Here is a 55,107-nt window from a genome sequence, read left to right on the forward strand (position 1 = left end):
GAGCGGGGAGAAGCCGAGGCTGGTCAGCTGGAAGACGATCGCGAGACCCAGGAGGAGGGTACCGCGGGGCCGCCGACCGGGTCCGCGAGGATCATCCGCTGGGCTCAGACCCTCACCCGTGCGTCGGAGGACTCCCGGAGGCGTTCTGGGTAGGGTCGACCCCATGCCCGCCGATCTCGCCGAACTCCTCAACGACCCGGCGAAGTTCATCGGCATCCCGATCGCCCTCGTGGGCGCGGTGTTCCTCTCCCTCGGCGCGCAGTTCCAGCACCGCGGAGTGGCGAAGGTGGAGCGGTTCTCGAAGCGCTCCGGCTCCTCCGGGCTCAGCGGCGGCCAGCTGGTCGCGCTGCTCTCGCGCCCCTCGTGGGTGATCGGCACCCTCCTCCTGGGTCTCGCGATCGTCTTCCAGCTGACCAGCCTCGGCTTCTCCCCGCTCATCGTGGTGCAGCCGCTCGGAGCGGTGGCGCTCGTGATCACCGCGGTCGTGAACGCACGGGTCAGCAGGGTGCGCCTGAACGCCGCGTCGATCCGGGCGATCGTCCTCTGCGTCGGGGGCGTCGGCACGTTCGTCCTCGTCGCGGCCTTCAACGCGGTGGACAAATCGATCCAGACGCCCGAGCTCATCACGATCCTCGTGATCCTCGCCGTGGTGCTCACGGTCTTCGTCATCGCCTTCCGCGTCTTCCGCCGCGGAGCGAAGGCGATCTTCTACATCGTGGGCGCCGGAGTGGTCTACGGCTTCGTCGCGACGCTCGCGAAGGTCGTGCTCAACCGCATCAAGTACGGCGAGTTCGACCCGCTGACGGTGGTCTGCATCGTGGCGCTCCTGGCCGCCACGGCGCTCGGCGGGTACTTCGTGCAGAACGCGTACTCCTCCGGCCCGCCGGACCTCGTCGTCGCGGGCCTCACCGTCATCGACCCGCTGGTCGCCGTCGCGATCGGCATCGTCGTGCTCGGGGAGGCGCAGTACGCGGCACCGTGGGCGATCCCGCTCTTCATCGCGGCCGGTGCCGTCGCCATCTACGGCGTCTTCCTCCTCGCCAAGCACCACCCGCAGGCGCGCTGACGGCGCGGGATCCCGGGTGGTGAGGACTCCTCTGCCTACAATGGGTCCGCGCCGAGAGCCACGAAACCGACCGACCTCCGCCGATCGCTCCCTTCTCTCCCCGATCGGCACGACACCGATAGGACCTCCCGTGTCAGATCACCGCGACGCGTCCCGACCGGGATCGCCCGACTCCCGACCGCTGACTGTCGTGATCGGCTGCGACACCTTCGCCCCCGACGTGAACGGAGCCGCGAAGTTCGCCGAGCGCCTCGCCGCCGGTCTCGCGCAGCGCGGCCACGAGGTGCACGTCGTCGCCCCCTCGGCCGACGGCTGGAGCGGCACCCGGGTCGAGACGCACGAGGGCCAGCGGATCATCGTGCACCGCCTCTACAGCTGGCGCTGGTACCCGCACGACTGGCTGCGCTTCGCGATGCCGTGGCGGATCCGGCAGAACAGCGCGCGCATCCTCGACGAGGTGAAGCCCGACGTCGTGCACTTCCAGTCGCACATCATCGTCGGCCGCGGCCTCGGGATCGAGGCGGCCAAGCGCGGCATCCGCATCGTCGGCACGAACCACTTCATGCCCGAGAACATGCTCGAGTTCACCCTCCTGCCGAAGGCCGTGCAGGCCAAGGCCGTGGCGATGGCGTGGCGGGCCGCGCGCCGCACCTTCGGCCGGGCCGAGGCGGTCACCACGCCGACCCGCAAGGCCGCGCAGTTCCTCGAGAAGTACACGGGCCTCCGAGGCGTCCACTCGATCTCCTGCGGCATCGACGCCGACAACTACACGCCCGACTTCGAGGCGCGCGCCGGCAACTCGATCCTCTTCGTCGGCCGGGTGACCGGCGAGAAGCACATCGACGTCCTGCTCCGCGCGGTCGCCCTGCTCGACCCGGCGCTCGACGCGAAGCTCGAGATCGTCGGCGGCGGCGACCAGATGCGCAACCTCCAGCAGCTCGCCACGACCCTCGGCATCGCCGACCGTGTCCGCTTCACCGGCTACGTCTCGGACGCCGATCTCAAGGAGGCGTACACCCGCGCCACCGTGTTCGCCATGCCGTCCATCGCCGAGCTGCAGAGCATCGCGACGATGGAGGCGATGGCCTCGGCCCTCCCCGTCGTCGCCGCCGACGCGATGGCCCTCCCGCACCTCGTGCACGACGGCGAGAACGGCTACCTCTTCGCTCCGGGCAGCGCCGAGGCCCTCGCCGAGCGCCTCACCGCCGTGCTCACGGCCGACCGGGAGGACTTCGAGGCGATGAAGCGCGCCTCCCTCCGCATCGTCGCCGCGCACGACATCAACCGCACGATCAGCACCTTCGAGAGCCTGTATCGTGGTGAGCCGGTGGCCGTTCCGGCCTCCGACGCAGCGTCCGCACCCGCCGCCACCTGACGGCCGCTCGGACGGCCGCCGCGGGGCGTTAGCTCAGCCGGTCAGAGCAGCGGACTCATAATCCGTCGGTCACGGGTTCAAGTCCCGTACGCCCTACTCCGCTCCACCCGCGACGGCTCCTTCTCGCCGGCGCCGGGTCGGGCATCGACCTGACGCCGGTCCCATCGGAGCGCGCGGGTCGTCCCGCGATGACCCCGTCGGGCCGACGGGCCGTGCCTCAGGACGGCGCCGGCGCGGTCCTCGCCGGTACGCCGACCGCGGACGAGTCGGAGGCGACGTCGCGGACGACGACGGCGCCGGCTCCGATCCGCACACGGTCGCCGACGGTCACGTCCCCGACGATCGTCGCGCGGGCTCCGATGTAGACGTCGTCGCCGATGACGGGGGTCCGGCCCTTCGACTCGCCGATGGTGACGCCGTGGTAGATGAACGCGTTCCTCCCGATGACCGTGCGCGGGTGCAGGATCACACCGCGGCCCCAGTGGGGGAGACGCAGGCCGGGCCCGACCTGAACGGTCGGCGGCAGCTCGGCTCCGACGATCATGCGGGTCCAGACGAGGTCGGCGAGGCGGTAGACGAGGTGGAGGGGGAGTCTGGTCCTCCGAGAGCTCGAGTACTGCCCGAGACGGAGGACGAGGACGGTGAGCCGGTCGGAGGCGTGGCCCTTGGCGGCCAGGTCCGCGCGGACGACGGCTCGGAGTTCGGCGAGATCCATGCTCCCAGTCTGGGTGGGAGCCTCGCGGGCGGGGCCGGGCCGTCGGAGATCGTCCGAGGCGTGGCGAGCATTCGCGAGCGGACGACGCGGTGGCGCGATGCGCTAGCACGTCCCGACGCGCCGCGCCCGTACTGGCCGCTCCCCGCTCGACGTGATTGCCTGATCCTGTGCCTGACCTTCCGATGTTCCCGCTCGGCTCCGTGCTCCTGCCGCACATGCCGCTCCCGCTCCGGCTGTTCGAGCCGCGGTACCTGCGGATGCTCGGCGACGTCCTCGAGGACGAGACCCTCGCGTTCGGCGTCGTGCTCATCGAGCGCGGCCAGGAGGTGGGCGGCGGCGACCAGCGGTTCGCGGTCGGTGCCCGCGCGCGCATCCTGAACGTCGACGGGGCGGAGTCGTTCGTCACGCTCGACTCGGTCGGCGAGGAGCGCTTCGAGGTCGTCCGCTGGTACGAGGACGACCCGTACCCGCGCGCCGAGGTCCGGCTCCTGCCCGATCTGGAGTGGGACGAGAAGCACGCCCCCGCGCTGGCCGCGGCGGAGTCGGCGGTCCGCACGGCACTGGCGGTCGCGAGCGAGTTCGTCGAGCAGCGCTACGGCGCGGTCGTCGAGCTCGCCGAGGATCCGGCCGCGCACGCCTGGCAGCTCGCCGGCGTCGCACCGGTCACCGAGCTCGACCGGCTCGCGTTCCTCCGCAGCTCCACCATGGAGGAGCTGCTGGAGTCGGTCCGGGAGCGCTCCGCCGAGGCGACCGAGTCGTTCCGCGCCGGCTGGGCCTGAGCCCTGTACCGCGTGCCGCCGTCCTGCGACCGGCCCGTCAGTCCTCGAGGCTGACGCCGCGCTCCTCCGCCAGCGTGACCAGGTCGTCGACGACCACGAGCGCCATCCGCACCGAGCGGTCGCGCCGGTACTCCTCGTCGTCCGGGTCGATCCGCGAGGTGCGGTCGAGGGTCTCCTCGATCGACTGCGCGAGTTCGCGCCACGCGTCCTGACGGGCGTCGTCGACGAGCCTCGCGAGGTACTCCTCGTCCTGCGCCCGCCTGTGGAGGGAGTCGGCGACGAGGAGCGAGAGCCGCTCGCGGTGGTCGAGGTTGTCGACGTCGGCCGAGCGGTAGTCGTGCACGTGGTCGGAGCGGCCGCCCACCGAGGTCACGTCGGCGGCGATGCCGCGGAGGCGCTCGGCGGCCGCCTCGGACTCGCGCGCCAGCTTCTCGAGCTCCTCCGCGGCGACCACGGAGTAGCGGCCCGAGTCGAAGGGGACGTCGGCGCCGAGGCCGTCCATCAGCACCCGGTTCTTCACGGCCATCCGGCTCGCGTACTGCGCGAGCATCAGGCCCTCCTCGGCGGCCTCCTCGACGGAGGCGGGCTCGCGCGACGGGTTCTCATCGGGGTCGTACGGCTCCATCTTGAACCTGCGTCGACGCCGGAACCACACGTGCGTCACCTACATCCCGGAGCAGGCGCCCCGCCCGCCGGAGCACCCCTTCGAGAGTACCCGGCGGGCGGGCGCCGTGGTCGGCGGCTCAGGCCTCGCGCCAGTCGTCCTGCCGGAGGTGGGAGCCGGCCTGCGGCCCCATCTGCAGCATCCCGCCGTCGACGACGTACGAGGATCCGGTGATGTAGGAGGCGGCGGGAGAGGCCAGGAAGGCGACCACCGCCGCGATCTCGCGGGCGTCGCCGGGGCGGCCGAGAGGGATGCCGGGGCGGTCGATCGTGAAGGGGTCCACGTCCTCGGCGTCGTTCATCGGCGTGGCGATCTCTCCGGGGGCGACGGCGTTGACAGTGATGCCGAGGGAGCCGAGCTCGAGCGCGGCGACCTTCAGCAGCCCGCCCAGCCCGTGCTTGGCAGCGGTGTAGGCGACGGAGCCGACCCGCGGCTGGTGCTCGTGGACACTGGTGACCGCGATGATCCTGCCGCCCGTGCCCTGGGCCGCCATGCGCCGCGCGGCGCGCTGGAGGCAGACGAACGCACCGTCGAGGTTGAGGGCGACGGTCGAGCGCCAGCTGTCGAGGCTCTGCTCGAGGAAGGGCTCGCCCCCGCCCCCGCCCGCATTGCTGACGGCGACGTCGAGCCCGCCCAGTCGATCCGCGAGGTCGTCGATCACATCGCCCGCGCCCTCCAGATCCGTCGTGTCGAGGCGCGCGATCTCGGCGCGTCGGCCGAGGGAGCGCACCTCCTCCGCTGTGCCCTGCGCGCCCTCCTCGTCGCTGTGCCAGGTGATGCCGACGTCCATTCCCGCCTCGGCCAGTGCCACCGCGGTCGCCCGGCCGATGCCGGAGTCCGAGGCGGTCACCAGTGCACGGGTGGGCCGGAAGTCCCGAGGTCCCTGAGTCATGTCGTCTCCTGTCTCGATCGAGCCGCCGATCCGGCGGACACGGATCGATCCCATCAGCGGCTCCGGAGCGCTCGGGAGCCGGTTGACAGGTCCGGGCTCGCGCGTGACGCGTGGCGGTGTCCCCGCTAAGCGCCCCGATCGCGTTGACTGGGCGGATGGATCACCGGCGCATCTCGGTCGTCGTCCCCGTGAAGGACGACGCCCGCCACCTCGAGCAGCTGCTCGAGCTCCTCCGCGAGCAGACGCTCGCTCCGTTCGAGATCGTCGTCGTCGACGACGGCAGCACCGACGACAGCGCCGCCGTCGCGCGGGCGGCGGGCGCGCGGGTGGTGCGGCACGACGGCGCCGGGATCCCGGCGAGCACGGCGCACGGCTTCGACGAGGCGCACGGCGACGTCCTCGCGCGGCTCGACGCCGACTCCCGCCCGGGACCCGACTGGCTGGCGCGCCTGGCCGGCCACTTCGCCGATCCCGAGGTCGGAGCGGTGACCGGTCCCGGACGCTTCGACGAGCTCGGTCCGATCGCCCGGGTGATCGCGCGGGTCGCCTACATGGACGCCTACTTCGTGCTGATGGGGTCGGCGCTGGCCAACTGGCCGCTCTTCGGCTCGAACTGCGCCGTCCGCCGGTCGGCGTGGGAGGAGATCGCGGAGGAGATGCACCGGCACGACGCCTACGTGCACGACGACGTCGAGATCAGCGTGCACCTGGGACTCCGGCACCGCATCGTGCTCGACCGCCACCTCGAGGTCGGCATCTCGGCGCGCCCGTTCGGCGCCTTCGCCGACATGCTCCGCCGCTTCGACCGCGCTCTGCACACGCTGGCGCGGCACCCCGGGATGGGGTCGTCCCTGCAGCGCTGGACGCACCGGGTGCGGCGGATCCACCGCGACCACCTTCGGGCGACGGCCGCGGCGCGACGCGAGGGCTAGGCGCGCTCGGACGCGGGGCGCCCCTCCTTCGGCATCGCCCAGACCGCGGCGAGCATGCCCACGGCGAGGACCGCGAGCGCGATGCAGACGAAGCGGGTGCCCTCGGCGAGGTCCGCCGGTGCGGGGACGCCGCCGCCCGCCTTCGCGTTCACGATCGCGCCGAAGACGGCCACGGCGACGGCGCTGCCGATGTTCCGGGCGAAGAAGTTGGTCGAGGAGACCACTCCGCGCTCGTTCCAGTCGACGCTCGACTGCGCCCGGATCAGCGTCGGAGTCGCCACGAGCCCCATGCCGGCGCCGATCAGCACGCAGAAGCCGGCGATCTCCCACAGCGTCGAGGAGGAGCCGAGCAGGATGGTCAGCGCCGTGCCGATCACGACGAGCCCCGCTCCGAGGAAGCCGGTGTTGCGGAAGCCGATGCGCAGGTAGAGCCGGCCCGACAGGCTCGCCGCGACCGGCCAGCCGAGCGTCATCGCGGCGACGGCGAAGCCCGCGCCGAGGGCGGAGCTGCCGAGAACGCCCTGCGCGAAGGTCGGGAAGTACGAGGTGACGCCGAGCGTGATCGCGCCGACGGTCACCGAGACGAGGCTGGTCGAGATCAGCACGCGCCGCGTGAGGACCCAGAGGGGGAGGACCGGGGCTGCCGCACGCCGCTCGATCGCGACGAAGCCGGCGAACGCGAGGGCCGAGACGACGAACACGCCGACTCCGGCGGGGGAGAGCCACGGCCAGGCGCTGCCGCCCTCGAGCAGTCCGAGGATGAGCAGCGCGGTGCCGACGGCGAGCACGGAGGCGCCCGCCACGTCGATCCGCTGCTTCTCGCCCTGCGTGGTCTCGCGGAAGCTGCGGATCAGGAGGAACGCCGCCAGGAGGCACAGGGGGATGTTGACGAGGAAGATGCCGCGCCAGGCGCCCAGGTCCGAGAGCACGCCGCCGAGGGTCGGCCCGACGACCGAGGAGATGCCCCAGACGCTCGCCAGGTAGCCCTGGGTCTTCGCGCGTTCGGCGACCGTGTAGATGTCGCCGGCGATGGTGATGCCCATCGGCTGGATCGCTCCGGCCCCCAGTCCCTGCAGAGCCCGGAACGCGATGAGCGCGGGCATGCTCCAGGCGAGGCCGCACAGGAGCGAGCCGACCAGGAACAGCGCGATGCCGATCAGCATGATGGGCTTGCGCCCGATCACGTCGGCGAGCTTGCCGTAGAGGGGGACGGAGACGGCCTGGGCCAGCAGGTAGATCGAGAACAGCCAGGGGAACTGCTCGAAGCCGCCGAGGTCGGCGACGATCGACGGCACGGCCGTCGAGAGGATCGTGGCGTCGAGGGCGACCAGAGCGGTCGAGATCATCAGGGACAGCAGGATCGGGCCGCGCTCCGAGCGCAGTCCGACACTCGCGCGGGTGGGGGCGTCGGTCACTCTGTCCAGGCTATTCCATAGCCGGGGGATGGAAGCGGGGCGGAGAGGATCCGCTCCGGGGCTCGGTAGACTGGCGGCATGGAACTCGTTCTCTGGCTCGTCGTGTCCGCCATCGCCGGTGTCGGCCTCGTCTCCGGAGTCGCGGCTCTCATCGCCATGACGCGGGCTCCCTGGTCGGCCGACAAGTAGCCTCCCGGCCGGCCTCGCGCCGGCACTACTCGTAGATCCGCACCACGCTCCACTGCGGATCCGTCGACGCGACCACGTCGAGCACGAACGCTCCGCCGGTCTCGACGTCCGTCGCCTGGAAGCGCCAGCCGCCGATGCTCACCGGCGTGCGCCCGAACGTCGGTGGGAACCCCTCGAGGGGCGCCCACCACTCGCTCGTGCAGGTCCACACCGTCGGCCGGTCGGTCACGCGGTAGCTCCCGCCCCGCCACTCGAGCGCGATCGGCACTCCCTCGCCGTCGGTCGAGACCAGCGCCGTCTCGTCGATCACCGCCATCGTCGTGCTCCCGTTCACTCGCCGGACCCGGTTGGCCGTTCGAACATGTGTTCGATAGTCTGCGAGTGTACGCCGCGGCGCTCGTGCTCGCCACGGCCGCGGATCGACCGGTGGGAGGCGCGATGATCGAGTGGAGTCCGCTCCAGATGCTGCGCAGCAGCGGGCAGGACGAGTGGGTGATGGTCGACGCCCTGCGCACCGGCAGGATCGGCCTGGTGCGCCGCATCGAGACCGGCCCGTACCGCGAGACCTGGTTCCGCGCGGTCACCTGGGCGGCCGAGCCGGAGAAGCGGACGCTCGTGGGCTACTCCCGCTCGATGGACACCATCGCGGCCGCCCTGTGGGCCCATCAGCCGCCGACGGCGCAGGAGAAGCCCTTCCCCGGCTACCCGCCCTCGCGGCCGTCGCCGTGACTCCTCCCGCGATCAGGGGCCCGGCCGTCCCCGCGACGGCGGCCTCCGTGTCCGCCACGGGGGAGAATGGCCCGATGCTCCTCGCACTCGTCGGCGGCCCCACCGGGGCGTGGCGGGCGGTCGACCCCGTCGGCGGCGCCGAGGCCGGGAGCGGTCGGGGTCCGGGCGAGCTGGCGGCGTTCGTCCGGGAGCGGGAGCCGGAGCGCCCGCGCTGGGTGTGGGACGACACCGCGCGGTGGTACCCCGCACTGCTGTCGGCCGGGGTGGTCGTCGCCCGGTGCCACGACCTCCGGCTGGCCCGCGCGATCCTCCGCCGATCCGTCGCCGCCGCCGGATCGGCTCTCGCGCGCTCGCCCCTCGACCCGTGGGACGCGGGAGCCGCAGCCCCCGCCGCGCTGGACACGCTGATCGGGTTCGAGGAGGCGGCGGGCGGCTCCGACGAGCTCGACCCCGTCCTCGAGCTCGCCCGTCAGGAGGAGGCGCTCGCCGGCGCCGTCGAGGCCGGCCGGCTCCGCCTGCTGCTCGCCGCCGAGTCCGTCGGCGCGCTGATCGCGCGCGAGATCGCCCATGCAGGACTGCCCTGGCGCGCCGACGTGCACGACCGGGTGCTCACCGGGATGCTCGGCCCCCGCCCGCTCTTCGGCGGCCGCCCGGCCAGGCTGGAGGCGCTGGCCGGCCGCCTGCGCGACGCGCTCGGCGCGCCCGAGCTCAACCCCGACTCGCCCGCCGAGCTCCTCAAGGCGCTGCGACGCGCGGGACTGCCGGTCGAGTCGACGCGCTCCTGGGAGCTGCAGTCCATCGAGCACCCCGCGGTGCCGCCGCTCCTGGAGTACAAGAAGCTCTCCCGCCTCCTCACCGCCAACGGCTGGGCCTGGCTCGACGCGTGGGTGCGCGACGGGCGGTTCCGCCCGGAGTACGTGGTGGGCGGCGTCGTCACCGGCCGCTGGGCGACCTCGGGCGGAGGGGCGCTGCAGCTGCCGCGGCAGATCCGCGCCGCGGTCACCGCGGACACGGGCTGGAGCCTCGTGGTCGCGGATGCGGCGCAGCTCGAGCCGCGCATCCTCGCCGCGCTCTCGGGCGACTCGGCCATGGCCGCCGCGGGGCGGGGCCGCGACCTCTACCAGGGCATCGTCGACGCCGGCGTGGTCCCCGATCGACCGCGGGCGAAGGTCGCGATGCTGGGGGCGATGTACGGAGCGACGAGCGGCGAGGCCGGGCGGCTGCTCCCGAGGCTGGCCCGCGCCTACCCGCGCTCGGTCGCACACGTCGAGGCGGCGGCTCGGGCCGGGGAGCGCGGCGAGAGCGTCTCGACACGGCTCGGGCGCAGCTCGCCTCCCGGGCCCGAGGGGCTCTCGACCGATGCGGCGCGAGCGCGCGAGTGGGGGCGCTTCACCCGCAACTTCGTGGTGCAGGGGACCGCGGCCGAGTGGGCGCTCTGCTGGATGGGCGAGCTGAGGGCACGACTGCGGGCTGAGGGCGGCGCGGTCGGCCGCGCGCACCTCGTCTACTTCCTGCACGACGAGGTGATCGTGCACGCTCCCGCCGACGCCGGCGAGCGGGTCACCGCGATCGTCCGCGAGGCGGCGGTGCGCGCCGGACGCTCGCTCTTCGGGGAGGGCGAGGTCGACTTCCCGGTCACCGTCGCCGTGGTCGACTCCTACGACCAGGCGAAGTGAGGCGCGGGCTCAGTACCAGTGCGGCGAGCGGCTGTTCCAGCTCGACCACGCGTTGCAGGGCGAGCCGTAGGCGCTCTTGATGTAGGAGAGCCCCCAGTCGACCTGCGTCGCCGCGTTCGTCTGGTAGTCGGCTCCCGAGTTGGCCATCTTGCTCGCCGGCAGGGCCTGGGGGATGCCGTAGGCGCCGGAGGAGCGGTTCAACGCGTTCCAGCGCCATCCCGATTCGCCGTTCCACAGCGGGATGAGGCATCGGTCGACCTGGTCCGCGCCCCAGCCGAAGCGGCCGACGGCGGTGCGGGCGTAGGCCTGGGCCTGCGCGGGGGAGAGGCCGTCGGTGCGGCCGGCGTAGGTGCCGAGGGCGGCGATGGTCTTGGCGGAGCTGTTGCGCGCGCCCGTCGGGTCGTCGTCGCCGAGCTCGACCGGGCCGCCGCCGCCACCGCCTCCGCTGTTGGAGGGCGCTGCCGGAGCCGCGGCCGCGGCGGGGGCCGACGCCGCGCGCTGGCGGGCGGCCTCGGCCTCGGCGGCGAGGCGGGAGAGGCGCTGCTGCTCCTCGAAGGCCGACTTCGCGTCCTGGCCGTCGGCGTACTCCCGCTCGATCTCGGCGGTGGTGTTCTTGAGCGAGGCGAGCTGAGTGTAGAGCTCCTGGCTGTACTTCTCCTGGTCGGCGACCTTGGCGTCGGCCTCGGCCTGAGCGGAGCGGGCGGCCGAGAGCGCGTCGGCCGCGGCAGAGGCGAGGGAGACGCGCTCGCCCCGGGCCTGCTCGGCCTGGGCGGCGAGGGAGACGGCCTGGTTCTCGGTCGACTGCGCCGCGGTCTGGAGCCGGCTGGTCTGCTGGGTGAGCTGCGTCATGGTGCCGAGGCGGTAGAGCAGCTCGCTCGACTCGTCGCCGCCGATGAGGAGGTTCAGCGTCGCATCGGTCCCGCCGTTGCGGTAGAGCTGCGCGGCGAGGCGGCCGGCCTGCTCCTTTGCGGCGTCGGCGTCCGAGCGGGCGGCGGAGGCCCGCTCCTCCAGGGCGCTCACGCGCTGGGTCGCCTCGTCGAGAGCGCTCTGCGCGGCGTCCGCCTCGGCGGCGCGGCTGATGGCGGCGTCGGTGAGAGCGGCGGCCTGGTCGCGCAGGTCGGCGAGGAAGGCGGTGATGCGGTCGACCTCGGCGGCGGTGGCGCTCTCGCTCGACTTCGCGGCTTCGACATCGGACCACGAGGGGTAGTCGGACGGGTCGTAGGCGGCGGACGCGGAGAGCGGTGCGGCGAGGGCGGCGCACAGGACGAGGACCGTGCCCGCTCCGGCGGCGACGAGGCGCCGGCGCGCCCGGGAGGGGACGCGGAGACCGAGGGGGGTGCGGGACATGCGAACCACCCTAGGCGACGGCACCCGTGCCTGTCTCGTCCCGGCTCGAGGCGCGACGGCCCCGGCGGGGACGCTCGAGGGCGTACCCGCGGACGCCCCGTCCCGGCCCGTCGCCCGTGAGCTCGTCGCGGGCCGCCACGAGGAGGCGACGCAGGGACTCCTCCCGCACGCGGGCGGCGATCGCGGCGAGGCGGCGCTGCGGGTGCGGGTCCTCCTCCTCCGCCTGCTCGTCGGCGGTGGCGGGCAGCGCGCTCTCGTACGCGTCGAGGACGGCGGCGAGGTCGGCGCCGGACAGGCTCGACGCCAGCATCACCCGGTCGAGGACGTCGTCCCAGTCCTCCTCCGGGGACGCTCCGTCACCCGTCAGCCAGGCGGCGGCCTCCGTGCGGCCCTCGTCGGTGAGCGCGTGCAGGGGGAGGCCGTCGTCGGTGGACCCGGCCGAGACGACGAGGCCGCGCTCGCGCAGGCGCTCGAGCGTCGAGTAGATCTGGCCGACGTTGACCCGGGGCCGGTGCGCGGCACGGTCGAGGAGCTCGGCGTGCAGCTGGAGGCCGTAGGCGGGGCCGAGCGTGAGCAGGGCGAGCAGGCCGTCGCGGACGGACACGGTGCTCCTCCCGGCGGGCGTCTGGCGGTGTGCGGCGTCCGGCGGCGCGGACGACCCGAGTATAGGCAGGAGCCGGACGCGGCCGGTCGAGCAGGCGCGGCGAGCCGCCTTGACGGAGGTCCGCCGCTCCTGCATGATCGGGCGTGGTGGCACGTCCACCGTCATAATCGAAGAAGGCGCACCGCAGAGTGTTCCGTGGTCCGGGTCGTTGGGGAAGACGCACCGGGACGAACGGAGGACACCATGGTGGCGCAGCAGACTCGGGGTGTGCTCTTCGTGCACTCCGCCCCCCGCGCGCTCTGCCCCCACCTCGAGTGGGGGACAGGTCGCGCTCTCGGTCGTGCCGTGAACTTCGCCTGGATCGAGCAGCCCGTGCTCCGCAGCACGCTGCGCGCCGAGTTCGCCTGGGAAGGCCCGGTCGGAACCGGTGCGGTCATCGCGTCCGCCCTCCGCGGCTGGGCCGACGTCCGCTACGAGGTCACCGAGGAGCCCTCGCCCGGCGTCGACGGCGGCCGCTGGATGCACACGCCCGAGCTCGGCATCTTCTACGCCCAGACCGACAGCGCGGGCAACACCGTCGTGCCCGAGGACCGCATCCGCTCCGCCATGGAGCTCGCCGGCGCCGACCCCATCGAGCTGCACCGCGAGCTGCGCCTCGCCCTCGGCCAGGCCTGGGAGGACGAGCTCGAGCCCTTCCGCTACGGCGGCGATTTCGCCCCCGTCGTCTGGATGCACGGGGTCGGGTGAGCTGATCCGACGCCGCTCCCCGCGCGGCGTCGCGCGGTCGGCTCGGGGAGGTGGTCGGCTTCCGTAGGGCGTCTCGCGTTCTGCGACGCGGATAAGCTGACGATCGTCGGATACGCCTCGCGGGTGCTGCTCGCGCCTCAGGCATCGGCGACCTGGACGTCGGCAGGGGCCACACGAGCCGGCAGAGGGCGGCGTGGTCCTTGCGCGGTCGCCCGCACCGATGTTCTGCACGACACGATCGGACCGAGCCGCGGCGAAGCCCGCGCTCCCCTCGAGCTCAGCTGCGTGAACCGAAGCGTCCGACCCGAGTCGCGGCGAAGCCCGCGCTCCCACTCGGACAGCTTCCGTGATCGAAGCATGCGACCCGAGTCGCGGCGAAGTCCGCGCTCCCACCAGCACGGTGTGGCCACCAGCGCCGACCCGCACGGTGGTGCAGGTCCCTCGCGACACGAGGCGTATCCGGGGATCCGCGTTTCAGCGGAGCACCGTCGCCGCACCGCACCGGCCCTCGGAGACCCGACCCCCCTCCCCAGCGGACGCGCCTGCGCCGCGCAAGGAGCGGCGCAGCCCGCTCTCCGCACGGTGTAGCGGGGCTACGCCCCGCTACACCGTCCGGAAAGCGGCAACAGCATTGTGCCCCCCGAACCCGAACGAGTTCGAGATGGCGACCAGCGGTCCGTCGCCGAGGGCGCGGGGGCTGGTGACGACGTCGAGGGGGATCTGGGGGTCCTGCTCGAAGAGGTTGATGGTGGGGGGCGCGGTGCGCTCGTGGAGGGCGAGCACGGTGAAGATGGCCTCGAGCGCGCCGGTGCCGCCGAGGAGGTGGCCGGTGGCCGCCTTGGTCGCGGAGACGGCGATGTTCGGGAGGTGGTCGCCGAAGACGCGCAGCAGGGCGCGGTACTCGGCGATGTCGCCGACCGGGGTGCTCGTCGCGTGGGCGTTGACGTGGGTGACGTCGGTGAGCGCTGCTCCGGCCTGCTCGAGGGCGCCGATCATGGCGCGGGCGGCGGCGGAGCCCTCGGGGTCCGGTGCGGTGATGTGGTACGAGTCGCTGGTGACGGCGCCGCCGGCGAGCTCCGCGTAGATGCGGGCTCCGCGGGCGAGGGCGTGCTCCTCGGTCTCGAGGATGAGCGTCGCGGCGCCCTCTCCGAGGACGAAGCCGTCGCGGGAGACGTCGTAGGGGCGCGAGGCGGTCGCCGGGTCGTCGTTGCGGCGCGAGAGTGCCTGCATCGACGCGAAGGCGGCGATCGGGAGCGGGTGGACGACCGACTCCGTGCCGCCGGCGATGACCACGTCGGCGAGGCCGAGCTGCATGTGCTCGTAGGCGTTCGCGAGGGCCTCGGTGCTGGAGGCGCAGGCCGACACGTCGGTGCGGGCGTAGGCGCGGGAGGGGATGGCCATGCTGATCGCGGCGGCGGCCGCGTTGGGCATGAGCATCGGGATGGTCATCGGCAGGACCCGGCGGGGACCGCGCTCGCGGAGGGTGTCCCACGCGTCGACGAGGGTCCAGAGGCCGCCGATGCCGGTCGAGTAGTCGACGCCCACGCGGAGCGGGTCGACGTCCGTGATGCCGGAGTCGGCCCAGGCCTCGCGGGCCGAGATGAGCGCGAACTGGCTGGAGGGGTCGAGGCGCTTCGCCTCGGGGCGGGAGAGCACCTCCTCCGGGCGCACCTTGGCCTGGGCGGCGAAGGTGACCGGGATGTCGTACTGGGCGACCCAGTCCTGCTCGAGGGAGCGGACACCTGATTCGCCGGCGAGGAGTGCGTTCCAGGACTCCCGGGCGGTCCCGCCGAGGGGAGTGCTGGCACCGATTCCGGTGACGACGATCTTCTTGGTCATGACGAGCTTCTCTGTTCCGTGGGGATGGGTGCCGGGCTCACCCCGGCCGACGGTCGCCGGCCGGGGTGTCCGCCACGAGGACGGGGTGCGCGGGCGTCGACTACTCGGACGCCTTGACGATGAAGCGGACCGCGTCGCCGACCGTCTTGAGGTTCTTGACCTCGTCGTCCGGGATCTTCACGTCGAACTTCTCCTCGGCGTTGACGACGATGGTCATCATCGAGATGGAGTCGATGTCGAGGTCGTCGGTGAACGACTTGTCCATCTCGACGGAGTCGGTGGCGATGCCCGTCTCGTCGTTGACAAGCTCGGCCAGGCCGGCGAGGACTTCTTCGTTGGACAGTGCCATGGTTCTCTCCTTGGGGGTTCTTCGGGTGTTCGTCAGTGACCGTAGGTCAGTTTAGGGGTGGGGTCGCGCCGGTCAGGGGAGCACCACGACCTGCGCGCCGAACACCAGTCCGGCGCCGAAGCCGATCTGCAGCGCGAGTCCGCCGTGCAGCTCCGGGTGCTCCTCGAGCAGGCGGTGGGTGGCGAGCGGGATCGACGCGGCGGAGGTGTTGCCGGTGGTCTCGATGTCGCGGCCGATCGCGACGGTCTCGGGCAGCTTCAGCTGCTTCGCGAGCTCGTCGATGATGCGCATGTTCGCCTGGTGCGGGATGAAGGCGGCGAGGTCCTCGGGCTGGACGCCCGCCTCCGCGAGCGCCTGCTTGGCGACCTTGGCCATCTCCCAGACCGCCCAGCGGAAGACCGACGGGCCGTCCTGGCGGAGGGTGGGCCACTCGGCGGTGCCGTCGCGGTAGGCCGCGAGCGGGTTGTCCATGCCGACGGTGTCCCACTTCGAGCCGTCCGATCCCCAGACGGTCTTCGAGATGCCGGCGGAGTCGCTGGGGCCGACGACCGCGGCGCCCGCGCCGTCGCCGAGGAGGAAGGAGATGCTGCGGTCGGTCGGCTTGACCAGCTCGGACAGCTTCTCGGCTCCGACGACGAGCACGTACTCGGCCAGGCCGGAGCGGATGAAGGAGTCCGCCTGGGCGATGCCGTAGGTGTAGCCGGCGCAGGCGGCCGAGATGTCGTAGGCCGGGGCGGGGTTCGCGCCGATGCGGTCGGCGAGGAGCGCGGCCAGCGACGGGGTCTGCACGGTGTTGCTGATCGTGGAGACGAGCACGACGCCGATCTGGTCCGGGCGGATGCCCGCCTTCTCGATCGCTTCGAGGGACGCGGCGGTCGCGAGGTCGACCGCGTGGACGTCGGCGGAGGCGCGGCGGCGCTCGATGATGCCGGTGCGCTGGCGGATCCACTCGTCGGAGGAGTTGATCGGCTCGATCAGGTCGTCGTTCGGGACGACGAGGTCGCCGCGGGCCGCGCCGATGCCGAGGATCCGGGTGTACGCGCTGCCGCTGGACTGGGTGAGGGAAGGGGTCGTCATGGGGTCTCTCCTGCTAGGCGGCGTGCTCGTCGAGGAAGGCGCGGGCGGCGTCCACGTCGTCGGGGGTCGTGATGGCGATGCTCGGCACGCCCTTGAGGCCGCGCTTGGCGAGGCCGACCAGCGCGCCGGCGGGTGCCAGCTCGATGATCCCGGTGACGCCCGCGTCGGCGAAGGCCGCCATGCAGAGGTCCCAGCGGACGGGGGAGGCGACCTGGCCGACGAGCAGCTCGAGGAACGCGGCGCCGGAGTCGACGACCGACCCGTCGCGGTTCGTCCAGAGCCGGAGCGTCGGGTCGGAGGGGGTCAGCCCGGAGGCGACGCCGGCGAGGGAGTCGCGGGCGGGCGCCATGTAGCGGGTGTGGAAGGCACCGGCCACCTGCAGCGGGATCACGCGGGTCCCGCGCAGCGGCTCCGCCTTGAGGGCCTCGAGCGCGTCGACCGCCCCGGCGACGACGATCTGCCCGCCGCCGTTGTAGTTGGCCGGCTCGAGGCCGAGCTCGTCGAGCCGGGTGATCAGGGCCTGCTCGTCGCCGCCGAGGACCGCGCTCATCGCGGTCGGCTCGGCGGCGGCCGCAGCGGCCATGGCGCGGGCGCGCTCGCGGACGAACACCAGCGCGTCGGCCTCGGTGAGGACTCCGGCTCCGGCGGCCGCGGTGATCTCGCCGACCGAGTGGCCGGCGATGCCCACGATGCGCTCGCGGCGTCCGCCCTCGAGGAGGGCGGCGAGGCTCACGAGGCCCGCGGAGACGATCAGGGGCTGGGCGACCGCGGTGTCGCGGATGGTGTCCGCGTCCGAGACGGTGCCGTGCGCGGCGAGGTCGATGCCGACCGCCTCCGAGTGCGCGGCGACCTGCTCGGCCACGGAGGGGATCTCGAGCCAGGGCGCGAGGAATCCGGGGGTCTGGGAGCCCTGACCCGGGGCGACGACGACGATCACGGTATCCAGTCTTCCGATCTGCGCCCGCTCGTGCGGCGCGTGGAGCCACTGACAAAGCACAAAGAGCTTGTCGCGGGTCTACAAGTGTTCAGGGGTGGGGGGTTCAGCGAGCAGGGGGCTTCAGTGAGCAGGGAGCTTCAGTGAGCAGAGGGGCTCAGCGGCGGGACGGCTTCCGGCGGACGGCGCCGTCCGGGTCGCTCATGGAGCCGAGGATGAGGGCGGACTGGAGGATGAGCGCCTCGCGGGCGCCCGTCGCGTCCCAGCCGATCACCTCGGCGACCCGCTTGAGGCGGTAGCGCACTGTGTTCGGATGCACGAACAGCTCGCGGGCGGTCGCCTCGAGGGAGCGGCCGTTGTCGAGATAGGCCCACAGCGTGGTCAGCAACTCGGTCGAGTGCTTCTGCAGGGGCCGGTAGATCTGCGTGATGAGGCTCTGCCGGGCGAGCGGGTCGCCGGCGAGGGCGCGCTCGGGAAGGAGGTCGTCGGCGTTGACCGGTCGCGGTGCGTTCCGCCAGGAGCGGGCGACCGCGAACCCCGCGAGTGCCGCGCGGGCGCTGCGGGACGCTTCGACCAGGGTCGGCACCTCGTGGCCGAGGACGAGGTGGCCCGTCCCGAAGCCGGGCTCGAGCGCCTCCGCGATCTCGAGGAACGCGACCGGCGGACCGGTCTCCTCCGTGGCGTTCTCGCTCGGCTCGGCGCGGCCGATGACCAGGACGAGACGGCTGCCCTGCACGCCGATCAGCACGTCGGCGTCCATGTGCCGGGCCGTGCGGCGCAGCTGGTCGACGTCGAGCATCTTGGGAGCGGTGCCCACCAGGACGGCGACCTCGCCGTGGCCGTGCCAGCCGAGGGCGGCGATGCGGCTGGGCAGCTCGTCGTCGGCCTCGCCCGTGAGGATCGAGTCGACGACCAGCGCCTCCAGGCGCGCGTCCCAGAGACCGCGGGCCTCGGCGGCGCGCGCGTAGACGTCGGCCGCGGCGAAGGCGATCTCGCGCGAGTAGAGCAGGATCGCCTCGCGGAGGTCCTCGCCGCCGTTCTTGATCCGGTCCTCGACGACCTCGACGGTCACCTTGATCAGCTGCAGCGTCTGCGTCAGCGACACGGAGCGCAATAACTCGCGGGGAGCTGCTCCGAACACGTCCGCCGCGATCCACGGCGTGGCCGACGGGTCGTCGAACCACGAGATGAACGACGTGATGCCGGCCTGCGCGACGAGGCCGACCGCCGAGCGCCGGCCGGGGGGCATGCTGCCGTACCAGGGCAGCGTGTCCTCGAGGCGCTTGATCGTCTGGGTCGAGAGCTCCCCGGCGAGGGTGCGCAGCCAGGCGAGGGTCTGCTCCTTCGTGCGGGGAGCGCCCGGCCGGGTGGCCGGACGCTCCGCCGCAGGAGCAGGACCCCGCGCACTCGACGGAGCGGGTTCCTGCGAGAGCACGGACTCGTCCGTCAGCTCTCGCCGCCCCCGTTGCCGGTGGTGCCGGCGTTCACGTCGAGGAGGCGGTACTTCTCGATCGCCTGGACCGCGAGCGAGGGGTCGACCTCGCCGCGCTTGGCGAGCAGCTGCAGCGTCCGCACGACGACCGAGGGGCCGTCGATCTGGAAGTAGCGCCGCGCCGCTGCACGGGTGTCCGAGAAGCCGAAGTCGTCCGCGCCGAGCGTCGCGAAGTCGCCCGGGATGAACTGGCGCAGCTGGTCCGGGACCTGGTGCGAGAAGTCCGAGACGGCGACGAAGGGACCCTTCGCGTCCGCCAGCTTCTGCGTCACGTACGGCACCTGCTCGGCGTCCTCGGGGTGGAGGAAGTTGTGCTGCTCGGCCTTGATGCCGTCGCGGCGCAGCTCGTTCCACGAGGTGACCGACCAGACGTCCGCCGAGACGCCCCAGTCCTCGGCGAGGAGCTTCTGCGCCTCGATCGCCCAGGGCACCGCGACGCCCGAGGCGAGGAGCTGGGCCTTCGGCCCGTCCCACTGGCCCCAGGAGATGCGGTGGATGCCGCGGACGATGCCCTCGACGTCGACGTCCTCCGGCTCCTTCGGCTGCACGATCGGCTCGTTGTAGACCGTGATGTAGTACATGACGTTCGGGTCGGTGTGCTTCCCGCCGTACATGCGCTCGAGTCCGGACTGCACGATGTGCGCGATCTCGTACCCGTAGGCCGGGTCGTAGCTCACGACGGCCGGGTTGGTCGCCGCGAGGATCGGGGAGTGCCCGTCCGCGTGCTGGAGGCCCTCACCGGTCAGCGTGGTGCGCCCCGCGGTGGCGCCGATCATGAAGCCGCGCGACATCATGTCGCCGGCCGCCCAGATCGCGTCGCCCGTGCGCTGGAACCCGAACATCGAGTAGAAGACGTAGACCGGGATGAGCGGCTCGCCCTGCGTCGAGTAGGAGGTGCCGATCGCGGTGAACGCCGCGAGAGCGCCCGCCTCGTTGATGCCGACGTGGAGGATCTGTCCCTGCGGGCTCTCCTTGTAGGCCAGGAGGAGCTCGCGGTCGACCGACGTGTAGTGCTGGCCGCGGGGGTTGTAGATCTTCGCGTTCGGGAAGAACGCGTCCATGCCGAAGGTGCGCGCCTCGTCCGGGATGATCGGGACGACGCGGTTGCCGAAGTCCTTCGAGCGGAGGATGTCCTTCAAAATGCGGACGAACGCCATGGTGGTGGCGATCTCCTGCGTCCCGGAGCCCTTCTTGCCGACCGCGTACGCCGAGTCCTCGGGGAGGTTCAGCTTCGTGTACTTGGAGCGGCGCTCGGGGAGGTAGCCGCCGAGCGCGCGGCGGCGCTCCTGCAGGTACTCGATCGCCTCGTCGTTCTGACCGGGGTGGTAGTACGGCGGGAGGTACGGGTTCTCCTCGAGCTGCGCGTCCGTGATCGGGATGCGCATGGTGTCGCGGAACGACTTGAGGTTGTCCAGCGTCATCTTCTTCATCTGGTGGGTCGCGTTGCGGCCCTCGAAGCTGCGGCCGAGACCGTAGCCCTTGATGGTGTGGGCGAGGATGACGGTGGGCTGGCCCTTGTGCTCGGTCGCGGCCTTCATGGCCGCGTAGATCTTGCGGTAGTCGTGGCCGCCGCGGCGCAGGCCCCAGATCTGCTCGTCGGAGTAGCCCTCGACGAGCTTCTTGGCGCGGGGGTCGCGGCCGAAGAAGTTCTCGCGGACGTAGGCGCCGTCCTCCGTCTTGTAGGTCTGGAAGTCGCCGTCGGGCGTCTTGTTCATCAGGTCGAGCAGCGCGCCCTCGGTGTCGCGGGCGAGCAGGTCGTCCCACTCGCGGCCCCAGATGAGCTTGATGACGTTCCAGCCCGCGCCGCGGAAGTACGACTCGAGCTCCTGCACGATCTTGCCGTTGCCGCGCACGGGTCCGTCGAGGCGCTGGAGGTTGCAGTTGACGATGAAGTTCAGGTTGTCGAGGCCGTCGTTCGCGGCGACCTGGAGCTGACCGCGCGACTCGACCTCGTCCATCTCGCCGTCGCCGAGGAACGCCCAGACCTGCTGGTCGGAGGCGTCCTTGATGCCGCGGTTGGTGAGGTACTTGTTCGCCTGCGCCTGGTAGATGGCGTTGATCGGGCCGAGGCCCATCGACACCGTGGGGAACTGCCAGAACTCCGGCATGAGGCGCGGGTGCGGGTAGCTGGAGAGCCCGCCCCCCTGGTGCGACTTCTCCTGGCGGAAGCCGTCGAGCTGGTGCTCGCTCAGGCGTCCCTCGAGGAAGGCGCGCGCGTACGGGCCGGGGGAGGCGTGGCCCTGGATGAAGATCTGGTCGCCGCCGCCCGGGTGGTCCTGGCCGCGGAAGAAGTGGTTGAAGCCGACCTCGTACAGCGAGGCGCTCGACGCGTACGTCGAGATGTGGCCGCCGACCCCGATGCCGGGACGCTGCGCGCGGTGCACGAGGATGGCCGCGTTCCAGCGGATCCACGCGCGGTAGCGGCGCTCGACGTCCTCGTCGCCCGGGAAGTCGGGCTCGTTCTCGGGCGCGATGGTGTTGATGTAGTCCGTGGTGGGCACCATCGGCACGCCGAGGTGGAGCTCCTTGGAGCGCTTGAGGAGGCTGAGCATGACGTCGCGCCCGCGACCCCGGCCCCGCTCCTCGACGAGCGCATCGAGCGACTCGTTCCACTCCGACGTTTCCTCGGGGTCCGAGTCCACGTGACCGACGGAATACGGGTCCTGATCGTTAACAGTCACCCTCGACCTCTCTCTGGGGGCAGATCGTGCCCGAGACATCACTCTCATGAAGCGGTGCGGATCCGCGGATCCGGGGCTCGGATGACGAGCCGCGCGCGGGCACCTCCGTCAGCCTAGCGATTCCCGTGCCCCGAACCTGGAACCGCACTGTGGTGATCCACGACGGATGGGCGCCGTCGACTGTAGGAGAGCGCCAGACGGGACGCGTCGACCGGCCCGCGATCGGGCGAGACGGGCTGTTCCTTGGAGTCTGCGCGGAGCGGGTCTAGCATTGCCCCTCGTGCTCGCGCGACTCTCGTGCGCACGGAAGGACATCGGACCGATGGCTCTCGAGAAGCTGACCCTGGCTCCCGACTTCGAACTCGCGAACCAGTACGGCGAGCGCATCCAGCTGGGCGACTTCCACGGGCGGCGCAACGTCGCCCTCGTGTTCTTCCCCCTCGCCTTCTCCGGCACCTGCACCGGCGAGTTCTGCGCGCTGCGCGAGAACCTCTCCCTCTTCGAGCACGCCGACGTGGAGCTGATCGGCATCTCGGTCGACTCCAAGCACACGCTGCGCGCCTGGGGCGAGAAGCAGGGCTACGACTTCACGCTCCTCTCCGACTTCTGGCCGCACGGCGACGTCGCCAAGCAGTACGGCGTGTTCACCGAGGCGAAGGGCTACGCGACCCGCGCGACCTTCCTCATCGACAAGGCCGGCGTCATCCGGGACACGTTCATGACGGCCCCGGGCGAGCCGCGCTCGATCGACGCCTACCGCGCCGCGATCGATGCGCTCGCCCCCGCGCACGTCTGACCCTCCGGAGGCCGATCGCGCCGGTCCTCAGCTGAGGATGTTGACGGCCCGCGAGATCACGAGGGCCAGCAGGACGAAGCCGGTGAACGCCTCGGCGATCATCAGGAGCTTCATCCGGCTCGAGAGCGGCATCGTGTCGGTCGGGCTGAACGCCATGGTGTTCGTCGTCGAGACCGAGAGGTAGTCGACGAAGCCGGGCCGCCAGTCGGCGCGCTCGGAGGAGGTCGCGGCGACCTCGGGCGCGGTGTTTCGGTAGGTGTCCTGCGGGAAGGCGAAGTCGGCCGCCGGCAGCTCGGTGCGGGGGAGCGTTCCGCGGGCGACCGGACCGCCGCGGTCGAGCTCCCAGAACAGCAGCGCGTACGCGACGACGTTGGTGACCCAGACCTGGAGCGCGGTGAGCAGCAGCGGCGGGCCGTCGGCCGTCCCGTCGACGAGGTCGACGACCACGGCGACCACGTTCACCTGGTTCGCGACGGCGAGCACGACCGCCAGGGCGATGGAGACCCCGCGCGACCAGCGCGTCTCGCTGTCGAGGCGGCGCGGGTTGACGACGAACAGGGGCACGAGCAGAGCGAGCGTGATGCCGGCGGCGACGAGGCGGACGACCGAGGTGTCGGCGCTGTGACCGGCCACGTTCAGGGCGACGGCCACGAGGATCGCGGCGGAGGCGGGCCAGCGGCTCTCGGCGCGCCGTCTCGCCCGGGAGTCGCTGTCGGCGGTCATGTGCCGAGGCTAGTGCCCGCAGGGGGCCGCTCCGCCTGCCGTAGGATCGTGTCGATCGTCCGCGGGTGCGCCCGCGACGGGGGCCTTTAGCTCAGTTGGTAGAGCGCCACGTTTACACCGTGGATGTCATCGGTTCGAGCCCGGTAGGGCCCACCCCCTCAGGCGGTCGGAGCTCCGCGTCAGCGGGACTGGCGGCGCTTGTAGGGCTTCGGCTGGCCCTTCACGATCGGGGCCCGGCCGGTCCCCTTGGAGGCCTTGGCCTTGCCTCCCGACTTCGGAGCCGCCTCCGGCTCGTCGCCGAGAGCGGCCAGCTCCTCGCGGGCCGAGGCGAGGCGCTGCCGCCCGGCCGCGGTGAGGGTCGTCGCGGCGGCACCGGGCTCGAAGAGCGGCTTGCCGAGGTCGAGCTCGACCGCGGCGACGGAGGAGTCGAGCTTCTGCCGTGAGATGCCGAGACGCTCGGCGGCGCGCACGAAGTGCAGCTCCTCGGCGACCGCCACGAAATGGCGCAGCTGGCTGATCTTCATCCCGAACCCTTCACGGCCGCTCCCTGCGGCACGACCACGGTACGCGGTCCAGGAGGGGGCGCCGACCGCCGGGAGCGCCGGCGGGAGCCGCGTCGACCCGTCGATCCGCGCCAAACTCCCCGGCGGACATTGCCGGACGGAGGCGGGAGGCCTACGTTCGCGCCCGTGGGCGGTCCCGAAGCCGGCCACGGAGAGAGGCCGACGTGGGCGCGCTCATCTACAGCTCGATCGCGTCGCTCGACGGCTACGTGAACGACGCGGACGGCGGATTCGCCTGGGCGGAGCCGCGACCCGCCGTGCACCGCTTCATCACGGAGCGCGAGGGGCGGGTGCGCACGTACCTGTACGGGCGGCGCATGTACGAGGTCATGCGCGCGTGGGAGCAGACCTGGGCCCTCGCGGAGGAGTTCGCGTTCATCCGCGACTTCCAGGAGATGTGGCGGGCGGCCGACAAGGTCGTGTACTCGACCACGCTGGAGTCGGCCGACACCCGCCGCACCCGCGTCGAGAACGGGTTCGACCCGGTCGTCGTCGCCGCGCAGGTCGGCGCCGCCGACCACGACGTCTCGATCGGCGGGCCGACCCTGGCCCGACATGCGCTGCTCGCCGGGATCGTCGACGAGGTGCAGGTCTACACGGTGCCGGTGGCGGTGGGCGGCGGGACCCACTTCCTCCCGTGCGGGTTCCACGCCCGCCTCGACCTGCGCGAGGAGCACCGCTTCGCCGACGGAACGGTCTTCACGCGCTACAGCGTGCGGCGCTGAGACCGGCTACTCGGCGCCGACCAGCGCGGCGATCCTCGAGGCGAGACGGGCGCCCTGGGCACGTCCGGCGCGGGCGGAGGCGGCGCGGACGGCCGGGTCGAGCGAGTTCGGGCCGAAGGCGCGCACCGACTCCTCGTCGGCGTAGAGCACCTCGACCCGCGAGTCCGCGAGAGCGTCGAGCTCGCCGGTCGGGACGAGGCCCGCGCCGGGCGTGCCGACGCCCGGCAGCGGAGTGACGATCAGGACCCAGTCGGCTCCCGCGGCGAAATCGGCGTTGCTGCCGGAGCGCACGCCGCCGTCCATGTAGCGGACGCCGTCGATGCTGACGGGAGGCCAGACCCCGGGGACGGCGCAGCTGGCGGAGATCGCGTCGACGAGGCCGACGCCGCTCTCGCGGTCGAACACGCGCAGCTCGCCGGTGGCCGTGTCGACCGCGGTGATGAGCAGACGCTGCTCGGGCCAGTCGGCGTCGCCCACGCGGGCGGAGATGACGGCCCGGCGGGTGTCCTCGGGGAGCGTCTCGGCCTCGAGCGCGAGGGTGCCGATGCGGCGCCGCGCGTCCTGGGGCGAGGTCGCGCCCTCGACGGCCGCGGCGAAGAGGGCCTGGAGGCGCTCGCCGTCGACGTCCGCTCCGATCTCGGCGGACTCCTCCTGGAGCTGGGCCTCGTACGACTCGTCGAGGCCGGTCCCGGTGCTCAGCTGCGCGGCGACCGCGGAGCCGGCGGAGGTGCCGATGAAGGTCGTCGACGCGTCGAGCAGGAGGCGAGCCGCCTCGGGGGAGGCGTCGGCGAGGCCGCGGAGGACGCCGAGCTCCCAGGCGATTCCGGCGAGGCCGCCGCCGGCGAGGACGAGTGCACCAGGCATGGGGGAGGTCCTTTCGATCAGGATCAGGAGGGGTCGGGCGCTGCGGTGCGCCGCAGCACCAACGCTGTCACATCGTCGTGCGCGTCGTCTGCGAGAGCGTGCAGACGTTCGAAGAGAGCGGGGTCGTCGTTGCTCCGCACCAGCTCGGCGAGGCGGTCGAGCGCGTCGAGCCGCCCGCCGAAGACGTCGAGAAGGCCGTCGCTGCAGGAGAAGAGCGCGTCGCCGGGGGCGAGCACGCGCTGCTCCTCCTCCCAGGAGACGTCGGCGGCGATGCCGAGCGGGACGCCGGTGGAGGCGAGCCGCTCCGTGGTGCCGTCGGCGCGGAGGAGGAGGGTGAGGCCGTGGCCGCTGTCCACGAACGCGACGGCGCCGCTCGCGAGGTCGACCCGGGCGATCAGCGCGGTGGCGAACATCCCGGTCGCGGTCAGATCGGGCAGGAGCTGGCGGTTCACGGCCTCGACGGCCGCCGCGGGGGAGAGCTCCGGCCGAGCCTGGAACGCGGAGCGGATCGCGGAGGCGATGATCGCCGCCGACACTCCCTTGCCCATCACGTCGACCAGCTCGAGGGAGAGGTCGTCCCCGCTGCGGCGCCACGCCGTGTAGTCGCCGGCGACGTCGTGCAGCGGCGTGGTCAGCGAGTCGAGGCTCCATTCGCCGAGGTCGAGGCGCTCGGGCCAGAGCCGCTCCTGCGTCTCGCTCGCGCGTCCGGAGAAGGCGATCTCGCCCAGCTCCCGCTCCGCCCACCGGCCGAGGTCCTCGAGGATCTCGCGCTCCTCCTCCGAGAAGCCGCGCACCTCGCTGTCGATGATGCAGATCGTGCCGACGCGGAGGCCGTCCCCGACGACGAGCGGGCGGCCCGCGTAGAAGCGCACGTGGGGGGATCCGGTGACCACGCCGCGGTCGGCGAACCGCGGATCGGCGGTGGCGTCCTCGACGACGAGGATGTCGCCCTGCTGGACCGTGACGTCGCACATCGAGTCGGCGCGCAGCATCCTGCTCGCCCGCGCCGAGCGCTGGGGCGACTTCGTGAACTGCGTCGTCTCCTCGAGGATGTTGATCTCGGCGAGGGGGACGCGCAGGAGCCGGCGAGCGACGCGGGTGATCCTGTCGAAGCGCTCCTGGGGGGTGCTCAGGCCGACCCCGAGCTCGGCGACCGCAGCGAGGCGGGCGCGCTCGGACGGCCCGCTCACGTGCGGGTCCGGGCGAGCGCCCAGAGGTTCTGCCCATCGACCCTGCGGTAGGAGAACTCGGTGACGAGGGCGTGGATGAACGGGATGCCGCGGCCGGCCTCGTCCCACTCGTCCGGCATGTCGCGGGGGTCGGCGACCTCGGCGGGCGCCTCCTCGGCGGAGTCGTTGAGCGAGGCCCGCAGCTCGGTCGCGTCGACGCGGATCTCGACCAGGCAGATGATGTGCCGGTACGACCGGGCGTGCTGGACGATGTTCGAGGTCAGCTCGACCAGCGCGGTCTCGAACGACATCCGGTCGACCGGCGCGACGCCCGGCTCTTCGAGCCACAGCTCCTCGAGCGCCTCGTGGACGGCGGTGACGCCGTCCTCGGGCGGCGTGCGCACGACGAAGGAGCGCTCAGGCACGGTAGGCCTCCTCGACGGTCTCTGCGCTCCCGAGAAGGCGGTCGAGGTTGGACAGGCCGAGCACCATGGCGGGCTGCTCGCCGGCGGCGGCCACGCGCAGCTCGCCGCCCGCCTTCCGCGCCTCCTTGAGGCCGGCGACGAGGACGCCGAGCCCCGATGAGTCGAGGAACTCGACCGACGCCAGGTCGACGACCACGCGGACCTCTCCCGCCTCGAGCGCGCGCTGGAGGACCGCTTCGAGCTCCCACGCCGTGGACAGGTCGAGCCGGCCGACGGGGCGGATCACCACGATGTCGGGCTCGATCCGCTCGGTGCTGATCCTCGAGCTGGGCTCCATGGTGTCCTCCTGACGGGACGGCACGCGGTTCCGGAGGGCTCGGAGACGCGGTGAGGACGCGGTCGGGGGCGCGACCGAGGGGTTCCGGATCCGATGCGGGAGTGAATCGGGGAGTTCGTCCGCATCCGACCGTACAAGGGAACGGGGCGCCCCGTGGGAGGCGTGACCGGATCCGCGCTGCGATCCGCGATAGGCGGTCCTGCGGAGGAGGCTCCGCTCAGCCCCTCGCGGCGGCGAGAGCGTCGGCGGCGAGCCGCGCGGAGGCCTCCCGGCCGGTCAGCCAGAGCGGCACGGAGCGGGCGCGGAGCCCCGCCGACTCGAGCGCCGGGACCGCGTCCGCGTCCTCCTCGCCGACGAGCCAGGCGTCGAGGAGGCCGCCCTCGCTCCGAGCTCCGTAGTGCCGGCCGACGGCCTCGGCGGAGGTCTCGACGCCGATCGCGGCGAGGCAGGCGTCGGCCATGCCGCGCACGACCGCGCCGCCGATGACGGGGGAGACGCCCACGACGGGTGCGGAGGTCTGGCGGAGGGCGTCCGCGATCCCGGGGACGCCGAGGATGGTGCCGATCGAGACGACGGGATTGGAGGGGGCGACGAGCACCGCGTCGGTGTCGGCGATCGCCTCCAGCACGCCCGGGGCGGGACGGGCGCTCTCCACCCCCTGCTGGACGAAGCGGCGGGCGGGCGCGGACGCGCGCAGCCGCACCCACCACTCCTCGAAGTGGAGGAGCCGCACGCCCTCCCCGGGAAGCTCGACCTCGACGTGGGTCTCGACGTCCTGGTCCGACATCGGCAGCAGGCGGACCCCCAGCGGCCAGCGGGCGGTGATCCGGGCGGTCGCCTCCGAGAGGGTGAGGCCGTCGCGCAGCATCGAGCTGCGGGCGATGTGGGTGCCGAGGTCGAGGTCGCCCAGGGTGAACCACGGCCAGCCGACGCCGAAGGCGGTGAGCTCGGCCGAGACCCGCTCGCTCTCGCCGGCCCGGCCCCAGCCGCGCTCGGTGTCGTTCACTCCGCCGAGCGCGTAGGTGATCGAGTCGAGGTCGGGGCAGACCTTGAGGCCGGTGAGCCACATGTCGTCTCCGGTGTTGACGACGACGGTGATCTCGCTCGCCTCGCCCCCGGCGGCCTCGAGGTCGCGGAGGTGCTCGCGGACCGCCGAGGTGAAGCGGGCGCCGCCGACGCCTCCGGCCAGGATCGTGATGCGCATCCGCCCACGCTAGCGGCACCGACGGATTCCTCCCCCGGCGAGCCTTAATGCTGCGGATCCGCGCCGGAAACACCGGGGAAACGTCGAACCCCGACGATGAAGCCCTGTCCGCGGAGCCGGGACGGTCCGTCATTGCCTTCGGGCCCGGCGGGGACCACAGTGGGTCCACGTCCCCCGCTCCTCACCGCCCGGCGGAGCACGACCGGAGCCGGACAGGGACGCCCGAGCATGGAGGTACCGATGACCATCGTCCGCGCAGCGATCACCCAGACGACCTGGACCGGCGACAAGGAGTCGATGCTCGACAAGCACGAGCAGATGGCCCGGGACGCCGCGGCCGACGGCGCGCAGATCGTCTGCTTCCAGGAGCTGTTCTACGGCCCGTACTTCGGCATCACGCAGGACAAGAAGTACTACCGCTACGCCGAGCCCGCCGACGGGCCGATCGTGCAGCGGTTCGCGGCCCTCGCGAAGGAGCTGGGCGTGGTGATGATCCTCCCGATCTACGAGGAGGAGCAGACCGGCGTCTACTACAACACCGCGGTCGTGGTCGACGCCGACGGGACGATCCTCGGCAAGTACCGCAAGCACCACATCCCGCACCTGGACCGCTTCTGGGAGAAGTTCTACTTCCGGCCGGGGAACCTCGGCTTCCCGGTCTTCGACACCGCGGTCGGCAAGGTCGGCGTCCACATCTGCTACGACCGCCACTTCCCGGAGGGCTGGCGGGAGCTGGGCCTGAACGGCGCCCACCTCGTCTTCAACCCCAACGCGACCAAGCCCGGACTGTCGAACCGCCTCTGGGAGGTCGAGGGCCCGGCGGCCGCGGTGGCGAACGGCTACTTCGTGCTGCAGCCCAACCGGGTCGGCCGGGAGGACAACGAGTACGGCGAGCTCGCGGTCGACTTCTACGGCACCAGCCAGATCATCGATCCGCGGGGGGAGTTCGTCGGCGAGCGGGGCTCGGGCGAGGCCGAGGAGATCCTGATCCGCGACCTCGAGATGGACATGGTGCAGGAGATGCGCGACGACTGGCAGTTCTACCGGGACCGCCGGCCGGAGTCCTACACCAGCATCCCGAAGCCGTGACCGCAGTTCGAGACGGGGAAGACCGATGAAGACCCTCATCACCGGCGGGACGGTCGTCAACGCGACCGGCACCGGAGCAGCAGACGTCCTGATCGACGGCGAGACCATCGCCGCGGTCCTCGCCCCCGGCTCCACGCTGCTGGGCTTCGACCTGGCGGCCCACGTGGACCGCGTGATCGACGCGAGCGGCAAGTACGTCATCCCGGGCGGGATCGACGCGCACACGCACATGGAGATGCCCTTCGGCGGCACCTCCGCCTCCGACACCTTCGAGACCGGGACGCGGGCGGCGGCCTGGGGAGGCACGACGTCGATCGTGGACTTCGTGGTGCAGTACCCGGGCGAGAGCGTCGTCGACCGGTTCCAGGCGTGGCAGGAGAAGGCGGCCGGCAACTGCGCGATCGACTACGGCTTCCACCAGATCCTCTCGGACGTGCAGGACTCCTCGCTCGTCGCGATGGACGAGCTGATGCGCGAGGGGGTGACCAGCTTCAAGCTGTTCATGGCCTACAAGGGCGTGTTCCTCTCGGACGACGGGCAGATCCTGCGGGCGTTCCAGAAGGGCGCCGAGAACGGCGCGATGATGATGATGCACGCCGAGAACGGCGCCCTCATCGACGAGCTGGTGAAGCAGACCCTCGCCGCCGGGAACACCGCGCCGTACTTCCACGGGACCTCGCGGCCCTGGCAGGCGGAGGAGGAGGCGACGCACCGGGCGATCATGATCGCCGACCTGACCGGCGCGCCGCTCTACGTCGTGCACGTGTCGGCGAAGCAGGCGGTCGAGCAGATCGCGCAGGCCCGCGACCGGGGCATGAACGTGTTCGGCGAGACCTGCCCGCAGTACCTGTACCTCTCGCTGGAGGACCAGCTCGGCGCGTCCAGTGAGCAGTGGGGCGGCTTCGAGGGCGCGAAGTGGGTGTGCTCCACCCCGTTGCGCTCGAAGGCGGAGGGGCACCAGCACCACATGTGGCAGTCGCTGCGCACCAACGACATCCAGATGGTCTCCACCGACCACTGCCCCTTCTGCATGAAGGGCCAGAAGGACATGGGCGTCGGCGACTTCTCGAAGATCCCCAACGGGATCGGCTCGGTGGAGCACCGGATGGACCTGATGTACCAGGGCGTCGTGTCCGGGCAGATCTCCCTGCCGCGCTGGGTGGAGCTCACCTCGACCACTCCGGCGCGGATGTTCGGGATGTACGGCAGGAAGGGCGTCATCCAGCCCGGAGCCGACGGCGACGTCGTCGTCTACGACCCCAACGGGCACACCTCGATCGGGATCGGCGAGGGCCGCAGCCACCACATGGACATGGACTACTCGGCCTGGGAGGGCTTCGAGATCGACGGACACGTCGACACGGTGATCTCCCGCGGCAGGGTCGTCGTCGACGACGGCTCCTACGTCGGCACGAAGGGCGACGGGGCGTACATCCCGCGCGGTCTGAGCCAGTACCTGATCTGAGCCGGCACCCGATCCGAGCCAGCACCTGATCGAGCAGAAGGAACCCCATGGACTTCGGAGTCGTCCTCCAGACCAACCCGCCCGCCTCGCGCACCGTCGCGCTCGCCGTCCTCGCGGAGACGCACGGCTTCGACTACGCGTGGACCTTCGACTCGCACCTGCTCTGGCAGGAGCCCTACGTGATCTACTCGCAGATCCTCGAGAGGACGCACCGGATCACGGTCGGCCCGATGGTCACCAACCCCGCCACGCGCGACTGGACGGTCATCGCCTCGCTGCACGCGACGCTCAACGAGATGTACGGGAACCGCACGGTGTGCGGGATCGGACGCGGCGACTCGGCGGTGAGGGTGACCGGAGGAGCTCCGACGACGCTCAAGACGCTGCGGGAGTCGATCCACGTCATCCGCGAGCTCGCCAACAGCCGTCCGGTCGAGTACAACGGCCAGACGCTGCAGTTCCCGTGGAGCCGGGGATCGTCGCTGGAGATGTGGGTCGCCGCCTACGGCCCGCTCGCCCTGAAGCTCGCGGGCGAGGTCGGCGACGGCTTCATCCTGCAGCTGGCCGACGTGGACATCGCGCGCTGGATGATCGGGGCCGTCAAGGAGGCGGCGGCGAACGCCGGCCGGGATCCGGAGTCGCTGCAGTTCTGCGTCGCGGCGCCGATGTACATCGGCACCGACCGGGAGCACATGCGCGACCAGTGCCGCTGGTTCGGCGGGATGGTCGGCAACCACGTGGCCGACATCGTGGGCCGCTACGGCGCCTCGGGAGCGGTGCCGCAGGCGCTGACGGACTACATCGCCGGCCGCGAGGGCTACGACTACAACGAGCACGGCCGTGCGGGCAACAGCCACACCGCCTTCGTGCCGGACGAGATCGTGGAGCGCTTCTGCGTGCTGGGCACGGCGGACGAGCACATCGAGAAGCTCCGGGCGCTCGCCGACATCGGCGTGACGCAGTTCGCGGGCTACCTCCAGCACGACAACAAGGAGGAGACGCTGCGCGTGTACGGCGAGCGGGTCATCCCCGAGCTGCGCGAGCACATCGTGGCCCGCGCATGAGACCGGCCCTCGCGCGCGGGCTCGTGCTCGGCGCTGGCGGGCTGCTCCTGCTCGCGCTGGTGTGGGAGGGCTGGAAAGTGCTCGGGCCCGAGGCGGGGGTGGTCGTCGGAGGCGTCACGGTGCTCCCGCGCACGAGCGCGATCGCGATGCCCCACCTCTGGGAGATCGCGGCCCGGCTCGGCGAGCCGGTCACCGGAGCGCGCAACGCTCCGGCGCTCTGGTCGGCCGTCCTGGCAGCGAGCGCCTTCTCTCTGGGGATCGCCGCGGTCGGCTGGGTCGTCGGCACCGTCGTCGGACTGCTCCTCGCCCTCCTGATGCAGCGGTTCCGCACGGCGGAGTCGGCGGTGCTTCCCTGGATCGTGCTGAGCCAGACGGTGCCCCTGATCGCGATCGCCCCGCTGGTCCGGCGCTGGGGGTCGCAGCTCGAGCTCGGACCGGTGACCTGGGAGAACTGGATGTCGGTGGCCCTGATCGCCTCCTACCTCGCGTTCTTCCCCGTCTCGATCGGCGCGCTCCGCGGTCTCGGTTCGCCGACCGCCCACCAGGTGGAGCTGATGCACGTCTACGGCGTGGGCTGGTGGAAGACGCTGGTGCGCCTGAGGCTCCCGGCGAGCGTGCCCTACCTGCTGCCGGCCCTCCGGCTCGGAGCGGTCAGCGCCGTCGTCGGCACGATCGTCGCCGAGGTGTCGATCGGTCTGCGCGGCGGCATCGGCCGCATGATCATCGAGTTCGCCTCCGCCGCGGGAGGCGACCCCGCCAAGCCGTGGGCGCCGATCCTCGGAGCGGTGCTGGTGGGCCTCGCGGCCGCCGGAGCCGTCGCCCTGCTCGGCACCCTCCTCCGTCCGTTCCGCCGAGGGGAGCAGCCCGCATGAGCACTGCAGGATCCGCGGTCGTCGTCGACACCGTCACGAGGACCTTCACCACCGCCAGGGCTGCGAGCGTGACCGCGCTCCAGGACGTGTCGCTCGAGGTCGCCGCGGGGGAGTTCGTCTCGCTGATCGGCCCGTCCGGCTGCGGGAAGTCGACGCTGCTGCGGCTGATCGCCGACCTCGACGAGCCGGACTCCGGCTCGATCGCCGTGTTCGGCAAGACGGCGCGGCAGGCGAGGCTCGACCAGGACTACGGGATCGCCTTCCAGCAGGCGGGCCTCCTGCCCTGGCGGACGATCCGGGCGAACATCGCCCTGCCGCTCGAGCTCCACGGCGTCGCCGCCGCTGTCCGGCGCTCGCGCGTCGACGAGCTGCTGGCGCTGGTCGGGCTCGGCGACTTCGCCGACTCCTACCCGGACCAGCTCTCCGGCGGGATGCAGCAGCGCGTCGCCATCGCCCGCGCGCTCGCCGAGAGCCCGCGGCTGCTGCTGATGGACGAGCCGTTCGGCGCGCTCGACGAGATGACCCGCGAGCGGATGCAGACGGAGCTGCTGCGGATCCGGCGCGAGACCGGCGCGGCCGTCGTCTTCGTCACCCACTCGATCCCGGAGGCGGTGTTCCTCTCGGACCGCGTCGTGGTGATGTCGCCGCGACCCGGCAGGATCCGCGACGTCCTCCCGGTCGGACTCCCCGGAGCGTCCGAGCGCGACGCGGCGGTCCGGGAGGACACGGCGTTCTTCCGCGACGTGAGCGCCGTGCGCGAGCTGCTGCACGGCGACCTCGCGGCCGTGCCGCGCGGGGTGGAGAACCGGTGAGCACGACGGCGCTCGCGCGCAGCGTGCTCGCTCCGCTCGTGCTCGGGATCGCCGCGGTCCTGCTGTGGCAGGCCGGGGTCACCGCTCTGGCGATCCAGCCGTTCGTGCTCCCGTCGCCGCTCGCGATCGGACGGGAGTTCGCCGCCAACCTCTGCTCCGTCGCCGAGGGCAGCGCGGTGACCGGCCGCAACGCGCTGGTCGGCCTGCTGGTCGGCGCGGTGCTCGCGATCGTGGTCGCCGGGCTCTCGGCGCTCGCGAGGGTCTTCGACGGACTGGTCGCGCCGATCGTGGCAGCCGCCGCCGTCGTGCCGATCGTGGCCCTCGCTCCGGTGCTCTACACGATGTTCGGAGCGAACGCCGAGACCGCGCGGCAGCTCGTCGCGGCGCTCGCCGTGTTCGTGCCGGTCTACGTGACGACGCTGCGCGGGCTGCGGCAGGCCGCTCCGGTGCACCGCGACCTGCTGAAGGCCTACGCGGCGACGCCGTGGCAGACCGCCCGCACGATCACGCTGCCGGGCGCGGTGCCCTACGTCTTCACGGGGCTCCGCATCGCCTCCTCGCTGGCGGTGATCTCGGCGCTGGTCGCCGAGTACTTCGGCGGACCCGTCGGCGGGCTCGGCAAGTCGATCACCACGGCGGCCTCGGGCAGCGACTACGCGCTCGCCTACGCCTACGTCCTGGGCGCCGTGCTCGTCGGCCTCGCCTTCTACTGCGTGACGGCCGCACTCGAGGCCTTCGCGCTGCGGCGCAGCCGGATCCGCTGAGCTTCCCCGACTCCACCCGACTCTCCACTCGCACCGCCGCACGATCAGCGCCACCCTCACCATCAGCACCACCTGCACCACAGCACCACCTGCACCGCCGCACCACGGGGCGCGCCGCACCGGCGTCCCCCGCAGACCGCACCAGGAGGACCCGTGACCAGACGCACCCGCATCACCCTGACGACGACCGCCGCCTTCGCGGCCGTGGGCCTCGCGCTCACCGGCTGCAGCGCCTCCGGCGGCTCCGGCTCGGGATCCGACTCCGGCTCCGACGGGCTCACGCCGGTCACCCTGCAGCTGCAGTGGGTGGCCCAGGCGCAGTTCGCCGGGTACTACGCCGCCGTCGACCAGGGCTACTACGAGGACGAGGGCCTCGATGTGACGATCGCCGAGGGCGGCGGCGACATCGTCCCCCAGGACGTGCTCGCCTCGGGCGACGCCGACTACGCGATCTCCTGGGTCCCCAAGGTCCTCGGCTCGATCGAGCAGGGCGCCGAGATCACGGACGTCGCGCAGATCTTCGAGCGCAGCGCCACCACGCAGATCTCCTTCAAGGACAAGGGGATCACCTCGCCCGCCGACCTCGCCGGGAAGAGCGTGGGCAGCTGGGGGTACGGCAACGAGTGGGAGCTGTTCGCCGGCATGCAGAAGGACGGCGTCTCGCTCGACGACATCTCGCTGGTGCAGCAGCAGTTCGACATGAACGGGTTCCTCGCGGGCGACATCGACGCGGCCCAGGCGATGACCTACAACGAGTACGCCCAGGTCCTCGAGACCGTGAACCCCGCCACGGGCGAGCTGTACCAGCCGGACGACCTGAACGTCATCAGCTGGAACGACGTCGGGACCGCGATGCTCCAGGACGCGATCTGGGCCGATGCGGGCAGGCTCGCCGACGACGACGCGTACGCGGAGCAGACCGTCGCGTTCATCAAGGCCTCCATCAAGGGCTGGATCTACGCGAAGGACGACCCGCAGGGGGCGGCCGACATCGTCACCGCGGCCGGCTCGACGCTCGGCACCAGCCACCAGCTCTGGATGACCAACGAGGTCAACAAGCTGATCTGGCCCTCGACGGACGGCGTCGGGATGATCGACGAGGCCGCCTGGCAGCAGACCGTCGACATCGCGAAGGAGACGGAGAACGAGACGGGCGCCACGATCATCAGTGCGGACCCGCCCGCCACGGCCTACTCGAACGAGTACGTCGAGAAGGCGCTCTCCGAGCTCGCCGATGAGGGCGTGGACACGAGCGGAGCGGACTACGCCCCCATCGATGTGACGCTGGAGGCCGGCGGAGCCTGAGCCGGCGGATCCGCGATCCTGCCTCTCCCGGCCCTCCCGCCCCGGGGCGGGCCGGGGGGAGTAGGCTGGACCCTCGTGACTACTTTCAAGAAGACGCCGTTCACCGTGAACGTGCGCGACCTCGTGAGGCGACCGGGCGAGATGCGCGAGCACCGCCTCGAGCTCGAGGCGCCGGAGCAGTTCGGCGAGGGGATCGTCGCGGTCCGCGAGGGATCGGCCGTCGATCTCGACGTCCGGCTCGAGTCCGTGCACGAGGGGATCCTGGCCAGTGTCGAGGTGTCGGCGAGGGCCGACGGCGAGTGCAGCCGGTGCCTGACCGACATCTCCCTGCCTGTCGATGTCGAGTTCCAGGAACTTTTCGCGTACTCTTCTGACGAAGCTTTCGACTATGAGGTTCACGACGACCACGTGGATCTTGAACCTCTGGTCAGGGATGCGGTGGTTCTGTCGCTGCCGTTCCAGCCGGTCTGCCGGCCGGACTGTCCGGGCCTCGACCCCGTCACGGGGGAGCGGCTGGCCGATTCCTCCACGCCTGAACCCGAGGCGCCGCGCGACTCCCGGTGGGCCGCGCTCGCAGGGTTGGGCGAAGGGGACGGCGGGGCCGCAGCGCCCGGAGCTTCCACCGACAGAGCTTCCGCAGACAGCGGTGAGGGCGCGACCGCCCGCACCGAATCCGACTAGAGGTAGAGAAGAGAGAATCATGGCTGTTCCCAAGAGGAAGAAGTCCCGCGCGAACACCCACGCCCGTCGTTCGCAGTGGAAGGCTGAGGTCCCCACCCTCGTCAAGACCATCGAGAACGGCAAGGTCGTCTACAGCCTTCCCCACCGCGCCAAGGTCGTCGAGGACTCCGCGGGCACCGCGCTGTTCCTCGAGTACAAGGGCCGCAAGGTCGCCGACGTCTGATTCCGCTCCTGGTCCGCACGGCGCGGGGCGAACCGCCTCTCGACGAACGGACCGCGGTCCATGGTGAACCAGACCTCCGCACGACCCTCCAGCGACGACCGGTCGCGTCTGGAGGCCACGCTCGGCGTGAGCCTCGACGGTGAGCTCTTCGAGCTCGCCCTGACGCACCGGTCGTTCGCTTTCGAGCACGGCGGCATCCCGCACAACGAGCGCCTCGAGTTCCTCGGCGACTCGATCCTGGGGCAGGCCGTGACCGTCATGCTCTACACCGAGTACCCCGCCCTCAGCGAGGGCGACCTGGCCAAGCGCCGGGCGAGCCTCGTCTCGACCGTCGCGCTGGCCGAGATCGCCCGCGGCATCGGCCTGGGCGAGTTCCTCCGCCTCGGACGCGGCGAGGAGCTGACCGGCGGTCGGGACAAAGCGTCGATCCTCGCCGACACCGTCGAGGCCATCATCGGCGCCGTCTACCTCGGCACCGGGCCCGACGCGGCCCGCGACCTGGTGCTGCGCCTGATCGCCCCCCTCCGGGCCGATCCGCTCCGCTTCGGCGTCTCGATGGACCCGAAGACGAGCCTGCAGGAGGCGGCCGCCGAGCGCGGTGCGCCGGCCCCGCGCTACGAGATCGCCGCCACCGGCCCCGACCACAACAAGGTCTTCGTCGCCACCGTGATCGTCGGCGGACTCGTCACCGCCCGCGGCGAGGGCACCAGCAAGAAGGCGGCCGAGATGGCCGCTGCGCTGGACGCGTGGACCCGTCTGGCGGCTCCCGGCGCACCCGCCGCTCCTGCGGCCTCGGACTGATCGTGCCCGAGCTGCCCGAGGTCGAGGTGGTGCGCGCGGGCCTCGCCCCGGCGGTCACCGGCTCCCTGGTGACCGGCGTCGAGATCGTCGACGAGCGCTCGCTCAAGCGGCACGTGCATCCGCACGGGACCTTCGAGCGCCTGCTCGTCGGGCGCCGGCTGGAAGCGGCGGTGCGGCGCGGGAAGTTCCTCTGGCTGCCGGCCGGCCGCGACGAGGCGCTGCTGGTGCACCTCGGCATGAGCGGGCAGGTGCTGCTGCGCACGGCGGATGCGGCGCTGCCGCGGCTGGCGCGCATCCGGATCGGGATCGAGCACCCCGAGCACGGCGAGCTGGCCCTGCACTTCGTCGACCAGCGGATCTTCGGCTCGATGGCGGTCGACGCGCTGGTGCCGACGCCGGACGGAGCGCCGGGCGGCTACGCGGGCGAGGAGGCCCGCGGAGGCGGCTGGCTGCGCGCCGTGCCCTCGCAGGTCGCGCACATCGCCCGCGATCCGCTCGACCCCTCCTTCGACCTGGGCTCGGTCGTCGCGGCGCTGGCGAGGAGGAGCAGCGGGATCAAGCGGGCGCTGCTCGACCAGACGCTCGTGAGCGGCATCGGGAACATCTACGCGGACGAGTCGCTGTGGGCGGCGGAGCTGCACCCGGAGCGGCCGAGCTCGTCGCTCGGCGAGGCGCGCATCCGCCGCCTCTTCGCCGAGGTCCGCTCCGTGCTGGAGCGGGCGCTGGCCGAGGGCGGCACCAGCTTCGACGCGCAGTACGTGAACGTGAACGGCGCCTCCGGCTACTTCTCGCACAGCCTGCACGCCTACGGGCGGACGGGGAAGCCGTGCGCCCGGTGCGGCGAGGCGATCGTGCGGGTGCCGTTCATGAACCGCTCCTCGCACCTCTGCCCGCACTGCCAGCAGCTGCCGCGCTGAAGCACCGGGAGGCGTCGCGTCAGGCCGCGGCGTCGGCGGGCGCGGGAGCGTACCGGGAGTGGACGACGAGCTCGCCGAGCAGCGTCGCGACGAGCGTGATGACGGCGGCGATCGCCAGGCCGAGCCAGAGCCCGACCAGGAGGGCGAGCGCGCCGACGCCGGCACCCGCGGCGATCAGGACGATCGCGGCGGCGCGGCGGAACCAGGGCTGACCGGACCCTCCCGCCAGGCGCGAATCCGCGGCCAGGCCGGTGATCGTCGAGGTGACGACGACCGTCGTGACGTCCTTGACGGCGAGATGGCGGGCCGTCGCGGCCTGGAGGCCCATCGCCCCGCCCAGCACGCCGGTGACGGTGAAGGCGAGCGGCTCGGGGTGCTCGGGCACGACCGCGAGCACGATCGCCAGGGCGCCGAGCAGGATCCCGACCACCGCGAAGAGCCACGTCGAGCGCGAGGTCCAGCCCTTCTTCACCGGCCGCAGCACCCGGCCGCCGATCACGGCGCCGATCATGAAGGCGCCCAGCGCGATCAGGGGCCCGACCACGGGCAGGTCGGCCGCCCCGGAGAGGGCCATGCCGAGGATGACCACGTTGCCGGTCATGTTGCCGGCGAAGACACGGTCGAGCCCGAGGTACCCGACGGCGTCGATGATGCCGGTCGAGAAGGTGAGGGCGAGCATCAGGCCGAGGGTGGCGCCCTCGGTGCGGGTGCGCAGGCGTCGGAGCACGGGAGTCCTGTCGTCGGGGGCGGGTCTGGAGAATCGTGGCACACGCGTGCACATGCTCGAAACACGGCGCGGTTAGGGTCGGACGGCGCGGACGGGCCGCGCGGGAGGCGGACGCGCATGCGGTGGACGGAGTGGGCGGTGCAGCCCGGCGAGGGAGTGCCGTCGGGGGTCGACTACCTGCCGGCCGAGCCGGGGTCGGTGCTGTGGGGGCGCCTGCCGTGCGCGGCGGACGCGCCCGTGCTCACGGTCGACTCGGGGGCCGAGGTCGTCATCGACACGCTCAGCCACGAGGGAGTGCTGGAGGACCAGGGGCGCGATCCGGTCGCCTTCTTCGGCCGCCACGGGGTCGCTCCGGAGGGGGTGCTGCGCGACGCGGTCGCGCTCGCCGCCGACGGGCCCTTCCGCGACGGCGGGACGGACGGGCCGCACGTGGTCACGGGACCGATCGCGGTCCGGGGGGCGCTGCCGGGGGACCTTCTCCGGATGACCCTCCTCGAGGCCGAGCCGCGCGTGCCGTACGGAGTCGTCTCGAACCGGCACGGCCGCGGGGCGCTGCCGGGCGAGTACCCGCTGCAGGAGGGGCCGTTCAGCGTCTTCGCACGCGTCGACGAGGACGCGCAGGGCGGTCTCCGCGGCGTGATCCCGCTGGTGCCCGGAGGAACGCGAGCCGCCCGGTTCCCGCTCCGGCCGTTCCTCGGCATCATGGGCGTCGCCGTTGCAGGGGAGGAGCGCCCGCACTCGGTGCCGCCCGGTGCGCACGGGGGCAACATCGACATCGCACTGCTGACGGCGGGAACCAGCCTCTACCTTCCCGTGCAGGTCCCGGGCGCCCTCGCCTACGTCGGCGACCCCCACTTCGCGCAGGGCGACGGCGAGGTGGCGCTGACGGCGATGGAGGCGAGCCTGCGCGTCCGGGTGCGCCTGGACGTCGTCCCGCGCGCCGAGGCGCTCGCGGCGTTCGGGGAGCTGCTCGGGCCGATGGGGGAGACCGGCGAGTTCCTCGTGCCCACCGGGATGGACGAGGACCTGGACGTCGCCGTCCAGAAATGCGTCCGCGCCGCCATCGCGCTGCTGGCCGCCCGATACGGAATGGACCCGGCCCACGCCTACGCCTACCTCAGCGCGGCGACCGACTTCGACATCTCGCAGGTGGTCGACCTGGTGAAGGGCGTGCACGCCCGCGTCCGGACGGCCGACTTCGATGACTGACCCGCGGGTGACGACCCTCGAGGGCGACCTGCCGGACGGGCTGGTGGACGCGGTCCTCGCGTACGAGGCGGCGCTCGGGGCGGACGACGTCAGGGCGCTCGCCGACGCGTTCGTCGACGCGCCGACGACGCTCCGGGGCGACGCCTCCGGACTGCTCGTCGGTCACGCGGCGATCACCGGCTTCCGGGGCCGTCGCGGCGGGGCGCCGGTGCGACAGGTGATCGAGCTGCACGTGCGGGCGGTCGATCGGGACACGGCGCTCGTGGTGAGCGTGAACGCCGCGGCGCGCGGGGGGCGCGGGCTCGTGACGCAGCTGTGGTCGCGAACGGAGGACGGGATCTGGCGGGTGCGCGCCGCGCAGGTGCAGGCGCCCACTCCGCCGCTGGACCCCCGCGTCTGGCGGGCCGTGGGCGCGCCGCTGGTGCCGGCTGCCGGGACCGGGCCGCTCGACGGACTGGACGTGGCGGTGAAGGACCTCTTCGCGATCGAGGGCCAGCGGATCGGCGCCGGCGTGCCGGCCCTGCTCGCCTCTGCGCCGATCGAGGCGGCGACCGCTCCGGCCGTCGCCCAGCTGCTCGCGGCGGGAGCGTCGGTGCGCGGGATCGCGCAGACCGACGAGTTCGCGTACAGCATCGCGGGCCGGAACTCCGGCTACGGGACGCCGCCGAATCCGGCGGTAGCGGGGGCGATCCCGGGCGGTTCGTCGAGTGGACCGGCGACCGCGGTGTCCCTCGGGCAGGCGGCGGTCGGGCTCGCGACCGACACGGCGGGCTCGATCCGGGTGCCCGCCTCGTACCAGGGGCTGTGGGGGCTGAGGACGACCCACGGCGCGGTGCCTGTCGAGGGGCTGCTGCCGCTGGCGCCGAGCTTCGACACCGTCGGGTGGCTGACGCGGGACCTCGGCACGCTGCGGCGGGTGGCCGAGGTCTGCCTGCCGTCCGGCCCGCCGGTCCGGGGTCTCGCGGTGGCGCCTGCACTGCTGGGCGGAGTGGATGCGGCCGTCCGGGCGGCGTTCCGAGCGGCCGTCGAGGGGCTGAGTGCCGACGAGGTGGTGCTGCCCCCCGTGGCGGAGATGCTCGAGGCGTTCCGGCTGGTGCAGGCCGCCGAGGCGTGGCGGTCGAGCGGCTCGTGGGTCGCGGCGCATCCGGGAGTGCTGGCGGCGGACGTGCAGGCGCGCTTCGACGCGGCGTCGCTCGTCGACGAGCAGACGGAGGCGGCCGCGCGGGCGCGGGTCGCGGGGTTCCGGGAGGCGCTCGACGGCGCGCTCGACGGGCGGGTGCTGCTCCTGCCGTCGGCGTCGTCGGTCGCGCCGGCCCTCGACGCGTCGGCCGAGGCGATCGACGCGGCGCGGACGGCGACGCTCGGCCTGACCTGCGTCGCCGGGATCGGCGGGTATCCGGCGCTGTCGGTGCCGCGCCTGAGCGTGGACGGCGCACCGGCGGGTCTCTGCCTGGTGGGACCGCGGGGGTCGGATCTCGCGCTGCTGGAGCTGGCCGGCACGCTCTGAGGGCGCGCTCTGAGGGCGGGTGAGGGGCATCCCGCCCGCAGGCACGCAGCATGTCCCGCGGTCAGAACGGGGGAGGCGCATCGCTGAAGCTCGGCCTGAGCGGTGGCCGTGAGGACGCAGGCGGATCGGATGGACGGGTGACCACGCGGCGCCCCGCGGGAGAGGTCCAGTCGGCGGATCCGTCGGGGTGGAGCGTGGAGGTCCAGCGGTCGCCGTGGCGGACGTGGTGGTGGGCGACGCAGAGCGACGCCGGGTTGTGGAGTGCGGTGTCGCCTCCGTGGCGCCACTTCAGCGTGTGGTCGGCCTCGGCTGTCGCCGCCGGCCGGATGCAGCCGGGGAAGCGGCAGGTCCGGTCGCGCAGCTGGAGTGCGAGGCGCATCCGCGGAGGAGGGAGGCGGTGCGTCCTGCCGACCGAGACGACGGCACCCGTGCTCGGGTGTATGAGCACGGGGGTGACGGCCGAGTCGGCTCCGAGGAGCTCACGCGCGACGCTGGCCGGGACGAGGCTGTAGCCGTCCAGTTCTGCCGGCGTCTCGTCCTGCCCGGCCGCGGTGCTCGCGGCGAGAGTCAGTCGGACCTCGGCCCGGATGCCGCGAGCGGACGTCCGCGGCCTCTCGTCGCCCGGAGACGTGCCGGACACGTCGCCGTCGCAGAGCAGGTCGACCAGGGCGTCGGCCCGCAGCTGCGCGAGCGTGCGCTCCTCCGCCGGACCGCTCCCGCCGCCTGTCCGGTCGCCGTTCCCGTCGCGGAGGGTGCGGGCGATCCGGTCGAGCCGCGCGAGCGCGCCCGTGGCGGCCGGAGCGGGGAGGGTCGCGCAGAGCGTGGCCACGCCGTCCTGCTCGGCCGAGACCCGGACGGCCCGGTCCTCCCGAGCGCGGGCGTGCCGGTCGGAGGACTGTCGTGCAGCTCGTCGCGCAGTCGGGCGAGGCGTCCCCGCAGCTGGGTCGGCGTCATCGAGGCGGCCGGTCCCGCGGCTCGTTCGTCGAACTCCGGGAGGGAGGACGGCGGAAGGGTGGCCGCGGCTGCGCAGATGATCTGCCCCGCCTCCCAGCGCAGCCGGGCGTCGGCCAGCGCGGCGCGCGTGCACGGCAGGTGCTCGACCAGCAGGCGGGCGTGCTCGAGTTCGCGGGCGGCCACGCGCTCGGACACGGCGAGCGCGACGGCGAGCTCGGCCCGGACGGAGCGCTCCACGAGGTCGCGCGACTCGGCGGGCGACCCACCGCGGGCGAACGCCTCCGGGCGACGGAGCGCAGCCGTGTACGCCTCGTGCAGAGCCTCGGCGGAGGCGAGGTGGAGTGGAGCCGCGGACCGGGCGAGCAGCGCCGCACGGTCGCCGAGGGCGCGGACCTCCTCGAGTCCCTGCCGCATCCGATCCGCCATACCCGTATTGAATCAGCGACCACTGACATGCGGGCCCCAGGTGCGCCCGATCGGGAGAACTCGCCCGTGAGCCGCCCCTGTGGAGGAGCGCTGCGCCGCCGGAGGGGTCCCGAGACCCCGACACGGCTCAGGAGGGTCCGCGGAGGACCGACGTCAGCGTGAGCAGGATCACGACGACGACGCCGACGACGACGAGGAGGGCGCCTCCCGCGGCCATCACGACGGGCGACTGCGTCCTCGGCCCGACCCTCTGCCCCCGCCGGCGCATCTGGTCACGGGCCCGCGCGGAGATCCACTCGCGCCGGCCGATGAACACCGCTCCGAAGACGATCGCGATCGGCGCCCAGACGAGAGCGACGATCTGGTCCTCGGTCACCGGCCGGCGACCGTTCCGTGCGGCGCTGTCCTCATGCCGACCAGTGTCCCGCGGACCTCCCGGGCGCGACCCGCCGCACCCCGTGAAACACCGGCGAAACGTCCGTCCCATAGGCTCTCCGAGTGAAACAGCTGTTTCTCTCCCGCACGCGAAGAGGTGGCCCCATGACCGCGCCCGCACCGTTCCTCCCCGTCGATCCGCCGCCGCGCCTGCTCATGGGCCCGGGCCCGATCAACGCCGATCCGCGCGTCCTGCGCGCGATGTCGGCGCAGCTCGTCGGGCAGTACGACCCGTTCATGACGGCGACGATGACGGAGACGCAGGAGCTGTACCGGCAGGTGTTCCGCACCCGCAACGAGAAGACGATGCTCGTCGACGGCACGAGCCGTGCCGGCATCGAGGCGGCCCTGGTCTCGATGCTGGAGCCGGGCGACCGCGTGCTCGTGCCGGTCTTCGGGCGGTTCGGGCACCTCCTCCGCGAGATCGCGGAGCGCTGCGGCGCGGAGGTGCACGTGATCGAGGCCGAGTGGGGGCAGGTCTTCCCCGTCTCGGCGATCGCGGAGGCCCTGGCCCGGGTGAAGCCGAAGATGCTGGCCGTGGTCCACGGCGACACGTCGACCACCATGGCGCAGCCGCTGGAGGAGCTCGGCGCCCTCTGCGAGAAGCACGGCGCCCTCTTCTACACCGACGTCACCGCCTCCCTCGCGGGCAACGCCTTCGCGACCGACGAGCTCGGGCTCGACGCGGTCACCGCGGGGCTCCAGAAGTGCCTGGGCGGCCCGTCCGGATCGGCGCCGGTCACCTTCTCGGAGAAGGCCGTCGCGGTGATCGAGTCGCGCAAGAGCATCGAGGCCGGGATCCGCGACGAGGGCGACGCCGTCAGCGCCCGCCGCGTCCGCTCCAACTACTTCGACCTCGGCATGGTCTTCGACTACTGGGGGCCGCGGCGCCTCAACCACCACACCGAGGCGACCACGATGCTCTACGGCGCGCGCGAGTGCGCCCGCATCGTCGTCGAGGAGGGCCTGGACGAGACGGTCGCCCGCCACGCGCTTCACGGCTCGGCGATGCTCGCCGGCGTCCGCGGCCTCGGCCTCGAGGTGTTCGGCGACGTCGGGCACAAGATGACGAACGTCGTCGCGGTGCACATCCCGCAGGGCGTGAACGGGGACGCGGTGCGCGGGGAGATGCTCTCCGACTTCGGCATCGAGATCGGAACGTCCTTCGGCCCGCTGCACGGGAAGGTCTGGCGCATCGGCACGATGGGCTACAACGCCCGGACGGACGCGGTGCTGACCACCCTGGCGACGCTGGAGGCGGTGCTGCGCCGCGCGGGTGCCTCCGTGCCGGTGGGCGGCGGAGTCGCAGGAGCCTACGAGGTCTACGGGGCGGCACGGGCATGACCGGCACCACCACGGACCCCACCACCACGGACCCCGCCGCCACGACCGCGGCCCCCGTCGCGACCGCCCTCGATGCCGCCGCGATCATGGCCCGCTGCGACGAGCTCGCCGCGGTCTCCTCCAGCCGCGACGGCATCGAGCGGGTCTACCTCTCGCCCGAGCACGCCCGGGTGAACGCGATGGCCGCGCGCTGGATGACCGAGGCCGGCATGCGCACCTGGCAGGACGCGGCCGGCAACCAGTGCGGCCGCTACGAGGGCGCCACTCCGGGACTCCCGGCGCTCCTGCTCGGCTCGCACCTCGACACCGTCCCCGACGCGGGCCGCTACGACGGGATCCTCGGCGTGATGCTCGCGATCGCCGTGGTCTCGCGTCTGCACGGGGCGGGCCGGCGCCTGCCGTTCGCCGTCGAGGTCGTCGCGTTCGGCGACGAGGAGGGCACCCGCTTCGGCACGGCGCTCCTCGGCTCCCGCGCCCTCGCCGGCACCTGGGACGAGCACTGGTGGGAGCTCGCGGACGCCGACGGGACGACGCTCGTCGAGGCGTTCCACGAGTTCGGGCTGGACCCCTCGCGCATCCGCACCGCCGCGCGCGACGCGCAGGACGTGCTCGCCTACCTCGAAGCGCACATCGAGCAGGGCCCCTACCTGGAGGAGGCGGACCGCGCCCTCGCCGTGGTCTCCTCGATCGCGGGCGCCCGCCGCTTCGCGCTCACCCTCACCGGCAAGGCCGGGCACGCGGGCGGAGTCCCGCTCGACCGCCGCCGCGACGCGCTCACCGGAGCGGCCGAGGCCGTGCTCGCGGTCGAGCGGATCGCGCGGGAGCAGGGCGTGATCGCCACCGTCGGCCGGCTCGAGACCTTCCCGGGCGCGGTCAACGTCATCCCGGGCCGGGTCGAGTTCAGCCTCGACCTCCGCGCCGAGACCGACGCCCAGCGCGACGCGGCGTGGGACGCCGTCGAGCACGCGATGTCGGAGTCGGCGTCGCGCCGCCGTCTCGCGCTGACGGTGGAGGAGACGCACTCGGCCCCCGCGGTCGTCGCCTCCTCGCGGCTCCAGGACGTCGTGCGCGCGGGCATCCGCGCGACCGGGGACGCGGAGCCGATGGTGCTGTTCTCCAAGGCAGGCCACGACGCGATGGCGGTCGCCGACCTCGCCGAGTACGCGATGCTCTTCCTCCGCTGCGAGGGCGGCGTCAGCCACCACCCGGACGAGAACGTGACGGAGGCCGACGTCGCGACGGCGCTCGACGCGTTCGAGGCGGCCGTCCTGGCGCTCGCCGACGGGACGCCGACCGCGTGACTCCCGCCCCCGCCCCCTCGACGAGCATCGGCTACCGCATCGATGCCGGCTACGCCGCGCTCTCGCGGCAGGAGCAGCGGGCGGCCGACTTCATCCTCGACCACCTCGGCGACCTGGCCGTCTACACGGCGACCGAGCTCGCCCAGCACAGCGGAGTGTCCAAGGCCACGGTCTCGCGGCTGTTCCGCCGCCTGGGGTTCTCGAATTCGCAGGAGGTGCGCGAGCACGCCCGGGCGCTCCGGTCCTCCGGTGTCCCGGTCGGTCCCGCGCAGGGGCAGGGGGATCCGCTCGCCGCGCACCTCGAGGGCGAGCGGGCGAACCTGGCCCGGCTGGCCTCCGCGTTCGGCGGCGGGCGGCTGGAGGAGGCGGTGCGGCTGATCGCGGGAGCGCGCGAGGTCGTCGTGATCGGACTGCGCAACAGCTACCCGGTGGCGCTGCACCTGCGCCAGCAGCTCGCGCAGGCGCGCGGACGCGTCCGGATCGCCCCGCAGCCCGGCCAGTCGCTCGGCGAGGAGCTCGAGGGCCTCGGAGCCGACGACGTCGTGGTGCTGGTCGGCTTCCGCCGCCGCCCCGCCTCCTTCGCCGCCCTGATCGGGACGCTCGCCGCGCGCGAGGTGCCCGTGGTGCTCCTCGCGGATCCGCCCGCTCGGCGCTACGCGGAGCACGCGGCGGTCTGGCTGGAGTGCCCGGTCGACAGCGGCACGGCGCTGGACAGCTACGCGGCGGCGATGAGCGCGGTCGCGCTCGTGGCCTCCGGAGTGCTCGGCGCGTCCCCGAGGGAGTCGCGCGAGCGGATCGCCGGGATCAGCACGGCCTACGCGGAGCTCGCGGAGCTGGAGGACCGGCCGTGAGCGAGGCCGCGGAGCTGATCCGCGCGCACGCCAAGGATCCCGTCGGGCAGGCCGACCCGACTCCGTCCCTCGGCCGGGCCGAGCTGATCACCCCCACCTGCGGCGACCGGATCGAGCTGCGCGTCGACGGCGGCGCGGAGCAGGTGCGCCTCGCCTGGAGCGGACGGGGGTGCGAGGTCTCTCGGGGATCCGCGTCGCTGCTCGTGGACGGTCTCGACGGGCGGCCGGCGTCGGCGGTGCGGGAGCGGATCGACGCGTTCCTCGCGGCGATGGCGCACCGGGAGGGCGCTCTCGCCGGCGAGGAGCAGGCGCTGCTCGCGGTGGCGGCCAACCCCGTCCGCTCGGTCTGCGCGACCCTGGCCTGGCGGGCGCTGGCCGCCGCTCTCGACGATGCGGGCCTGGTGTGAGCGGCTCAGTCCGGCCCGTCGCGGTCGGCTCCCGACCACAGGTCGCCGCACTCGACTCCGAGCGCGCCCCTCGCGCGCAGCAGGTCGCGCGCGCCGGAGTCGCCGTGCACGCCCTCGAGGAGCTCCGGCCAGTGGTCTCGTCCCAGCAGCACCGGATGACCGGGCCGGCCGCGGAAGACCGCGCGGGCGAGCACGTCCGGCGCGACCGGCGCCTCCGCGAGCAGCCGCGCCCCCACGCTCGGCGGCTCCGCGGGCAGGTCGACCAGGGCGACCAGCGCGGCGACGCCCTCGGCGGCGGCGAGACCCGCGCGGAGCGACGCCGACAGGCCGGTCTCCCACTTCGCCGCGACGACCACGTCCGCGGACGGCGGCACCAGGAGGCGCGCCCGTCCGGCCTCCGCGCCCAGGACGACGAGCACCCGCCCGCAGCCGACCGCGCGGAGCCTCTCGACGGCCCGCTCCACCCAGGGCACTCCCGCCGCGTCGCGCCGCAGCGCCTTCGGGCCGCCCGCCCGGCGCCCCGCGCCCGCCGCGAGCACCAGCCCGACGAGGTCCCGACTCCCGACCAGATCCATCCGACCATCGTGCCGCAGGCCGAGCCCCTGCTCCGCCGGACGAAGGAGACCGCATGACCGACACCCGATCCGAGACCGCGCGCGACGTGCTGCTCGCGTGCCTCGCCGTCCCGCGCTGGGCCGACGAGGTCGCCTCCGGCGCGCCCTACCCTTCGGCCGACGCGCTGGCCGACGCGGCCGAGCGGGCCGCGCACACGCTCACCGAGGAGGAGGTGGAGGCGGCGCTGGCCGACCACCCTCGGATCGGGGAGCGGCACGCGGGCGCGGGGCGCTCCTCCGCGTTCTCGGCCGCGGAGCAGGCGGCGAGCCGCACCGGCGACGAGGAGCTGACCCGGAGGCTGCTGGCCGGCAACCGCGCCTACGAGGAGCGGTTCGGGCGCGTGTTCCTCCTCCGCGCGGCCGGTCGCGGCCGGGCCGAGGTCGTCGCGGAGCTGGAGCGGAGGCTCGGGCTCGACGACGAGACGGAGGCGCGCATCGTCGCGGAGCAGCTGAGGGAGATCACGGTGCTGCGGGTCCGCGGGCTCGACGACGGGCGCCTGGTCCGGGTGGAGGCGGCACGATGAGCGGGCACGCCAGCCGCGTCACCACCCACGTGCTGGACGCCGTCCACGGCCGCCCCGCGCGCGGCGTCCCAGTGGCACTCGACGCCCGCGTCGGATCGGGCTGGGAGCGCCTCGCCGAGGCCCGCACCGACGACGACGGCCGCGTCGCGGCCTTCGGCCCGGAGCGGCTGGCGGCCGGGGTCCACCGGGTCGTCTTCGACACCGGCACCTGGTTCGCCGCCTCGGGCACCGAGACGTTCTACCCCGAGGTCGTCGTCGCGTTCCGCCTCGACGACGAGGACGCGCACTTCCACATCCCGCTCCTGCTCAGCCCCTTCGCCTACTCGACCTACCGGGGCAGCTGATGCAGCTCCAGGACGTCCTCGACGCGCCGCAGCTGCGGCTGCACGTGCTGGTCGCCGGCGACGGAGCGCTCGCGCGGCCGGTCGACGGCATCTTCACGACCGATCTCCTCGATCCGCGCCGCTACATCTCGCGCGACCAGCTGGTGCTGACCGGTCTGGTCTGGCGCCGGGACGCCCAGGACAGCGCGGCCTTCGTCGCCGCGGTCGCGGACTCCGGCGCCAGCGCTCTGCTCGCGGGCGAGGGGCTGCTGGGCTTCGTGCCGGACGACCTCGTCGTCGCCTGCCGCGCGCACGACGTCCCGCTGATCGCCGTGCCGGCCGACGTGTCGTTCGGAGCGATCACGGAGCACCTCTCGAACGCCCTCGCCGGCGACCGCGTGGCCCGGCTGACGGCCGCGCTCGCCCGCCAGCGGGAGCTGCTGACCGAGGTCTACCGGGGGCAGCGGCTCGACGAGCTCGTCGCGCGCACCTCCCGAGAGCTCGGACTCCCGGTGTCGGTGCTGACCGCCACCGGCCGGACCGCGGCCTCCGCCTCGCCCCTCGGGCTGGGCGAGATCGAGCGGGTCGTCCACGCGGCGCTCACCGCCCGGCGCAGCCCGGTCGTGGTCCCGGACGCCCGCGGCGGCGCGCTGTCGGTCCTCACCGTCGCCGGCGCGGGCGAGCACCGCGCCACCTCCTGGCTGGTCGTCGTCGGGGGCGACTGGAACGACTGGCCCGCCGCGGTCCTCGACGCCGTGACCGAGCTCGCCGGAGTCGTGGGGGTCTACCGGCTGCAGCGGGAGGCGGCGCTCTCGGCCGACTCCGCTCTCGCCGACCGCCTGCTCGAGCTCGTCGAGGAGGACAGCGAGCAGCCCGAGGCTGCGGTGTACCTGCGGCAGCTCGGACTCGGCGGCGCCGGGCGGTGCGCCGTGGTCGCCGCCGAGTTCGAGGGGGACGCGCCCCCGGACCTGGCGCGCCGGGTGCTGGTGGACGCCGCCGCGCACCTGGGTCGAGCCGTGGTCGGACGCGACGCCCAGGGCTGCGCGGTCGCGGTGCTGCCCACCGAGGCGACCGACGCGATCCCGACCGGTGCGGATCCGCTCGCCGTCGTCACCTCGGCGCTCCGACGAGCGGGAGCCGCGTGGCCGGGCGCCGTGCTGCGCGTCGGGACGAGTGCTGCGACTCCGCTGACCGCGCTCGGCGGCGCCCTGCGCTCGGCGCGCTACGGGATGCTGCTGCCGGGCTCTCCGGGCGACGACGCGCCCGTGCGGATCAGCGACTCCGGAGAGGTCACCTCCGCCGTGCAGCTGCTGAGCGCGGTCCCCGACCACCTGCGCTCGGTGTTCGTCGAGCTGGTGCTCGGGCGGCTGGTGGAGCACGACGCTCGGTACGGCTCGCAGCTGGTCGCCACGCTCGCCGCGTTCCTCGACTGCGGCGGCTCGTGGGTGCGCACGGCGGAGCAGACGCACCTGCACCTGAACACCGTGCGGTACCGCATCGCGCGGGTGGAGGAGCTGACGCAGCGGGACCTGTCCGACACGGCGGACCGCGCCGACCTGTTCCTGGCGCTGCGGCTGCGCTGACGGCCGGGTGCGCGCGGTCCGCACCGCGCCGCCCCGGCCGGCCCCGTCACTCCGGAGCCGCGATCCGCCTGCCCCGGACGTGCACCGCGGCGATCGCCGGTTCGCGCAGGGTCATCAGCAGGGCGAAGAGCAGCTGGGCCGTCGCCTCCTCCTCGTCGTCCGCGCGGATCCCGTGGGCGAGGACGTCGGCGAGCGGCTCCCACCGGTCGGGCTCGATGCGGAGGAAGTCGGCGTCCTTCCCGGGGTCGAGGCTGCCGAAGCGGTCCTCCTGGTCGAGTGCCCGCGCTCCGGCGAGCGTCGCCGTGAACAGGAGCTCGGCCGGATGCAGGGCGACGGCCGCGTCGCCGGGCTCCGAGAGGTGCACCTTGAAGGCGTCGTTCGCCACTCGCGCCAGCAGCCATTCGTCGCCCGCGCCCACGTCCGTGCCGAGAGCGACGGTGACTCCGGAGGCGACGGTCCGGCGCCAGGGCATGGTGCCGGAGCCGAGGAACTGCTGCGAGGTCGGGCAGTGGGCGATCGAGGTGCCGGTCTCCGCCATCCGGTGCAGCTCCGCGTCCTGGCAGTGCACGGCGTGGGCGAGGATCGTGCGCGGCCCGAGGAGCGAGGAGCCGCCGCGCGCGGAGCCGGGCAGGAAGAGCCCGTCGTAGGTGTCGAGGTAGCTTCGGGTGCCGTACGAGCCGAGGACCGCGGCGATCTCGCCGTCCCCGGGCCGGTCGTTCTCGTTGAGGTGGCTGTGCACGTAGACGCCGAGCCCTCGGACGTCGTCGTAGAGGTCGCCGAGCGCACCGAGGGTCCGAGGAGTGACGGACAGCGAGAACCGCGGGACGAGTGCGACCTGCAGGAGCGGGTCCCTCCCGTGCCAGCGGGCGATCTCCTCCGACGCGAGCGTCAGCGCCTCGTCCTCCGACGTGATCAGGGGAGCCGCCGAGGCCGGCCCCGTGGTCTGGATGCCGCGCCCCGACACGATCCGCAGCCCCGCCTCGCGGGTGCGCTCGAAGAGGGCGTCCTGCGCCGCCGGGAACGCGGAGCCGAAGACCATCGCGGCGGTCGTGCCCGCAGCCACCCGCCGCCGGGTGAAGGCGCGCGCGACGACGTCGGCGAAGTCCGGGTCGGCGAGCCGCGCCTCCGCCGGGAACACCGTCCGGTCGAGCCACTCGAGCAGCTGGCCGCCGCCGAAGCCGTCGGTCGAGAACGTCTGGGGGAAGTGCACGTGCGCGTCGACGAAGCCGGGCAGCAGGATCGACGCCGCGTCGCCGGAGACCGGCAGGAGCGCGTAGCGGCCCGGCAGCTCGCCGTACGGACCGACCCAGGCGATCGTGCCGTCGTCGTCCACCGCGAGTGCGCCGTCCGGGATCGACACCAGCGACTCCTGCGCGGTCTCGAGAGTCGCGCTCCCGGAGACGTGCAGGACGTGCCCCCGGTGGACGCCCCCGGCGCCGGTCACACCAGGCCCGTGTAGGCGGTCCAGGCGGATCCCGCGGGCGGCGCGTCGTCGCGGGTGACACTCGCTTGGATCAGCCCGTAGGGGCGGTCGTCGGCGTGGAAGACCTCGTTGTCGTTCTCGACGCCGAAGGGCGAGAGGTCGTAGACGAAGTGGTGCTTGTTCGGCGCGGAGAGCCGGATCTCGACGATCTGCGGGTACTCCTCCAGCACCGCCCTCCCCATCTCGAAGAGCGTCTGCTGGAGGGCGAGCGAGTGCACGGTCGCGAAGCGGCTGGTCATCAGCGCCTTGACGCCCGCGTAGACCGCCTCCCAGTCCATCGCCGCGATCTCGCCCTCGGTCAGGGCGAAGCGCCACTTCGCGACCAGCGACGTCGCCATCACCCGGTCGTTCGTCGGCTGGAGGACCGTGTAGGGGTCGGTGAGGAAGCCGTGGAACTCGCTCCCCGTGGACTTGAGGATCGTGAGGTCCTTGAAGCCGCCGGTGATCCAGATCCGCCGCTCGTCGCCCGAGCCCTCGACCGTCACCGACGCGATCCGCGTCTCCTGGCCCTTCCGGACCCAGGTGTGGTCGTGCTCGCGCCCGTCCACCAGCACGCGCTCCCAGGCGAACTCCTCGATCTCGATGCGGGCGCCGTGGACGGGCGCGTAGCCGTCGACGAAGTGGCGGGCGAGCTCGAGGCCGTAGGGCTCGATCGAGCGCAGGCCCTTCTCCTTCGCGAAGGCGTACGCGGTCTGCTTCTGCGTGTCCGTGGGCAGGACGGCCGACTGGTCGCCCTCGCGGTGCGCGGCCTCGAAGTCGCCGCGGAGGGCGGTGGAGACGTTGACGTCGTGGATCTCGTGCCGCGGGGTCTCGCGGTAGATCCGCACGACGCGGTTCTCGGCCTTCCCGTACTGGTGGTCCCCGAGGATGATCGACATGTCCGCTCCTGTCCGTTCACTGCGGCCGGGCCGCACGTGGTTCCCGTCCGGCTCGAGGCTCCTTCGAGCCCGTCCGCCAGCTTCGCGCCTGACGGACGCTCCGCGCATCGGCGGAGCGACCCGAGTCGCCGTCTCCGCGTCCCCGAGTCTTGTGCGATCCGCCCGCTCCGCGGCTCCGACCCGCCTCCGTTCACATACTGGAAACGTGCCGATGACACGGGGTCGCCGATGAGCGGCGGGCCTCCCCGAGGTGTCGTCGCCAGGGGTGCAGGGATCGGCGGTCGAGGTCAGGGGCGGGTGAGGAGGCGCCCGGCGGGCGGGACCGTCTCGGCGGTGACGCGGCGGCCGCCGACCCAGGTGGCGGCGACGGTGCCGCGGAGGACGCGGCCCTCGTAGGCCGAGACGGGGTTCCGGTGCGAGAGGGCGTCGACGTCCACGCGCCACTGCGCCTCCGGGTCGAAGGCGACCAGGTCGGCGTCGGAGCCCGCGTGCAGCAGCCCCTTCTGGCCGAGCCCGGCGAACGCGGCGGTCGCCGTGGACATCCAGGCGACGACCTGCTCGAGCGGGATGCCCCGCTCGCGGGCCCCGGTCCAGACCGCGCGGAAGCTCAGCTCGAGCCCGGAGATCCCGCCCCAGGCGATGCCGAAGTCGCCGCCCGCGGGGAGCTTCAGCTCGGCGGTGGCGGGGGAGTGGTCCGACGCGATGATGTCGATCGTCCCGTCGAGCAGCCCCTTCCAGAGCAGCTCGCGGTTGCGCTCGTCGCGGATCGGCGGGCAGCACTTGAACTGCGTGCCGCCGTCGGGGATCGAGCCGGCGTCGAAGGTGAGGTAGTGCGGGCAGGTCTCGGCGGTGATCGGCAGCCCCTCGGCCTTCGCCTCGCGCAGGAGCGGCAGTGCATCGGCGGAGGAGAGGTGCAGGATGTGCGCGCGGCAGCCGGTCTCGCGGACGGCCTCGATCACGTGCAGGATCGCGCTGCGCTCGGAGGCGGGCGGGCGGGAGTCGACGAATGCGCCGTAGGAGGCGCCGGGCTCCAGCGCGCTCGCCTCCAGCTCGGCCGGGTCCTCGGCGTGCACGATCAGCAGTCCGTCGAATCCGGCGATCTCGCGCATCGCCTCGACGAGCTGCTCCCGGCTCAGCTGCGGGAACTCGTCCACGCCGCTCGGTGAGAGGAAGCACTTGAAGCCGAAGACGCCCGCGTCGTGCAGCTCGCGCAGCGTGCCGAGGTTCGAGGGGATCGCCCCGCCCCAGAAGCCGACGTCCACCTGCGCCTGCGGCCCGGCCGCCGCGCGCTTGGCCTCGAGCCCCGCCACCGTGGTGGTCGGCGGGATCGAGTTCAGCGGCATGTCGATGATCGTGGTGACGCCCCCGGCAGCGGCCGCGCGGGTGGCGGAGGCGAAGCCCTCCCACTCCGTGCGGCCCGGCTCGTTGACGTGCACGTGGGTGTCGACGATCCCCGGGATCAGGACCTGGCCCTCGGGGAGGACGATCTCCTCCGTGGTGCGCCAGGGGGCGTCCCGCTCGCCGACCGCGACGATCAGGCCCTCGGCGATCGCGATGCTGGCCGGACGCCGGCCGTTCTCGGTCAGCACGTCGGAGGCGCGGATCACGAGGTCGAGGAAGGGAGCGTCGTCAGGCATGGATCGACCCTATACTCGGCATGTTTCCTGCGTGTGAGCGCCCGTCGGCGGCTCCGCTCGGCCTCCTCGCAGCCCCCGCGCCGTCGCCTCCCGTCCGTGCCGCAGCCGTGGCGCCGTCGCCCTCCGTCCCTGCCGCAGCCGTGGCGCCGTCGCCCTCCCGTCCGAGAAGAGGAGACCGTCGTGCTCGACATCGCCGCCGCCCTGCTCGATCGCGTCGAGGCGGGCGGGAGCGTCGCCGTCGTCACCGTCACGCACGTGTTCGGCTCGGCTCCCCGCGCTCTGGGCTCCTCCATGGCGGTCGACGCCGAGGGGCGCGCGATCGGCTCGATCTCCGGCGGCTGCGTCGAGGCGCAGGCGTACGCCCTGGCGCAGGAGGTGCTCGGCACCTCGGGCAGCGCGTCCGAGCACTTCGGCTTCGACGACGAGGCCGCCTTCGCCGCGGGCCTGTCCTGCGGAGGGCAGCTGCGCGTGTTCGGCCAGGTCGTCGACTCCGGCTCCATCGCGGTCCTCGCCGAGCTGCGCGCCGCCCGCGCCGGCCGCTCGGCCGCGCTGGCCGTCGTCGTCGGCGGTCCGGAGGAGCTGGTCGGCCTCGTCCTCACCGGA

General features: G+C 73.0%; 57 protein-coding genes, 2 tRNA genes and 1 pseudogene (1 of these 60 only partly in view). 32 read left to right on the forward strand and 28 right to left on the reverse strand.

Annotated elements, in window-relative coordinates; genetic code table 11:
* Positions 1–163: 163 nt before the first annotated feature.
* From C5C24_RS08275 to C5C24_RS08285, 3 genes are all read left to right on the forward strand, one after another.
* Positions 164–1,066, forward strand: coding sequence for a DMT family transporter (locus C5C24_RS08275; RefSeq protein WP_104223451.1), 903 nt, complete (start codon positions 164–166; stop codon positions 1,064–1,066).
* Between the two features lie 130 nt (positions 1,067–1,196).
* Entirely contained in the window at positions 1,197–2,441 is a 1,245-nt protein-coding gene (locus tag C5C24_RS08280; protein WP_258065098.1) for a glycosyltransferase, read from the forward strand.
* Positions 2,442–2,463: 22 nt separating this feature from the next.
* Positions 2,464–2,537 (forward strand) — tRNA-Ile (locus C5C24_RS08285).
* Positions 2,538–2,658: 121 nt separating this feature from the next.
* On the opposite strand, the gene C5C24_RS08290 is transcribed toward C5C24_RS08285, so the two are convergent.
* Positions 2,659–3,156, reverse strand: a complete 498-nt coding sequence (locus tag C5C24_RS08290; RefSeq protein ID WP_104304738.1) for a serine acetyltransferase — start codon at positions 3,154–3,156, stop codon at positions 2,659–2,661.
* Between the two features lie 167 nt (positions 3,157–3,323).
* Between C5C24_RS08290 and C5C24_RS08295 the strand changes: the two genes are divergently transcribed.
* A complete protein-coding gene (locus C5C24_RS08295) occupies positions 3,324–3,935 on the forward strand; it encodes an LON peptidase substrate-binding domain-containing protein (protein WP_258065099.1) in 612 nt (203 codons plus the stop codon).
* 37 nt (positions 3,936–3,972) lie between these two features.
* On the opposite strand, the gene C5C24_RS08300 is transcribed toward C5C24_RS08295, so the two are convergent.
* Together C5C24_RS08300 and C5C24_RS08305 are read right to left on the reverse strand one after the other, a co-directional pair.
* Positions 3,973–4,560 (reverse strand): hypothetical protein, encoded by a 588-nt coding sequence (locus C5C24_RS08300; protein WP_104276799.1) that lies wholly within the window; start codon positions 4,558–4,560, stop codon positions 3,973–3,975.
* A gap of 118 nt (positions 4,561–4,678) precedes the next feature.
* A complete protein-coding gene (locus C5C24_RS08305; protein ID WP_104304762.1) occupies positions 4,679–5,491 on the reverse strand; it encodes an SDR family oxidoreductase in 813 nt (270 codons plus the stop codon).
* 155 nt (positions 5,492–5,646) lie between these two features.
* On the opposite strand from C5C24_RS08305, the gene C5C24_RS08310 reads away from it, so the two are divergent.
* A complete protein-coding gene (locus C5C24_RS08310) occupies positions 5,647–6,423 on the forward strand; it encodes a glycosyltransferase family 2 protein (RefSeq protein ID WP_104304740.1) in 777 nt (258 codons plus the stop codon).
* On the opposite strand, the gene C5C24_RS08315 is transcribed toward C5C24_RS08310, so the two are convergent.
* Positions 6,420–7,769 carry an MFS transporter gene (locus C5C24_RS08315; protein ID WP_104304763.1) on the reverse strand — a complete coding sequence of 450 codons (1,350 nt, stop codon included), beginning with the start codon at positions 7,767–7,769 and terminating at the stop codon, positions 6,420–6,422. The two genes, C5C24_RS08310 and C5C24_RS08315, sit on opposite strands and share 4 nt — an antisense overlap.
* 283 nt (positions 7,770–8,052) lie before the next feature.
* Positions 8,053–8,361, reverse strand: a complete 309-nt coding sequence (locus C5C24_RS08320) for a hypothetical protein (RefSeq protein WP_146082564.1) — start codon at positions 8,359–8,361, stop codon at positions 8,053–8,055.
* A 104-nt stretch (positions 8,362–8,465) separates the two neighbouring features.
* On the opposite strand from C5C24_RS08320, the gene C5C24_RS08325 reads away from it, so the two are divergent.
* Together C5C24_RS08325 and C5C24_RS08330 are read left to right on the forward strand one after the other, a co-directional pair.
* Entirely contained in the window at positions 8,466–8,756 is a 291-nt protein-coding gene (locus C5C24_RS08325; protein WP_181135505.1) for a hypothetical protein, read from the forward strand.
* Between the two features lie 74 nt (positions 8,757–8,830).
* Complete coding sequence (locus C5C24_RS08330) at positions 8,831–10,432, forward strand: bifunctional 3'-5' exonuclease/DNA polymerase (protein WP_104304742.1); 1,602 nt, start codon at positions 8,831–8,833, stop codon at positions 10,430–10,432.
* A 9-nt stretch (positions 10,433–10,441) separates the two neighbouring features.
* Here the strand turns inward: C5C24_RS08330 and C5C24_RS17630 are convergent, their stop codons facing one another.
* Positions 10,442–11,779: a hypothetical protein gene (locus C5C24_RS17630; protein WP_146082565.1), complete on the reverse strand. Its 1,338-nt coding sequence runs from the start codon at positions 11,777–11,779 to the stop codon at positions 10,442–10,444.
* 10 nt (positions 11,780–11,789) lie between these two features.
* The gene (locus C5C24_RS08340; protein WP_181110088.1) at positions 11,790–12,383 is read right to left on the reverse strand and encodes a PadR family transcriptional regulator; all 594 of its coding nucleotides are present in this window, start codon (positions 12,381–12,383) and stop codon (positions 11,790–11,792) included.
* Between the two features lie 243 nt (positions 12,384–12,626).
* Between C5C24_RS08340 and C5C24_RS08345 the strand changes: the two genes are divergently transcribed.
* A complete protein-coding gene (locus C5C24_RS08345) occupies positions 12,627–13,130 on the forward strand; it encodes a DUF3145 domain-containing protein (protein WP_104226674.1) in 504 nt (167 codons plus the stop codon).
* 603 nt (positions 13,131–13,733) lie between these two features.
* On the opposite strand, the gene C5C24_RS08350 is transcribed toward C5C24_RS08345, so the two are convergent.
* From C5C24_RS08350 to aceE, 6 genes are all read right to left on the reverse strand, one after another.
* Positions 13,734–14,969 (reverse strand): beta-ketoacyl synthase, encoded by a 1,236-nt coding sequence (locus C5C24_RS08350; RefSeq protein WP_104281491.1) that lies wholly within the window; start codon positions 14,967–14,969, stop codon positions 13,734–13,736.
* A gap of 100 nt (positions 14,970–15,069) precedes the next feature.
* Positions 15,070–15,318 (reverse strand): acyl carrier protein, encoded by a 249-nt coding sequence (locus C5C24_RS08355; RefSeq protein ID WP_104223463.1) that lies wholly within the window; start codon positions 15,316–15,318, stop codon positions 15,070–15,072.
* A 72-nt stretch (positions 15,319–15,390) separates the two neighbouring features.
* Positions 15,391–16,395 (reverse strand): beta-ketoacyl-ACP synthase III, encoded by a 1,005-nt coding sequence (locus C5C24_RS08360; protein ID WP_104276791.1) that lies wholly within the window; start codon positions 16,393–16,395, stop codon positions 15,391–15,393.
* Between the two features lie 13 nt (positions 16,396–16,408).
* Entirely contained in the window at positions 16,409–17,332 is a 924-nt protein-coding gene (locus C5C24_RS08365; protein WP_104304743.1) for an ACP S-malonyltransferase, read from the reverse strand.
* A gap of 154 nt (positions 17,333–17,486) precedes the next feature.
* Positions 17,487–18,653, reverse strand: a complete 1,167-nt coding sequence (locus tag C5C24_RS08370) for a CdaR family transcriptional regulator (RefSeq protein WP_181027189.1) — start codon at positions 18,651–18,653, stop codon at positions 17,487–17,489.
* A 122-nt stretch (positions 18,654–18,775) separates the two neighbouring features.
* Positions 18,776–21,502: a pyruvate dehydrogenase (acetyl-transferring), homodimeric type gene (aceE, locus tag C5C24_RS08375; RefSeq protein WP_104304744.1), complete on the reverse strand. Its 2,727-nt coding sequence runs from the start codon at positions 21,500–21,502 to the stop codon at positions 18,776–18,778.
* A gap of 322 nt (positions 21,503–21,824) precedes the next feature.
* On the opposite strand from aceE, the gene C5C24_RS08380 reads away from it, so the two are divergent.
* Complete coding sequence (locus tag C5C24_RS08380; protein ID WP_104238203.1) at positions 21,825–22,298, forward strand: peroxiredoxin; 474 nt, start codon at positions 21,825–21,827, stop codon at positions 22,296–22,298.
* A 27-nt stretch (positions 22,299–22,325) separates the two neighbouring features.
* On the opposite strand, the gene C5C24_RS08385 is transcribed toward C5C24_RS08380, so the two are convergent.
* A complete protein-coding gene (locus C5C24_RS08385) occupies positions 22,326–23,021 on the reverse strand; it encodes a hypothetical protein (protein ID WP_104281493.1) in 696 nt (231 codons plus the stop codon).
* Between the two features lie 80 nt (positions 23,022–23,101).
* On the opposite strand from C5C24_RS08385, the gene C5C24_RS08390 reads away from it, so the two are divergent.
* Positions 23,102–23,174, forward strand: a tRNA-Val gene (locus tag C5C24_RS08390).
* A 26-nt stretch (positions 23,175–23,200) separates the two neighbouring features.
* Here C5C24_RS08390 and C5C24_RS08395 read toward each other — a convergent pair.
* Positions 23,201–23,545 (reverse strand): LysR family transcriptional regulator, encoded by a 345-nt coding sequence (locus tag C5C24_RS08395; RefSeq protein WP_104223469.1) that lies wholly within the window; start codon positions 23,543–23,545, stop codon positions 23,201–23,203.
* A 203-nt stretch (positions 23,546–23,748) separates the two neighbouring features.
* Between C5C24_RS08395 and C5C24_RS08400 the strand changes: the two genes are divergently transcribed.
* A complete protein-coding gene (locus tag C5C24_RS08400; protein ID WP_104276787.1) occupies positions 23,749–24,309 on the forward strand; it encodes a dihydrofolate reductase family protein in 561 nt (186 codons plus the stop codon).
* 6 nt (positions 24,310–24,315) lie between these two features.
* Here the strand turns inward: C5C24_RS08400 and C5C24_RS08405 are convergent, their stop codons facing one another.
* The 5 genes from C5C24_RS08405 to cofD all read right to left on the reverse strand — a co-directional run bounded on the left by C5C24_RS08405 (position 24,316) and on the right by cofD (position 28,308).
* On the reverse strand, positions 24,316–25,173 hold the full coding sequence (locus C5C24_RS08405; RefSeq protein ID WP_104304745.1) for a patatin-like phospholipase family protein: 858 nt from the start codon (positions 25,171–25,173) through the stop codon (positions 24,316–24,318).
* Positions 25,174–25,196: 23 nt separating this feature from the next.
* Positions 25,197–26,363, reverse strand: coding sequence for a PP2C family protein-serine/threonine phosphatase (locus C5C24_RS08410; protein ID WP_181118480.1), 1,167 nt, complete (start codon positions 26,361–26,363; stop codon positions 25,197–25,199).
* Positions 26,360–26,767 carry an ATP-binding protein gene (locus C5C24_RS08415; RefSeq protein ID WP_104223473.1) on the reverse strand — a complete coding sequence of 136 codons (408 nt, stop codon included), beginning with the start codon at positions 26,765–26,767 and terminating at the stop codon, positions 26,360–26,362. Before C5C24_RS08415 ends, C5C24_RS08410 begins: the two co-directional genes overlap by 4 nt.
* The gene (locus C5C24_RS08420; RefSeq protein ID WP_104276783.1) at positions 26,760–27,104 is read right to left on the reverse strand and encodes an STAS domain-containing protein; all 345 of its coding nucleotides are present in this window, start codon (positions 27,102–27,104) and stop codon (positions 26,760–26,762) included. The genes C5C24_RS08415 and C5C24_RS08420 overlap by 8 nt, the downstream gene beginning before the upstream one ends.
* 217 nt (positions 27,105–27,321) lie before the next feature.
* Positions 27,322–28,308, reverse strand: a complete 987-nt coding sequence (gene cofD / locus C5C24_RS08425) for a 2-phospho-L-lactate transferase (protein ID WP_104276782.1) — start codon at positions 28,306–28,308, stop codon at positions 27,322–27,324.
* Between the two features lie 240 nt (positions 28,309–28,548).
* Between cofD and C5C24_RS08430 the strand changes: the two genes are divergently transcribed.
* The 11 genes from C5C24_RS08430 (at position 28,549) to mutM (ending at position 38,301) form a co-directional block, all read left to right on the forward strand.
* A complete protein-coding gene (locus C5C24_RS08430; protein ID WP_104276781.1) occupies positions 28,549–29,397 on the forward strand; it encodes a nitrilase-related carbon-nitrogen hydrolase in 849 nt (282 codons plus the stop codon).
* A 25-nt stretch (positions 29,398–29,422) separates the two neighbouring features.
* Positions 29,423–30,862, forward strand: a complete 1,440-nt coding sequence (hydA, locus tag C5C24_RS08435) for a dihydropyrimidinase (protein WP_104304746.1) — start codon at positions 29,423–29,425, stop codon at positions 30,860–30,862.
* A 47-nt stretch (positions 30,863–30,909) separates the two neighbouring features.
* Positions 30,910–31,926, forward strand: coding sequence for a TIGR03842 family LLM class F420-dependent oxidoreductase (locus C5C24_RS08440; protein ID WP_104238194.1), 1,017 nt, complete (start codon positions 30,910–30,912; stop codon positions 31,924–31,926).
* Positions 31,923–32,798 (forward strand): ABC transporter permease, encoded by an 876-nt coding sequence (locus tag C5C24_RS08445; protein ID WP_104281498.1) that lies wholly within the window; start codon positions 31,923–31,925, stop codon positions 32,796–32,798. The genes C5C24_RS08440 and C5C24_RS08445 overlap by 4 nt, the downstream gene beginning before the upstream one ends.
* The gene (locus C5C24_RS08450; protein WP_104276778.1) at positions 32,795–33,610 is read left to right on the forward strand and encodes an ABC transporter ATP-binding protein; all 816 of its coding nucleotides are present in this window, start codon (positions 32,795–32,797) and stop codon (positions 33,608–33,610) included. The genes C5C24_RS08445 and C5C24_RS08450 overlap by 4 nt, the downstream gene beginning before the upstream one ends.
* The gene (locus C5C24_RS08455) at positions 33,607–34,374 is read left to right on the forward strand and encodes an ABC transporter permease (protein WP_104304747.1); all 768 of its coding nucleotides are present in this window, start codon (positions 33,607–33,609) and stop codon (positions 34,372–34,374) included. Before C5C24_RS08450 ends, C5C24_RS08455 begins: the two co-directional genes overlap by 4 nt.
* 153 nt (positions 34,375–34,527) lie before the next feature.
* Positions 34,528–35,679, forward strand: a complete 1,152-nt coding sequence (locus tag C5C24_RS08460; RefSeq protein ID WP_258065105.1) for an ABC transporter substrate-binding protein — start codon at positions 34,528–34,530, stop codon at positions 35,677–35,679.
* 141 nt (positions 35,680–35,820) lie between these two features.
* A complete protein-coding gene (locus C5C24_RS08465; protein WP_181135508.1) occupies positions 35,821–36,360 on the forward strand; it encodes a DUF177 domain-containing protein in 540 nt (179 codons plus the stop codon).
* 19 nt (positions 36,361–36,379) lie between these two features.
* Positions 36,380–36,583 (forward strand): 50S ribosomal protein L32, encoded by a 204-nt coding sequence (rpmF, locus tag C5C24_RS08470; RefSeq protein WP_104223482.1) that lies wholly within the window; start codon positions 36,380–36,382, stop codon positions 36,581–36,583.
* Positions 36,584–36,643: 60 nt separating this feature from the next.
* Positions 36,644–37,384: a ribonuclease III gene (rnc, locus tag C5C24_RS08475; protein ID WP_104281499.1), complete on the forward strand. Its 741-nt coding sequence runs from the start codon at positions 36,644–36,646 to the stop codon at positions 37,382–37,384.
* Between the two features lie 2 nt (positions 37,385–37,386).
* Positions 37,387–38,301, forward strand: coding sequence for a bifunctional DNA-formamidopyrimidine glycosylase/DNA-(apurinic or apyrimidinic site) lyase (gene mutM / locus C5C24_RS08480; protein WP_104276831.1), 915 nt, complete (start codon positions 37,387–37,389; stop codon positions 38,299–38,301).
* A gap of 19 nt (positions 38,302–38,320) precedes the next feature.
* On the opposite strand, the gene C5C24_RS08485 is transcribed toward mutM, so the two are convergent.
* Positions 38,321–39,028: a YoaK family protein gene (locus C5C24_RS08485; protein ID WP_308470818.1), complete on the reverse strand. Its 708-nt coding sequence runs from the start codon at positions 39,026–39,028 to the stop codon at positions 38,321–38,323.
* Positions 39,029–39,145: 117 nt separating this feature from the next.
* On the opposite strand from C5C24_RS08485, the gene C5C24_RS08490 reads away from it, so the two are divergent.
* On the forward strand, positions 39,146–40,237 hold the full coding sequence (locus tag C5C24_RS08490; RefSeq protein ID WP_104304749.1) for an acetamidase/formamidase family protein: 1,092 nt from the start codon (positions 39,146–39,148) through the stop codon (positions 40,235–40,237).
* Entirely contained in the window at positions 40,230–41,744 is a 1,515-nt protein-coding gene (locus C5C24_RS08495; RefSeq protein ID WP_104304750.1) for an AtzH-like domain-containing protein, read from the forward strand. The genes C5C24_RS08490 and C5C24_RS08495 overlap by 8 nt, the downstream gene beginning before the upstream one ends.
* A gap of 61 nt (positions 41,745–41,805) precedes the next feature.
* Here the strand turns inward: C5C24_RS08495 and C5C24_RS18625 are convergent, their stop codons facing one another.
* From C5C24_RS18625 to C5C24_RS08505, 3 genes and pseudogenes are all read right to left on the reverse strand, one after another.
* Complete coding sequence (locus C5C24_RS18625; protein WP_374955327.1) at positions 41,806–42,573, reverse strand: DUF222 domain-containing protein; 768 nt, start codon at positions 42,571–42,573, stop codon at positions 41,806–41,808.
* Positions 42,574–42,644: 71 nt separating this feature from the next.
* A pseudogene (locus C5C24_RS18630) lies at positions 42,645–43,124 on the reverse strand (hypothetical protein); the annotation flags it as partial.
* Between the two features lie 127 nt (positions 43,125–43,251).
* The gene (locus C5C24_RS08505) at positions 43,252–43,500 is read right to left on the reverse strand and encodes a hypothetical protein (RefSeq protein WP_104304752.1); all 249 of its coding nucleotides are present in this window, start codon (positions 43,498–43,500) and stop codon (positions 43,252–43,254) included.
* 164 nt (positions 43,501–43,664) lie between these two features.
* Between C5C24_RS08505 and C5C24_RS08510 the strand changes: the two genes are divergently transcribed.
* From C5C24_RS08510 to C5C24_RS08525, 4 genes are read left to right on the forward strand one after another with little or no spacing between them, the layout of a single operon-like run.
* Complete coding sequence (locus tag C5C24_RS08510) at positions 43,665–44,903, forward strand: alanine--glyoxylate aminotransferase family protein (protein WP_258065107.1); 1,239 nt, start codon at positions 43,665–43,667, stop codon at positions 44,901–44,903.
* On the forward strand, positions 44,900–46,204 hold the full coding sequence (locus tag C5C24_RS08515; RefSeq protein WP_104281503.1) for an allantoate amidohydrolase: 1,305 nt from the start codon (positions 44,900–44,902) through the stop codon (positions 46,202–46,204). Before C5C24_RS08510 ends, C5C24_RS08515 begins: the two co-directional genes overlap by 4 nt.
* Positions 46,201–47,055: a MurR/RpiR family transcriptional regulator gene (locus tag C5C24_RS08520; protein ID WP_104304753.1), complete on the forward strand. Its 855-nt coding sequence runs from the start codon at positions 46,201–46,203 to the stop codon at positions 47,053–47,055. The genes C5C24_RS08515 and C5C24_RS08520 overlap by 4 nt, the downstream gene beginning before the upstream one ends.
* A complete protein-coding gene (locus C5C24_RS08525; RefSeq protein ID WP_104304754.1) occupies positions 47,052–47,462 on the forward strand; it encodes an iron-sulfur cluster assembly scaffold protein in 411 nt (136 codons plus the stop codon). The genes C5C24_RS08520 and C5C24_RS08525 overlap by 4 nt, the downstream gene beginning before the upstream one ends.
* Before the next feature lie 5 nt (positions 47,463–47,467).
* Here the strand turns inward: C5C24_RS08525 and C5C24_RS08530 are convergent, their stop codons facing one another.
* Entirely contained in the window at positions 47,468–48,037 is a 570-nt protein-coding gene (locus tag C5C24_RS08530) for an NTP transferase domain-containing protein (protein ID WP_104304755.1), read from the reverse strand.
* A gap of 53 nt (positions 48,038–48,090) precedes the next feature.
* On the opposite strand from C5C24_RS08530, the gene uraD reads away from it, so the two are divergent.
* From uraD to C5C24_RS08545, 3 genes are read left to right on the forward strand one after another with little or no spacing between them, the layout of a single operon-like run.
* Positions 48,091–48,600, forward strand: coding sequence for a 2-oxo-4-hydroxy-4-carboxy-5-ureidoimidazoline decarboxylase (gene uraD, locus C5C24_RS08535; protein ID WP_104304756.1), 510 nt, complete (start codon positions 48,091–48,093; stop codon positions 48,598–48,600).
* A complete protein-coding gene (uraH, locus tag C5C24_RS08540; RefSeq protein ID WP_104276767.1) occupies positions 48,597–48,944 on the forward strand; it encodes a hydroxyisourate hydrolase in 348 nt (115 codons plus the stop codon). Before uraD ends, uraH begins: the two co-directional genes overlap by 4 nt.
* Complete coding sequence (locus C5C24_RS08545; RefSeq protein ID WP_104304757.1) at positions 48,944–50,506, forward strand: PucR family transcriptional regulator; 1,563 nt, start codon at positions 48,944–48,946, stop codon at positions 50,504–50,506. Before uraH ends, C5C24_RS08545 begins: the two co-directional genes overlap by 1 nt.
* Before the next feature lie 46 nt (positions 50,507–50,552).
* On the opposite strand, the gene C5C24_RS08550 is transcribed toward C5C24_RS08545, so the two are convergent.
* From C5C24_RS08550 to allB, 3 genes are all read right to left on the reverse strand, one after another.
* Positions 50,553–51,950 carry an amidohydrolase family protein gene (locus C5C24_RS08550; protein ID WP_104281509.1) on the reverse strand — a complete coding sequence of 466 codons (1,398 nt, stop codon included), beginning with the start codon at positions 51,948–51,950 and terminating at the stop codon, positions 50,553–50,555.
* A complete protein-coding gene (gene pucL, locus C5C24_RS08555; RefSeq protein WP_104304758.1) occupies positions 51,947–52,867 on the reverse strand; it encodes a factor-independent urate hydroxylase in 921 nt (306 codons plus the stop codon). The genes C5C24_RS08550 and pucL overlap by 4 nt, the downstream gene beginning before the upstream one ends.
* Before the next feature lie 287 nt (positions 52,868–53,154).
* A complete protein-coding gene (allB, locus tag C5C24_RS08560; protein WP_104304759.1) occupies positions 53,155–54,504 on the reverse strand; it encodes an allantoinase AllB in 1,350 nt (449 codons plus the stop codon).
* A gap of 180 nt (positions 54,505–54,684) precedes the next feature.
* Here allB and C5C24_RS08565 point away from each other — a divergent pair, with 180 nt between their 5' ends.
* A protein-coding gene (locus tag C5C24_RS08565) for an XdhC family protein (protein WP_104304760.1) crosses the window boundary here: on the forward strand, positions 54,685–55,107 show its start. It continues 672 nt past the right edge of the window; 423 of the gene's 1,095 nt are visible here — the first part of the coding sequence; its start codon is at positions 54,685–54,687; its stop codon lies off the right edge, out of view.

This window comes from Rathayibacter sp. AY2B3 (genome assembly GCF_002931755.1).
Classification (GTDB): Bacteria; Actinomycetota; Actinomycetes; order Actinomycetales; family Microbacteriaceae; genus Rathayibacter.

Bases quoted from the DNA above. Each gene is read 5' to 3' on its own strand.
- C5C24_RS08275 (WP_104223451.1), top strand. From the start codon at position 164: ATGCCCGCCGATCTCGCCGAACTCCTCAACGACCCGGCGAAGTTCATC.
- C5C24_RS08290 (WP_104304738.1), bottom strand. From the start codon at position 3,156: ATGGATCTCGCCGAACTCCGAGCCGTCGTCCGCGCGGACCTGGCCGCC.
- C5C24_RS08300 (WP_104276799.1), bottom strand. From the start codon at position 4,560: ATGGAGCCGTACGACCCCGATGAGAACCCGTCGCGCGAGCCCGCCTCC.
- C5C24_RS08305 (WP_104304762.1), bottom strand. From the start codon at position 5,491: ATGACTCAGGGACCTCGGGACTTCCGGCCCACCCGTGCACTGGTGACC.
- C5C24_RS08310 (WP_104304740.1), top strand. From the start codon at position 5,647: ATGGATCACCGGCGCATCTCGGTCGTCGTCCCCGTGAAGGACGACGCC.
- C5C24_RS08315 (WP_104304763.1), bottom strand. From the start codon at position 7,769: ATGATCTCGACCGCTCTGGTCGCCCTCGACGCCACGATCCTCTCGACG.
- C5C24_RS08325 (WP_181135505.1), top strand. From the start codon at position 8,466: ATGATCGAGTGGAGTCCGCTCCAGATGCTGCGCAGCAGCGGGCAGGAC.
- C5C24_RS08330 (WP_104304742.1), top strand. From the start codon at position 8,831: ATGCTCCTCGCACTCGTCGGCGGCCCCACCGGGGCGTGGCGGGCGGTC.
- C5C24_RS17630 (WP_146082565.1), bottom strand. From the start codon at position 11,779: ATGTCCCGCACCCCCCTCGGTCTCCGCGTCCCCTCCCGGGCGCGCCGG.
- C5C24_RS08345 (WP_104226674.1), top strand. From the start codon at position 12,627: ATGGTGGCGCAGCAGACTCGGGGTGTGCTCTTCGTGCACTCCGCCCCC.
- C5C24_RS08350 (WP_104281491.1), bottom strand. From the start codon at position 14,969: ATGACCAAGAAGATCGTCGTCACCGGAATCGGTGCCAGCACTCCCCTC.
- C5C24_RS08355 (WP_104223463.1), bottom strand. From the start codon at position 15,318: ATGGCACTGTCCAACGAAGAAGTCCTCGCCGGCCTGGCCGAGCTTGTC.
- C5C24_RS08360 (WP_104276791.1), bottom strand. From the start codon at position 16,395: ATGACGACCCCTTCCCTCACCCAGTCCAGCGGCAGCGCGTACACCCGG.
- C5C24_RS08380 (WP_104238203.1), top strand. From the start codon at position 21,825: ATGGCTCTCGAGAAGCTGACCCTGGCTCCCGACTTCGAACTCGCGAAC.
- C5C24_RS08385 (WP_104281493.1), bottom strand. From the start codon at position 23,021: ATGACCGCCGACAGCGACTCCCGGGCGAGACGGCGCGCCGAGAGCCGC.
- C5C24_RS08395 (WP_104223469.1), bottom strand. From the start codon at position 23,545: ATGAAGATCAGCCAGCTGCGCCATTTCGTGGCGGTCGCCGAGGAGCTG.
- C5C24_RS08405 (WP_104304745.1), bottom strand. From the start codon at position 25,173: ATGCCTGGTGCACTCGTCCTCGCCGGCGGCGGCCTCGCCGGAATCGCC.
- C5C24_RS08420 (WP_104276783.1), bottom strand. From the start codon at position 27,104: ATGGAGCCCAGCTCGAGGATCAGCACCGAGCGGATCGAGCCCGACATC.
- cofD (WP_104276782.1), bottom strand. From the start codon at position 28,308: ATGCGCATCACGATCCTGGCCGGAGGCGTCGGCGGCGCCCGCTTCACC.
- C5C24_RS08430 (WP_104276781.1), top strand. From the start codon at position 28,549: ATGACCATCGTCCGCGCAGCGATCACCCAGACGACCTGGACCGGCGAC.
- hydA (WP_104304746.1), top strand. From the start codon at position 29,423: ATGAAGACCCTCATCACCGGCGGGACGGTCGTCAACGCGACCGGCACC.
- C5C24_RS08440 (WP_104238194.1), top strand. From the start codon at position 30,910: ATGGACTTCGGAGTCGTCCTCCAGACCAACCCGCCCGCCTCGCGCACC.
- C5C24_RS08445 (WP_104281498.1), top strand. From the start codon at position 31,923: ATGAGACCGGCCCTCGCGCGCGGGCTCGTGCTCGGCGCTGGCGGGCTG.
- C5C24_RS08450 (WP_104276778.1), top strand. From the start codon at position 32,795: ATGAGCACTGCAGGATCCGCGGTCGTCGTCGACACCGTCACGAGGACC.
- C5C24_RS08465 (WP_181135508.1), top strand. From the start codon at position 35,821: ATGCGCGAGCACCGCCTCGAGCTCGAGGCGCCGGAGCAGTTCGGCGAG.
- rpmF (WP_104223482.1), top strand. From the start codon at position 36,380: ATGGCTGTTCCCAAGAGGAAGAAGTCCCGCGCGAACACCCACGCCCGT.
- rnc (WP_104281499.1), top strand. From the start codon at position 36,644: ATGGTGAACCAGACCTCCGCACGACCCTCCAGCGACGACCGGTCGCGT.
- C5C24_RS08490 (WP_104304749.1), top strand. From the start codon at position 39,146: ATGCGGTGGACGGAGTGGGCGGTGCAGCCCGGCGAGGGAGTGCCGTCG.
- C5C24_RS08495 (WP_104304750.1), top strand. From the start codon at position 40,230: ATGACTGACCCGCGGGTGACGACCCTCGAGGGCGACCTGCCGGACGGG.
- C5C24_RS08510 (WP_258065107.1), top strand. From the start codon at position 43,665: ATGACCGCGCCCGCACCGTTCCTCCCCGTCGATCCGCCGCCGCGCCTG.
- C5C24_RS08515 (WP_104281503.1), top strand. From the start codon at position 44,900: ATGACCGGCACCACCACGGACCCCACCACCACGGACCCCGCCGCCACG.
- C5C24_RS08530 (WP_104304755.1), bottom strand. From the start codon at position 48,037: ATGGATCTGGTCGGGAGTCGGGACCTCGTCGGGCTGGTGCTCGCGGCG.
- uraD (WP_104304756.1), top strand. From the start codon at position 48,091: ATGACCGACACCCGATCCGAGACCGCGCGCGACGTGCTGCTCGCGTGC.
- uraH (WP_104276767.1), top strand. From the start codon at position 48,597: ATGAGCGGGCACGCCAGCCGCGTCACCACCCACGTGCTGGACGCCGTC.
- C5C24_RS08545 (WP_104304757.1), top strand. From the start codon at position 48,944: ATGCAGCTCCAGGACGTCCTCGACGCGCCGCAGCTGCGGCTGCACGTG.
- pucL (WP_104304758.1), bottom strand. From the start codon at position 52,867: ATGTCGATCATCCTCGGGGACCACCAGTACGGGAAGGCCGAGAACCGC.
- allB (WP_104304759.1), bottom strand. From the start codon at position 54,504: ATGCCTGACGACGCTCCCTTCCTCGACCTCGTGATCCGCGCCTCCGAC.